Source organism: Streptomyces sp. NPDC051921 (assembly GCF_040680975.1).
GTDB lineage: Bacteria > Actinomycetota > Actinomycetes > Streptomycetales > Streptomycetaceae > Streptomyces.
Window position 1 is genome coordinate 1 of record NZ_JBFAXU010000006.1, and the last position, 55732, is coordinate 55732.

The 55732-nt window shown below is 71.5% G+C and carries 54 protein-coding genes (1 of these 54 cut by a window edge); 23 read left to right on the top strand and 31 right to left on the bottom strand.

What is annotated here, in order from left to right:
- Positions 1–191: 191 nt before the first annotated feature.
- The 3 genes from AB0M16_RS09895 to AB0M16_RS09905 all read left to right on the top strand — a co-directional run bounded on the left by AB0M16_RS09895 (position 192) and on the right by AB0M16_RS09905 (position 2339).
- Positions 192–467, top strand: coding sequence for a hypothetical protein (locus tag AB0M16_RS09895; RefSeq protein WP_365340778.1), 276 nt, complete (start codon positions 192–194; stop codon positions 465–467).
- 478 nt (positions 468–945) lie between these two features.
- Entirely contained in the window at positions 946–1386 is a 441-nt protein-coding gene (locus tag AB0M16_RS09900; protein WP_365340780.1) for a VOC family protein, read from the top strand.
- Positions 1387–1715: 329 nt separating this feature from the next.
- Positions 1716–2339: a hypothetical protein gene (locus AB0M16_RS09905; RefSeq protein WP_365340782.1), complete on the top strand. Its 624-nt coding sequence runs from the start codon at positions 1716–1718 to the stop codon at positions 2337–2339.
- An 87-nt stretch (positions 2340–2426) separates the two neighbouring features.
- On the opposite strand, the gene AB0M16_RS09910 is transcribed toward AB0M16_RS09905, so the two are convergent.
- On the bottom strand, positions 2427–2915 hold the full coding sequence (locus AB0M16_RS09910) for a MarR family transcriptional regulator (RefSeq protein ID WP_365340784.1): 489 nt from the start codon (positions 2913–2915) through the stop codon (positions 2427–2429).
- A gap of 911 nt (positions 2916–3826) precedes the next feature.
- On the opposite strand from AB0M16_RS09910, the gene AB0M16_RS09915 reads away from it, so the two are divergent.
- From AB0M16_RS09915 to AB0M16_RS09925, 3 genes are all read left to right on the top strand, one after another.
- The gene (locus AB0M16_RS09915) at positions 3827–4471 is read left to right on the top strand and encodes a GAP family protein (protein ID WP_365340786.1); all 645 of its coding nucleotides are present in this window, start codon (positions 3827–3829) and stop codon (positions 4469–4471) included.
- Between the two features lie 282 nt (positions 4472–4753).
- Entirely contained in the window at positions 4754–6250 is a 1497-nt protein-coding gene (locus tag AB0M16_RS09920; protein WP_365341292.1) for a protein kinase, read from the top strand.
- 443 nt (positions 6251–6693) lie between these two features.
- Positions 6694–7632 carry a hypothetical protein gene (locus tag AB0M16_RS09925; RefSeq protein WP_365340788.1) on the top strand — a complete coding sequence of 313 codons (939 nt, stop codon included), beginning with the start codon at positions 6694–6696 and terminating at the stop codon, positions 7630–7632.
- 53 nt (positions 7633–7685) lie between these two features.
- Here AB0M16_RS09925 and AB0M16_RS09930 read toward each other — a convergent pair whose 3' ends face one another.
- Positions 7686–8207: an SRPBCC family protein gene (locus AB0M16_RS09930; protein ID WP_365340790.1), complete on the bottom strand. Its 522-nt coding sequence runs from the start codon at positions 8205–8207 to the stop codon at positions 7686–7688.
- Between the two features lie 65 nt (positions 8208–8272).
- On the opposite strand from AB0M16_RS09930, the gene AB0M16_RS09935 reads away from it, so the two are divergent.
- The 4 genes from AB0M16_RS09935 (at position 8273) to AB0M16_RS09950 (ending at position 11970) form a co-directional block, all read left to right on the top strand.
- Positions 8273–8854, top strand: a complete 582-nt coding sequence (locus AB0M16_RS09935; RefSeq protein ID WP_365340792.1) for a TetR/AcrR family transcriptional regulator — start codon at positions 8273–8275, stop codon at positions 8852–8854.
- Positions 8855–8911: 57 nt separating this feature from the next.
- On the top strand, positions 8912–9622 hold the full coding sequence (locus tag AB0M16_RS09940) for a hypothetical protein (RefSeq protein WP_365340794.1): 711 nt from the start codon (positions 8912–8914) through the stop codon (positions 9620–9622).
- A gap of 334 nt (positions 9623–9956) precedes the next feature.
- Positions 9957–10757: a methyltransferase domain-containing protein gene (locus AB0M16_RS09945; protein WP_365340796.1), complete on the top strand. Its 801-nt coding sequence runs from the start codon at positions 9957–9959 to the stop codon at positions 10755–10757.
- Positions 10758–10926: 169 nt separating this feature from the next.
- Positions 10927–11970 (top strand): MerR family transcriptional regulator, encoded by a 1044-nt coding sequence (locus AB0M16_RS09950; protein WP_365340798.1) that lies wholly within the window; start codon positions 10927–10929, stop codon positions 11968–11970.
- 327 nt (positions 11971–12297) lie between these two features.
- On the opposite strand, the gene AB0M16_RS09955 is transcribed toward AB0M16_RS09950, so the two are convergent.
- Both AB0M16_RS09955 and AB0M16_RS09960 read right to left on the bottom strand, forming a co-directional pair.
- Positions 12298–14409 carry an MMPL family transporter gene (locus AB0M16_RS09955; protein ID WP_365340800.1) on the bottom strand — a complete coding sequence of 704 codons (2112 nt, stop codon included), beginning with the start codon at positions 14407–14409 and terminating at the stop codon, positions 12298–12300.
- Between the two features lie 196 nt (positions 14410–14605).
- Positions 14606–15184 carry a fasciclin domain-containing protein gene (locus tag AB0M16_RS09960; RefSeq protein ID WP_365340802.1) on the bottom strand — a complete coding sequence of 193 codons (579 nt, stop codon included), beginning with the start codon at positions 15182–15184 and terminating at the stop codon, positions 14606–14608.
- Between the two features lie 165 nt (positions 15185–15349).
- Here AB0M16_RS09960 and AB0M16_RS09965 point away from each other — a divergent pair, with 165 nt between their 5' ends.
- The gene (locus tag AB0M16_RS09965) at positions 15350–15841 is read left to right on the top strand and encodes a MarR family transcriptional regulator (protein ID WP_365340804.1); all 492 of its coding nucleotides are present in this window, start codon (positions 15350–15352) and stop codon (positions 15839–15841) included.
- Positions 15842–16188: 347 nt separating this feature from the next.
- Here the strand turns inward: AB0M16_RS09965 and AB0M16_RS09970 are convergent, their stop codons facing one another.
- The 6 genes from AB0M16_RS09970 to AB0M16_RS09995 form a co-directional block, all read right to left on the bottom strand.
- On the bottom strand, positions 16189–16845 hold the full coding sequence (locus tag AB0M16_RS09970; RefSeq protein WP_365340806.1) for an alpha/beta fold hydrolase: 657 nt from the start codon (positions 16843–16845) through the stop codon (positions 16189–16191).
- Positions 16845–17594 carry a DUF1295 domain-containing protein gene (locus AB0M16_RS09975; RefSeq protein ID WP_365341294.1) on the bottom strand — a complete coding sequence of 250 codons (750 nt, stop codon included), beginning with the start codon at positions 17592–17594 and terminating at the stop codon, positions 16845–16847. The genes AB0M16_RS09970 and AB0M16_RS09975 overlap by 1 nt, the downstream gene beginning before the upstream one ends.
- A 56-nt stretch (positions 17595–17650) precedes the next feature.
- Positions 17651–18949, bottom strand: coding sequence for a cyclopropane-fatty-acyl-phospholipid synthase family protein (locus AB0M16_RS09980; protein WP_365340808.1), 1299 nt, complete (start codon positions 18947–18949; stop codon positions 17651–17653).
- On the bottom strand, positions 18946–19671 hold the full coding sequence (locus tag AB0M16_RS09985; RefSeq protein WP_365340810.1) for a DUF1365 domain-containing protein: 726 nt from the start codon (positions 19669–19671) through the stop codon (positions 18946–18948). Before AB0M16_RS09985 ends, AB0M16_RS09980 begins: the two co-directional genes overlap by 4 nt.
- A 95-nt stretch (positions 19672–19766) precedes the next feature.
- The gene (locus AB0M16_RS09990) at positions 19767–21023 is read right to left on the bottom strand and encodes an FAD-dependent oxidoreductase (protein ID WP_365340812.1); all 1257 of its coding nucleotides are present in this window, start codon (positions 21021–21023) and stop codon (positions 19767–19769) included.
- Positions 21020–21259, bottom strand: a complete 240-nt coding sequence (locus AB0M16_RS09995) for a hypothetical protein (RefSeq protein WP_365340814.1) — start codon at positions 21257–21259, stop codon at positions 21020–21022. Before AB0M16_RS09995 ends, AB0M16_RS09990 begins: the two co-directional genes overlap by 4 nt.
- A gap of 265 nt (positions 21260–21524) precedes the next feature.
- Between AB0M16_RS09995 and AB0M16_RS10000 the strand changes: the two genes are divergently transcribed.
- A complete protein-coding gene (locus AB0M16_RS10000) occupies positions 21525–21965 on the top strand; it encodes an SRPBCC family protein (RefSeq protein WP_365340816.1) in 441 nt (146 codons plus the stop codon).
- A gap of 89 nt (positions 21966–22054) precedes the next feature.
- Positions 22055–22612 carry an SMI1/KNR4 family protein gene (locus tag AB0M16_RS10005; protein WP_365340818.1) on the top strand — a complete coding sequence of 186 codons (558 nt, stop codon included), beginning with the start codon at positions 22055–22057 and terminating at the stop codon, positions 22610–22612.
- Positions 22613–23055: 443 nt separating this feature from the next.
- Here the strand turns inward: AB0M16_RS10005 and AB0M16_RS10010 are convergent, their stop codons facing one another.
- Positions 23056–23526: a DIP1984 family protein gene (locus tag AB0M16_RS10010; protein WP_365340820.1), complete on the bottom strand. Its 471-nt coding sequence runs from the start codon at positions 23524–23526 to the stop codon at positions 23056–23058.
- 99 nt (positions 23527–23625) lie between these two features.
- On the opposite strand from AB0M16_RS10010, the gene AB0M16_RS10015 reads away from it, so the two are divergent.
- Positions 23626–24045 (top strand): hypothetical protein, encoded by a 420-nt coding sequence (locus AB0M16_RS10015; protein ID WP_365340822.1) that lies wholly within the window; start codon positions 23626–23628, stop codon positions 24043–24045.
- A 141-nt stretch (positions 24046–24186) separates the two neighbouring features.
- Here the strand turns inward: AB0M16_RS10015 and AB0M16_RS10020 are convergent, their stop codons facing one another.
- Both AB0M16_RS10020 and AB0M16_RS10025 read right to left on the bottom strand, forming a co-directional pair.
- The gene (locus AB0M16_RS10020; protein ID WP_365340824.1) at positions 24187–24669 is read right to left on the bottom strand and encodes a hypothetical protein; all 483 of its coding nucleotides are present in this window, start codon (positions 24667–24669) and stop codon (positions 24187–24189) included.
- Positions 24670–24748: 79 nt separating this feature from the next.
- Positions 24749–25138 (bottom strand): hypothetical protein, encoded by a 390-nt coding sequence (locus AB0M16_RS10025; protein ID WP_365340826.1) that lies wholly within the window; start codon positions 25136–25138, stop codon positions 24749–24751.
- A gap of 179 nt (positions 25139–25317) precedes the next feature.
- On the opposite strand from AB0M16_RS10025, the gene AB0M16_RS10030 reads away from it, so the two are divergent.
- Together AB0M16_RS10030 and AB0M16_RS10035 are read left to right on the top strand one after the other, a co-directional pair.
- Positions 25318–25539, top strand: coding sequence for a hypothetical protein (locus AB0M16_RS10030; protein WP_365340828.1), 222 nt, complete (start codon positions 25318–25320; stop codon positions 25537–25539).
- A gap of 436 nt (positions 25540–25975) precedes the next feature.
- Positions 25976–26485: a hypothetical protein gene (locus AB0M16_RS10035; RefSeq protein WP_365340830.1), complete on the top strand. Its 510-nt coding sequence runs from the start codon at positions 25976–25978 to the stop codon at positions 26483–26485.
- On the opposite strand, the gene AB0M16_RS10040 is transcribed toward AB0M16_RS10035, so the two are convergent.
- Entirely contained in the window at positions 26480–27355 is an 876-nt protein-coding gene (locus AB0M16_RS10040) for an IS5 family transposase (protein WP_365340832.1), read from the bottom strand. The genes AB0M16_RS10035 and AB0M16_RS10040 overlap by 6 nt on opposite strands.
- 45 nt (positions 27356–27400) lie before the next feature.
- A complete protein-coding gene (locus tag AB0M16_RS10045; RefSeq protein ID WP_365340834.1) occupies positions 27401–28528 on the bottom strand; it encodes an NADH:flavin oxidoreductase in 1128 nt (375 codons plus the stop codon).
- 168 nt (positions 28529–28696) lie between these two features.
- Here AB0M16_RS10045 and AB0M16_RS10050 point away from each other — a divergent pair, with 168 nt between their 5' ends.
- Positions 28697–29095, top strand: a complete 399-nt coding sequence (locus tag AB0M16_RS10050; protein ID WP_365341296.1) for a MarR family transcriptional regulator — start codon at positions 28697–28699, stop codon at positions 29093–29095.
- 261 nt (positions 29096–29356) lie between these two features.
- Here the strand turns inward: AB0M16_RS10050 and AB0M16_RS10055 are convergent, their stop codons facing one another.
- The 4 genes from AB0M16_RS10055 to AB0M16_RS10070 form a co-directional block, all read right to left on the bottom strand.
- On the bottom strand, positions 29357–29749 hold the full coding sequence (locus AB0M16_RS10055) for a MazG-like family protein (protein WP_365340836.1): 393 nt from the start codon (positions 29747–29749) through the stop codon (positions 29357–29359).
- 278 nt (positions 29750–30027) lie between these two features.
- Positions 30028–30471: a DUF2267 domain-containing protein gene (locus AB0M16_RS10060; protein ID WP_365341298.1), complete on the bottom strand. Its 444-nt coding sequence runs from the start codon at positions 30469–30471 to the stop codon at positions 30028–30030.
- 58 nt (positions 30472–30529) lie between these two features.
- Positions 30530–30925 carry a DUF2267 domain-containing protein gene (locus AB0M16_RS10065; protein WP_365340838.1) on the bottom strand — a complete coding sequence of 132 codons (396 nt, stop codon included), beginning with the start codon at positions 30923–30925 and terminating at the stop codon, positions 30530–30532.
- Between the two features lie 102 nt (positions 30926–31027).
- Positions 31028–31459 carry an Hsp20/alpha crystallin family protein gene (locus AB0M16_RS10070; protein WP_365340840.1) on the bottom strand — a complete coding sequence of 144 codons (432 nt, stop codon included), beginning with the start codon at positions 31457–31459 and terminating at the stop codon, positions 31028–31030.
- Positions 31460–31587: 128 nt separating this feature from the next.
- On the opposite strand from AB0M16_RS10070, the gene AB0M16_RS10075 reads away from it, so the two are divergent.
- A complete protein-coding gene (locus tag AB0M16_RS10075) occupies positions 31588–32250 on the top strand; it encodes a type III effector protein (protein WP_365340842.1) in 663 nt (220 codons plus the stop codon).
- A 150-nt stretch (positions 32251–32400) separates the two neighbouring features.
- On the opposite strand, the gene AB0M16_RS10080 is transcribed toward AB0M16_RS10075, so the two are convergent.
- Positions 32401–32751 (bottom strand): hypothetical protein, encoded by a 351-nt coding sequence (locus tag AB0M16_RS10080; protein WP_365340844.1) that lies wholly within the window; start codon positions 32749–32751, stop codon positions 32401–32403.
- Between the two features lie 282 nt (positions 32752–33033).
- Between AB0M16_RS10080 and AB0M16_RS10085 the strand changes: the two genes are divergently transcribed.
- Together AB0M16_RS10085 and AB0M16_RS10090 are read left to right on the top strand one after the other, a co-directional pair.
- A complete protein-coding gene (locus tag AB0M16_RS10085) occupies positions 33034–34542 on the top strand; it encodes a DUF4246 domain-containing protein (RefSeq protein ID WP_365340846.1) in 1509 nt (502 codons plus the stop codon).
- Positions 34543–34889: 347 nt separating this feature from the next.
- Positions 34890–35720, top strand: coding sequence for a Rieske (2Fe-2S) protein (locus tag AB0M16_RS10090; RefSeq protein ID WP_365341300.1), 831 nt, complete (start codon positions 34890–34892; stop codon positions 35718–35720).
- Between the two features lie 295 nt (positions 35721–36015).
- Here the strand turns inward: AB0M16_RS10090 and AB0M16_RS10095 are convergent, their stop codons facing one another.
- Positions 36016–37500, bottom strand: coding sequence for an MFS transporter (locus tag AB0M16_RS10095; protein ID WP_365340848.1), 1485 nt, complete (start codon positions 37498–37500; stop codon positions 36016–36018).
- Positions 37501–37614: 114 nt separating this feature from the next.
- Here AB0M16_RS10095 and AB0M16_RS10100 point away from each other — a divergent pair, with 114 nt between their 5' ends.
- Positions 37615–38472: a helix-turn-helix transcriptional regulator gene (locus AB0M16_RS10100; RefSeq protein ID WP_365340850.1), complete on the top strand. Its 858-nt coding sequence runs from the start codon at positions 37615–37617 to the stop codon at positions 38470–38472.
- Positions 38473–38556: 84 nt separating this feature from the next.
- Here AB0M16_RS10100 and AB0M16_RS10105 read toward each other — a convergent pair whose 3' ends face one another.
- From AB0M16_RS10105 to AB0M16_RS10130, 6 genes are all read right to left on the bottom strand, one after another.
- The gene (locus tag AB0M16_RS10105) at positions 38557–39354 is read right to left on the bottom strand and encodes a uracil-DNA glycosylase (protein WP_365340852.1); all 798 of its coding nucleotides are present in this window, start codon (positions 39352–39354) and stop codon (positions 38557–38559) included.
- 102 nt (positions 39355–39456) lie between these two features.
- Positions 39457–40908 carry an amidase gene (locus tag AB0M16_RS10110; protein WP_365340854.1) on the bottom strand — a complete coding sequence of 484 codons (1452 nt, stop codon included), beginning with the start codon at positions 40906–40908 and terminating at the stop codon, positions 39457–39459.
- Positions 40909–41030: 122 nt separating this feature from the next.
- Positions 41031–42437, bottom strand: coding sequence for a GH1 family beta-glucosidase (locus tag AB0M16_RS10115; RefSeq protein ID WP_365340856.1), 1407 nt, complete (start codon positions 42435–42437; stop codon positions 41031–41033).
- A gap of 85 nt (positions 42438–42522) precedes the next feature.
- Positions 42523–43614: a DUF1996 domain-containing protein gene (locus AB0M16_RS10120; RefSeq protein ID WP_365340858.1), complete on the bottom strand. Its 1092-nt coding sequence runs from the start codon at positions 43612–43614 to the stop codon at positions 42523–42525.
- A 44-nt stretch (positions 43615–43658) separates the two neighbouring features.
- Complete coding sequence (locus tag AB0M16_RS10125) at positions 43659–45827, bottom strand: discoidin domain-containing protein (protein ID WP_365340860.1); 2169 nt, start codon at positions 45825–45827, stop codon at positions 43659–43661.
- Positions 45828–45954: 127 nt separating this feature from the next.
- Entirely contained in the window at positions 45955–48147 is a 2193-nt protein-coding gene (locus AB0M16_RS10130) for a discoidin domain-containing protein (RefSeq protein WP_365340862.1), read from the bottom strand.
- A gap of 191 nt (positions 48148–48338) precedes the next feature.
- Here AB0M16_RS10130 and AB0M16_RS10135 point away from each other — a divergent pair, with 191 nt between their 5' ends.
- Positions 48339–49358 carry a LacI family DNA-binding transcriptional regulator gene (locus AB0M16_RS10135; RefSeq protein ID WP_365340864.1) on the top strand — a complete coding sequence of 340 codons (1020 nt, stop codon included), beginning with the start codon at positions 48339–48341 and terminating at the stop codon, positions 49356–49358.
- Between the two features lie 382 nt (positions 49359–49740).
- On the opposite strand, the gene AB0M16_RS10140 is transcribed toward AB0M16_RS10135, so the two are convergent.
- Genes AB0M16_RS10140 through AB0M16_RS10155 form a run of 4 tightly spaced genes read right to left on the bottom strand, consistent with a single transcriptional unit; the run spans position 49741 to position 54362 of the window.
- On the bottom strand, positions 49741–51135 hold the full coding sequence (locus AB0M16_RS10140; protein WP_365340866.1) for a GH1 family beta-glucosidase: 1395 nt from the start codon (positions 51133–51135) through the stop codon (positions 49741–49743).
- Between the two features lie 35 nt (positions 51136–51170).
- The gene (locus tag AB0M16_RS10145) at positions 51171–52010 is read right to left on the bottom strand and encodes a carbohydrate ABC transporter permease (RefSeq protein WP_365341302.1); all 840 of its coding nucleotides are present in this window, start codon (positions 52008–52010) and stop codon (positions 51171–51173) included.
- 37 nt (positions 52011–52047) lie between these two features.
- A complete protein-coding gene (locus AB0M16_RS10150) occupies positions 52048–53040 on the bottom strand; it encodes a sugar ABC transporter permease (protein WP_365340868.1) in 993 nt (330 codons plus the stop codon).
- An 11-nt stretch (positions 53041–53051) separates the two neighbouring features.
- Positions 53052–54362 carry an extracellular solute-binding protein gene (locus AB0M16_RS10155; RefSeq protein ID WP_365340870.1) on the bottom strand — a complete coding sequence of 437 codons (1311 nt, stop codon included), beginning with the start codon at positions 54360–54362 and terminating at the stop codon, positions 53052–53054.
- A 171-nt stretch (positions 54363–54533) separates the two neighbouring features.
- Between AB0M16_RS10155 and AB0M16_RS10160 the strand changes: the two genes are divergently transcribed.
- A protein-coding gene (locus tag AB0M16_RS10160; protein ID WP_365340872.1) for an ROK family protein crosses the window boundary here: on the top strand, positions 54534–55732 show its 5' portion. The gene runs 475 nt beyond the window's last position; the window shows 1199 of its 1674 coding nt (coding positions 1–1199); its start codon is at positions 54534–54536; its stop codon lies beyond the right edge, outside the window.

Below are 55732 nucleotides of genomic sequence, written 5' to 3' on the forward strand. Positions count from 1 at the left end.
GGAGGCTACGGCGGCACCTTCGCCGACCCGGACGGCTACATCTGGAGCCTCGGCTACAGCGCCCAGGGAACCGACCAGCCCTACGCCGAATAGCCGCGGTCAGCCGCGGTCTTCATTCACATCCGTCCGGGACGGCGGGCGCGTGCCGCCGCCGTCCCGGACGGCATGGGCCCGGGGAAGCGGGAAGCCAGATGCGCATATCCCGCGGCGTGGCGCGCCGTGCCGCCGGTGCGGCCGTGCTCTCCATCGCCGCCGCCCTGACCGGACTCGCTTTCCCCGCCACCGCGCAGGCCGCCGCCACCTGCCCGGCCGGCGTGTGGAAGGCGCAGTACTACGCCAACACCCCTTTCACCGGCACTCCGAAGGCCACCGTCTGCAATGCCTCCATCGCAGAGAACCACGGCCTCGGCGACCCCGCCGGTGCCCCCCTGCCACGCGACGACTTCGGCGTACGGCGCCACGTATGAGGCCACCTACGCGGCAGCGACCCTGAAGACGACCCTGGCCTGGTCCCGCGACAACGAGCTCGACCCGGCCGGCTACCACCTCTACCGGCGCACCGGCAGCCCCGGTGCACCGATCTGACACCCGCCCTGTCGATCGGACGGCTCGACCGGAGCAGGTCCGCGAAGCCGGGTCGTCACGGTGGCGGCGTCACCCGGGCGCGAGCCAGTGCCCTGCGGCACGGAAAGACCCTGATGCTCTGGACCTCCGTGGGCGACGAGGACGACGAGGATCCCCCACTCCATTCTGGTCAGAGACCTTTGACAGCTGACGGCGGTTGAGAGAAAGCCCCCGGGCCTGAAGCGCCAGGAGGAACTGGACGGCGACCTCGCCGACAGGAACTTGTCCCGCTCGTTCCTGGGTGTCGAGAAGGGCACACCGGCTGCGTCCTCGGTATACCGGTGGCCTCAAAGGGCCGCACCACGCAGAGGGAGAACCGTCATGACGCTTCAGCGGATGGACAACGTCGGCATCATCGTCGAGGACCTGGACGCCGCCGTCGCCTTCTTCACCGAACTGGGCATGGAGGTCGACGGCCGGGCGCACATCGAGGGACTCTTCGCGGATCAGGCCGTCGGGCTCGACGGGGTCCGCAGCGACATCGCGATGCTGCGGACCCCCGACGGCAACGGCAAGCTGGAGCTCGCGCAGTACCACACCCCCGCAGCCATCGGCGACCGCCCGCACAACCCGCCGCCGAACACGCTGGGCCTGCACCGGGTCATGTTCGCCGTCGACGACATCGACGACACCATCGCCCGCCTGCGCCGCCACGGCGCCGAACTCATCGGCGAGGTGGCGCAGTACAAGGACATCTACCGCCTCTGCTACCTCCGCGGCCCCTCAGGCATCCTCCTCGCCCTGGCCGAACAGATCAGCTAAAGGCCCTGCGCCTCCGCCCCGCTACCAGTCAGAACGTTCCGCCGGATGGACGAGGAGGGCGGGCGACGACGCCCCCGGCTCGCCCATCTCCGGAGCACGCCGGCAACACCAGCACCGCCGTGTCCCACCACGAGGCACGGCGGAGTCCGGAGGGCGACGGACACCCGCCGTGAGCCGTGCCGTGCCGGAGGAAGCCCGGTGATTTGCCGCGGCCTCGAGACGACGGCGGACAGCGCCCACCCCAGGCGCTAAACTGAACGCGTTCAACGACCAGGGGGAGAATGATGAACGAGGGCCGGAGAGCATCCACCCGACAACGGGCCTGGCTGGTGGCGGGGGTAGCGGCGGCGGGGGTCGCAGCAGCCCTGGGGCTGCTGCTCGGCCCACTGCTGGGCGGGATCTTCCTGAGCACCGCACTGGCGGCCGCCCTACCACTGCTGATACGAGGTCACCCGAAGGCCTGCGCACGGACGTCCCTCGCCATCGGGCTGGGCCTGCTCGCCTGGGCGTTGATCGGCGCCGTCATCGGCATGTTCCTGTTCCTGCCGGCAGCCCTGCTGCTGGTCATCGCGGCCTTCGTCGACCGTGACAACCGGCCAGGCCCCTGGTTCTCCTCGGTCACGCCCGCCCTCGCCGCAGCGGCCTTCACCTTGATCGCCCTCCCGGCCGACCAGGGCCACGACCCGGAGAACGAACCGCCACCCTCCTTGCGCGCCACCCTGGACTCTCCCGACCGCTTCCGCGACCGGCAGTTCAACGAGGGCAAAGATCGGCTGTGGGACTACGGCGCCACCCGGGTGGAGGTCTACGAGTCGACCGGTCAGCTCATCCTCGACGTGGGCATCCCAGAGACCTTCACCGATGGCCAGACCGAGAGCGACCTCAGAGAAGAGATCGCAGAGCTCCCGGGAGTCGTCGACGTCCGCCGCTGCACCTTCCACACCTGCGGGTGAATCGAGCAGGACGCGACGACGGCGAGGCGGGGGCGACGGGCCGCGCGGCCGGGCCCGCGAGAGCCGCCGCCGCGACGCGCCTTCGCGTCAGTCGACCTCGTCTCCACGCGCCTCTTCCAAAGAGGCGCTCATGATGGCCGTCGCGCGCGTGAGCCAGTCGGACAACACCGCGATCTCCTGCGCGGAGTAGTCCGCGAAGAGCTCCGCGATGCGCCGGTAGTTGGGCCCGTAGACCTCGAACAGCCGCTCCGCCGCCGTCTCGTCGGCGACGACGTGGACGCGCCTGCGGTCGTTCGGGTCGCCCTGACGCCGGGCGTATCCCGCGCGTTCGAGCCGGTTGATGACACCGGTGATGGCCCCGGTCGTCAGGTTCGCCCGCTGCGCCAGGTCCCCAGCGGTGAGCGCCGTCCGGGCTCCCTCGGCCTCCAGGATGAAACCCATGCACGTGAGATCCGTGACGTTCAGCCCCAGCCGTTGCGCCATGTGGTGCTGGGCGACGATACCCAGCGCCATGAGGTGATCCATCTGGGCATGTGCCTGCTCAGGGGTGGAACGGGGACGCTCCTTGCCAGCCAACGCAAATTTCCCTTAGTCTCTAAGTAGCTTAGCTCGTGAGATAAATATTTCTCTGCATCAGCGTATCCCCGGCCCGACGAGAGGACGTCATGAGCGCACACGGCCATGTGGATCTAGGGCACACCGCGGCCGGCTGGACCGGAACAGCGATCGCCATGGTCAGCCTGAGCGTGCTCGGGCTTTCCGTCGTCACCGTCTCACTGCCGCTCGCCCTGGCGGGCGCGGGCCTCGGCGTGCTCGCCAGCCTGGCAACCTGGTGGCTTCACCTTGCGGGATGGGGAAAGCCCACGGGACCCCGCCCCGAGAGCGCATGGCCCTGGCGCGTGACGGACCGGGCGGCGCGACAGGGGCACCCCGACTGCCTCGGATGCCGCATAGCCGGGCGGCGCCCGGCCCACCACCCCGCCGACACGGCATCGGAGGCCCGCGAGACCCCCGCCACTGCCGGCCATCAAGCACCCGCGTGAATGATCAACGGTGCCGAAGATCCGTCGGTGAACCCACCGGACGCATCACAGGGGGCTCAGCCAAGGCGCGACGGGGCCCCACCTCGACGCCGAGCTGAGGGCGGTACGCCCAGAGGGCGGGATGCCGAGAGGGCGGTACGCCGAGACCAGGGGCCGTCGCGTCCTCCGGGGAGCGAGTGTGACGCCCCGCCGTCACACCACGTGCGTCCCGCCGCGTACGTCGTCGTCCCACGTGACCGCGAGGCGGGAAACCCCCTGCCTGGCCACGCCGACGCTGCCCCACTCACGCGGCACGAGGCTGCACTGGCGTGGTCCGTTGACTCGTGGGGCAGCCACCTGCAGAGTCGGAACGCGGTCCGATGGCAGCGCCGCTTCCCTCTGCCGGCCCGCCGGCCCCTTGTCCACGGTGGCGGACGGCCCTGACGCCCAGGAGCGACTGATCCGATGGTCCTCGACCTGATGGTGATCGGTACGGCCGTCACGCTGGGGCCTTTGCACAACAGCGCCTTCATCCTGCTGCTCTCGTCGCGGCGCGGCGTGCGGCTGGGTCTGGCGTTCCTGTTGTCGTGGCTGGCCAACCTGATCGTGGTGATCGTCTGCGTGATGCTCCTGACCGGCGGTCGGCCTCCCGCTCCGCACAGCGCCCCCTCGACGGCCGCGCTCGCCGCGAAGCTCGCCGCCGGCCTGGCCCTGGTGCTGTACGGCGCGTACCGGCACCGCCGACCACCCCCACCGCACGGGCCGCCCCGCTGGACCGCCCGGGTCGAGAGCGCCTCGCCCGTCACCGCGGCCGGTCTGGCATGGCTGCTGCAACCCTGGGCTCTGGTCGGCGCCGGCGCCGCGACCGCCCTCGGAGCGGACCTCTCCACCCTCGCCGACTGGCTCGCCCTCACCGCCTACTGCCTGCTGGCCACGCTCAGTCTCATCGTGATGGAGGTGTACGTACTCCGCGTACCTGCGGTCGCGAACGCCCGTCTGAAAGACCTGCGGACGTGGCTGGGGCAGCACCAGGAACAGCTTGTCGTGACGCTCTCCTTGCTGGTCGGCCTCTGGATGACGGCGCGGAGCATCTACGACCTGGTCGCCTGACGTAAGCGGCAGGCGTCGGAGCCGACAGGGGCCCGCATCTCCGCGGCGGTTCCTCCCCTGTGCCACCGGGCCTTCCGGCGGGACGAACATCTCGGATGTACGGGGCCGGCAACGACCCCGTACCAGTGGAAGGCCCGGGTAACGTCCGGAGGGAAGGTCGGCCATACTGACCTGCGGAATGCCAACGGGGCGTACAGCACAGGGGGTTGGAGCGTGGAAGGCGCCGGTCTGCCGGAGCGCATCGGCGACTACGCCGTGGAGCGTGAACTGGGTGCGGGGGGTATGGGGACGGTGTACCTCGCACGGTCCCGGGGCGGTCGGACCGTGGCTGTCAAGGTGGCCCGCCCCGAGCTGGCCTCCGACCCGCACTTCCGCGCCCGGTTCCGCGCCGAGGTCGATGCCGCACGCAGTGTCGGCGGGTTCCACACGGCGCAGGTCGTCGACGCCGACCCGGACGCGCCGGCTCCCTGGCTGGCGACCGCCTACATCCCGGGGCCGACGCTGTCCACGCTGCTCGCCGACCGGGGGCCGATGGACGAGGCCCGACTGCGGCTGCTCGGCGCGGCCTTGGCGGAGGCGCTGGTGGCCATTCACGACTGCGGCCTGATTCACCGTGATCTCAAGCCGGGCAACATCATCATGGCCGACGACGGGCCGCGCGTGCTCGACTTCGGTATCGCCCGAGCCCTGGAGTCGACCCGGCTGACCTCCACCGGGGCGGCTTTCGGCACCCCCGGGTTCCTGGCCCCCGAGCAGGCTCAGGGACTCGAAGTCGGTTGCGCGGCAGATGTGTTCGCGCTGGGGGCGGTGCTGGTCGCGGCGGCCGGTGGGCATGCCTTCGGGGAGGGCACCCCGATGGCTTTGATGTACCGGGCGGTGCACGAGCCGGCCGATCTGTCCGCCCTGCCCCAGAGCGTCCGTCCGGTCATCGCCGCCTGCCTGTCCAAGGACCCGGCGCAACGGCCGACCCCGAAGCAGCTGCTGGACCTGATGGCCCCGCGCACCGCGGCGGAGCCGGCGCCGCACACGGCGGCCCACCCGCCGACGCTGCACTCCGCTGCCGTGTCCCCCGCGCGGACCCCGACCGCCGGGCCGGCCGCCACGCGCACGCCTTCTGCCGAGGCCGAAGGCGTCGCCCATGCCCAGACCGTCACCGCCACTCCACAGCAGACGCCCCGGTCGGCGAACGTGCGCACCGGACTGCCCACCGCCGTCGCGACCGGAGCCCTGATCGTGCTCGGTGCCGCGGGTTACGGCATCTACGCGTCCATGGGCCCGGGTGCGGACGACGACCTCCCCCGGGCCACGCACGAGCTCACCATTCCCCAGTCGATCGTCCAGGGTTCCTACGGGTGGGACGTCGAGCACCGCCTCCCTCCGGACACCAGCCGGAAAGGCTCGACGCACTACTCCGCCAACTACAGCGTCACCAGCACCGGAACCGAAAAGGGCGTCCCGTTCCGCACCGTGTACGTCTCTGGCGAGTCCGGCCGGTTCAGTGACCCCGAACACGATCGAGACTCCCTCATGGACGCCATGACCCGCACAGGCCAGGAGGCCGTCACCGATCCGCCCCGAACGATCCGCGTCCCCGGCTCCGACGTCGATTTCCGCTGCGAGACGGTGGACGGTGCGACCGTGTGCGGCTGGGGCGACGCCAACACGACTGTCGCGATCAAGTTCAGCCCGAGCGCCTCACTCGAAGTGGCCGCGGCGGAGACACGCAAGATACGCGACGACATCCGCAGGCCGATCACGACCGCGAGCACCTCACCCTGAGGCCCCTCTCCCCGAGGATGCCGGGCACCCGGACGAGCACACCGTCCCCCGTCCGCGAGGCGTTCCAGTTCGTGGAGCAGATCGTTGGTACGGGTCCTCGGCCTGCGGACTCGCGTGGGGTGATCGATCGCTGACGGCAGTCGAATACGGGACGGGCTCTGAGCCAAGGGACAGGCTCTGAGCCAAGGGACAGGCTCTGAGCCAAGGGACAGGCTCTGAGCCAAGGGACAGGCTCTGAGCGCGGCGGCTGCGGGAGCCCACCCTTCACCACGACACCGGGGCGGCGACGACCAGCCGCGAAGGCGGCGGCAGCTCTGCCTGTCGCCACCCGCTGCAGGACGTCGGAATCGTCGGTCGGAGGCAACGCGGGCGCCCGATCCGACGTCTGCCAAGCAGAGAACGAACCGGGCGGACCGAGTCCGCCGTGCGAAGGGAACCTGCTGGTGCTCATAGGACTGCTGACCGCCGTCGCCGCCTCGATCTGCTACGGCACGGGATCCGTACTGCAGGCGGTCGGCTCCCGCAAGTCCGCCCGGCGCGAGGCGGCCGCGGCAGGGCAGATCACCCAGCACGGCGGGCCGAGCCTGTCGTCGACCGCGAAAGCCGCGATGACCTGGGAGTTCATCGTCGGCACCATCCTGGACTTCGTCGGCTTCGGCCTCGGCGCGCTCGCCGCCCGCTTGCTCCCGCTGTTCCTCTCCCAGACCGTGATCAGCGCCAACCTGGTCATCACGGCCGTCCTCAGCGTGAGGTTGCTCGGTATCCGGCTGACCCGCGCGGAGTGGACCTCGATCGGCGTGGTCTGCTCGGCCCTGGTGCTGCTGGCGAGCGCGGCGGGCCCCGAGGGCAGCGGGCGCACCCCGATCGACACGCACTGGTGGCTGCTCGCGGTCTCCCTGGTGCTGATGGTGGGCGGGACGGTCCTCGTACGGGTGCTCGGCGCCCGGGCCGCCATCCTCGCCGGTCTCCTGTCGGGTCTCGGTTTCGGCGCGCTCGGGGTCGGAGTGCGGATCCTGAACGGCATCGACCCCTTCGACCCGGGCGCGCTCCTGACGGACCCGGCGCTGTTCGCGATCCTGGTGGCCGGCGTCGGCGGCATGTACCTGCACACGGTCGCCCTGCAGATCGGCTCGGTGAACGGGGCGACGGCAGCGCTCGTGGTGGGCGAGACCGTGCTGCCGGGCATGATCGGTGTGTGGTGGCTGGGTGACGCCTCCCGCCCGGGCTTCGCCTGGCTGGCCGTCCTCGGCTTCGTCCTGGCGGTCGCGGGTGCGGTGGCGGTGGCGTGGTTCGGCGCCCCGGAGGGCCACGGGGTCCAGGATGTGGAGCCGGAGGGCCTGCCCGAAACCGTGCACGTGCCGGAGCCCGCGCGCGTTCCGTAACCCGCACTCCTTCCGTAACCCGCACGGAACACCGGTCCGGAAACGGAACGCCGCTATGCGGCCTGGCTCCGCACGTTCCGGCGCGCTGCGGCGCGCGCCAGTGCGCGGAGCAGGCGCACGTACGGCGACCACCGGGCCGGGCGTCGCACGGTGCCGGTACAGGCGAGTTCGGCGCGGTCGAGGCCGCCCTCGAGGCAGGCGTCGTGCAGCGGGCGCCAGGCCAGGGGCCAGGTCAGGCGGGCCAGGCCCTTGGGGGCCATGGTGAGGGTGTGGTGCAGCCGCGTGCGGTCCGGGCCCGCGGGGAGCACGGCCAGTTCGTGAAAGCCGTGGAAGCCGCGGGGCCCCGTGAACTCGAAGCGAATCCAGCGCCCAGGCGCGTACCCGGCCACGGTGTAGCGCACCGGTCCGTGGCCACCTACCGCGCCGGCCCCGAGCGGGCGGTCGAACTTCATCGGTGCCCATGCCGCCCCGGGCCACAGTCGGTCGCCCGCCCCGCCGGCCAGGGTGTCGATGAGCGCGCCCACCTCGCTCCCCTCCACCGGCAACAAGCGCTCGTGCACGTTGTAGACGCCCATGGGTACCTCCCCCTCAACAGTATTGGAGACCTCTCTCCAATTAATTGGAGAGTACTCTCTGATTCATGGCGAGACCACCCCGCTTCGATACCGACCAGCTCCTCGACGCCGCCGTCCGCCTCGCGGCCTCCGGCGGACCCGCCGGCGTCACCATGTCGGCGGTGGCCCAGGCCGTCGGCGCGCCCAGTGGATCGATGTACCACCGCTTCCCCGGGCGCACGGCACTGCTCGCCGAGGTGTGGCTGCGCACCGTGGAGCGGTTCCAGGAGGGCTACCTCGCCGTCCTGACAGGCGAGGCCGATCCGCACCGAGCAGCTCGCGCGGCCTCCCGCTACGTCGTCGCCTGGTGCCGCGAGAACCCGGACGAGGCCACCCTCCTCCTCTACGGTGCTGCCGACTTCGACCGCGCCCACTGGTCCGAGGAGCACAGCCGGCGCTCCGACACCGGGAACAACCAGGTGCTCGCCGCCCTGCTCCGCCTCGGGGAAGCCCTCGGCGCGCGGGACGAGCAGGCCCGCGACCGCGTCGCCCTGGCGCTCGTCGACCTCCCGTTGACCGTGGTCCGCCGTCACCTGCGCGCAGGCACGGCCCTGCCGCCGCACGCCGAGGACCTCACCGAACAGTGCACGACCGCACTCCTGGCCTAGCCAGGCCCTGTCCGGCAGCCGCGGGCCGTGGGCCGCGGGCAGGGCTATGTTGATCACATGACACGCAGTCACATCACCTTAACCACAGCCCTCCTGGCCTGCCTCGCGCTTTCCGCCTGCTCGGATGACAAGGCTTCGCAGGGAGCACCGCCACCCGCCGGGGCGCCGTCCGCGAGCGGGAAGGGCGAGGCTCAGCCCTTCAAGGACGACACCGACGTACCGCTGACCAGGCAGCTCGACCGGGGCGAGCTCACCCAGGCGATTCCCGACGCCGAGGACGTGGTCCCCGGCTACTACCCCGGCAGCCTGCACAAGAGCATGCCGGGGGAGCCCGACGACTGCGCTCCCCCGAAGGCTCCCGCGCCGGCAGGTTGGCGGCGAGCGGGCAGCGGCGACTACGACTACCAGGGATCGACCGTCTCGCGAGGGATCGACCTGGACGTCTGCCAGTTCGACAACGCCGCCCACGCCGAGGCTGCGTACGACCGGTGGCCCGACAGGGACGAATCGGCTCCGGTCCAGGTGCGCACTCCGGTCGGAGAAGAATCGGTCTTCCTCGCGCACAGCGGATCGAGCGGTACGGTCTACGGCTACAGCCGGTCCGGCACGGTCATCGCCCGGGTCCGCGTCGAGGACGCGGGCGGGGATCCCACGGACGCCCATGACGTGCTGGCTGCCACGATCAAGCGACTCCAACAGGTCCAGGCCGGCCGACGCGCCACGGCGACGGCGACCGAGATCGCCGCGGCCGAGCAGGCCCGAGGCTAGGCCGTCTTCCTGCGGAGCATCTGATCGTCGGGCTGATGCGAGTCGTTGACCGACGCCAGTACCGCAAAGGGCAGGGCCCTTGATGGAGGCGGAGCCGGCGTTGTGGCCGGACTCGTGCTCGCGTGGTGACGCCCGTGCCGGGCGAGCGGCCTGACGAGGCCGGCGGTGGTGAGGCGGTGCTTCCTCCGGCAGGTGCCGACCGCGGTCCGTTCTTGCTGAAGCCGCCGAAGTGGTGCGCGAAGTCTGCGCCTTGGCCCGAGGGCCTCCCTGGCGGCTGTGCGGAGGGGCGTGTCATTCTTCGAACGGCAGGCTGTCGTTCCCGCCGGAGGTCGACGTGGCACTCCTTCCCGACATCGCCGAGTTCTACGCCGGCGGCGACGAGGCAGGCCGTCTCACTTCCGGGCGCACCATCGGGACGATCGAGCTGGTGCGGACGCAGGAACTCCTGCGCGCACACCTTCCGCCTCCGCCCGCGTCCGTCCTGGATGTCGGTGGCGGGCCGGGTGTGCACGCTCGCTGGCTCGCCGACAGCGGCTACCGCGTTCTCGTCGTCGACGCGGTGGAGCAGCACGTGCGGCAGGCCCGCGGCCAAGGCCTGGCTGCCGTCGTGGGAGACGCGCGGCATCTCGACCAGGCGGACGGTTCCTTCGACGTCGCGCTCGTGCTCGGCCCGCTCTACCACCTGCCGGACGGCAACGGGCGTGCCCGCGCCTGGCAGGAGGCTCACCGTGTCGTCAAGCCCGGCGGCGTGGTCGCCGCGGCCGCCCTCAACCGGTACGCCAAGCTCCTCGACCTGGACTCGCCCAGCGCGCTGGACATCGCAGCCACGGGGCTGCGCATACGCCCGGACGGCCCCACCACGTACTACCACGACCCCGCACACCTCCGCACCGAGGCACAGCAGGCCGGCCTCGACGACCTCGCGGTCTACGGGGTTCACGGGCCCGCCTACGAAGCGTTGAGGGCCGAAGAACGTCGGACCGGAAGAAGGGACCTGGGCCGGAAGGCGCTGGACACCGCCCTCGCTGCCGCACGGTTCGCAGACAGCCATCCAGCCATCGTCGTCTCCAGCCTCCATCTGCTGGCCGTCGGGCGCAGGCCGCACGCCACCGCCGCTACGCGTCGGCGATCTTGATCAAGTACGCGCCTGGCCCGCGTACCCGGACGGGCCGTGCGGCCGCCGGTGCTCCTGGCAGCCGCAGCCTCCTTCGATGGGGTCCGACCGGCGGCGGACGTGGCACTGTCGCCGGCTCGCCTCGCCCGCCCTTCGACCCCGCATCGCTTCTGCGTCGTAAGATGGTGCCATGGCGGAAACGAGCCACGGAGTCACCACGGGCGCGGTGGCGCGGCACCTCGGGGTCTCGCCCACGACGGTGCGTTCGTGGGAGCAGCGGTACGGCATCGGTCCCGCGGTCCGGGAGGGCGGGCGGCACCGGCGCTGGTCGCCCGGGGACGTCGCGATGCTCGAGGAGATGTGCCGTCTCACCGCCACCGGCGTTCCTCCCGCCGAGGCCGCCCGCGTTGCTCGCAGCACCCACGGCGGTGAGCAGTCCGTGGCCACCGAAGCTCAGCCGCACCGTGTGACGGAGGAGGTCGCCGCGCCTCCACCTGCGCCGACGCCACCGCACCGAGGACGGAAGGCGGGCTACGGCAGCAGTCTGCCTCTCGGAGACGTGCGCCAGGAGGGCCGTGGGCTGGCCCGCGCGGCGGTGCGGCTCGACGGTCCGGCGATGCAGGTCCTGCTGGAGCAGGTCATCAAGGAGTACGGGCTCGTCGCCGCGTGGGAGGAGGTGATGGCGCCCACCCTTCACGCCGTAGGTCGCAAGTGGGCGTCCTCGGACGACCGTTACGTCGAGGTGGAGCACCTGTTGTCGTGGCACGTCTCGACCGCGCTGAGGCGCGCCGCCGTCAGCGCGCCCGTCACCTCCGGTGCGACGACGCCGGTGGTGCTGGCCTGCGTGCCGGCCGAGTTCCACACCCTGCCGCTGGAGGCCCTCGCCGCCGGCCTCGCCGAACTGGGTCTGCCGACCCGCATGTTCGGGGGCGCCGTTCCCGCCGACGCGCTGGACGCGGCCGTCAGACGCACCGGCCCGGGCGTGGTCGTGCTGTGGTCCCAGGCGCGCTCGACCGCCTCGCACGGGCTTGCGAGGCATGTGGCGGACACGACGTTCGGGGTGAGAGGAGCCCGTACGACGCCGCTCGTGGTGCTCGCGGGGCCGGGCTGGGCCGGACGCAGACTCGGCGCCGGGTTCCTGCGGCCGAACAGTCTGCGTGAGGCACTCGACGTGATCTCCCGGAAGCACGGAGAACCCACGCACGGAGAACCGCCGGGCGGGTACGTCAAGTGACGTCGCCTGCGCCGGGCGACGCCGCACGACCGCGCCGGCGCCCTCGCTGAGGGCTCAGCTCAGCAGACAGCTCTCAGGTCTCAGCACTCAGCACTCAGCACTCAGCACTCAGCACTCAGCACTCAGCACGATCGTTTCCTGGCTCGGTCTGACCCTGACCACTCTCCTTCCGCTTCCCGCGGCCCGGGTCCGGGGCCGGGCGGTCACCGCGGTCGTCCGCCGGGCGGCACCACCCCCGCCACCGCGGGAGGACCGGCCCGGCCCCCTTCTCCCCCGCCGCGACCGGGGCACCGACGGCGATGCCCCGGGCCACGGCGGCCGGCACGGTCAGGTGGCGGGTTCGGGCTGCGGCGTTTCGGCGGCAGCGCGTCGAGCGAGGCCGCTGGGCCACCAGGCGCGTGGGCCGATGTCGATGACCAGCGCGGGCACGAGCAGGGAGCGGACGACCAGGGTGTCGAGCAGGACCCCGAAGGCGACGATGAAGGCGATCTGGACGAGGAAGGCCAGCGGGATGACCATGAGCGCCGCGAACGTGGCCGCGAGGACCACGCCGGCCGAGGTGATGACTCCCCCGGTGGTGGTCAGCCCGCGCAGGACGCCCTGTCGGGTGCCGTGGGTGAGGGTCTCCTCGCGCACCCGTGACATCAGGAAGATGTTGTAGTCGACACCGAGAGCGACCAGGAAGACGAATCCGTACAAGGGAACGGACGCGTCGGTCCCGCTGAAGCCGAGGAGACGCTCGAACACGAGGGCGGAGACACCCAGCGTGGCGAAGAAGTTGAGTGCCACGGTGGCCACCAGCAGCAGGGGCACCAGCACCGAGCGCAACAGCAGCACCAGAATGACCAGAATGATGCCGAGCACGACAGGCACGATGACGGCGCGGTCCCGTTCGGAGGTCCGCTGCGTGTCGTACTGCTGAGCCGTGTACCCGCCGACCTGGGCGTCTGCACCGGGAACGGCGTGGACCCGGTCGCGCAGCCGCTGAACGGTTTCCTTGGCGGCGTCGCTGTCGGCGGCCGCCGCGAGTGTCGCGTCGATGCGGACACGTCCGTCGACGACGAGGGGCGCACCGCCCCCCGGACGGCCCGACGCGGTGACCGGTGCCGCGGACGCGACACCCTCGGTGTCCTCCGCCGAGCGCGTGACCGCCTCGACGTGGGCGGCGTCGGCGATGATCACCGTGGGGTTCCCCGATCCGCCGGGGAAGTGACGGCCGAGGGTCTTCTGCGCGCTGACGGACGGAGCGTCGTTCACGAAGATCTCGTCGAGGGGCACGCCCTTGGAGGACAGGGCCGGCGAGAACGCGGCCAGGACCAGCAGCACGAGGGCGGTGGAGACCCACACCCGCCGAGGCGAGCGGTCGATGACGGCGGCGACGCGACGCCACACGGGGTGGCCTTCCGCCGTCGTCTCAGAAGGCTTGGGCTTGGAAGGCCAGTAGGCGGCGCGGCCCAGCAGCACGAGCACGGCCGGCAGGAACGTCAGTGTGCTCACCACCGCGCAGGCGATGCCGATGGCTCCCACCGGGCCGAGGGCCCGGTTGTTCGTGAGATCGCTGGCGAGCAGGGCGATCAGTCCGAGGGCCACGGTCGCGGCGCTGGCAACGATCGCTCCCGCGGATCGGCGCACCGCCGCCCTGGCCGCTGCCACGAGATCTCCGCGAGCGGTGAGTTCCTCGCGGTAGCGGGCGGCGAGGAGCAGGGCGTAGTCGGTCGCGGCTCCGATGACCAGGATCGACAGGATGCCCTGGACCTGGCCGTCGACCCGCACGATGTCGCGGTCGGCCAGTGCGTAGACCACCGCGCAGGCCAGGCCGAGGGCGAGGACGGCGCTGATGATGATCACCAGCGGCAGCAGCACGCTGCGGTAGACCAGCAGCAGGATCAGCAGGACGGCTCCGAGCGCGACGCCCAGAAGGAGTCCGTCGATCCCGGCGAAGGCGTCGGACAGGTCGGCCTGGCTGGCGGCCGGTCCGGCGATCTCGACCCGCGAGTCAGGGACGGACCGTGCGGCCGTACGGACGTCGTCCAGGACGACCGGCAGCTCTTCGCCCAGGTCGGGGGCCAGAGGGACGACGGCCTGGAGCGCCTGACCGTCCTTCGAGGTGAGCGCCGGCGAGGGGGTGCCTTCGATCCCCGCACGATCGGCCAGGCCGGCCATCGCCCGGGTCGCGGCCTCGCGCTGGGCCTCCGTCGCCCGGCCGCCGTCGGCGGTCCACACGATGATCGCGGGCACCGACTCCGAGCGCTCGAACGCCTTGCGGGCTTCGAGGACGCGGGTGGACTCGGCGCTGTGCGGCAGGAAGGCGGCCTGGTCGTTCGTGGCGACCTCACCGAGCTTTCCCGCGTACGGCCCGAGCGTGGCGCCGATGCCCATCCAGACCACCAGCAGTGCGAACGGGACCACCCAGCGCACCCAACGCGATGTTCTTCTCATGTCACCCTTTCAGGCCCTCAGCCGATTGGTGGAAACGAAAATATCTCAATGCTTGAGAGATCTGTCGACCGGGTACCCGCTCCGGGTACCGGGTCTCCAGGTACTGCCGACAGCCGGCGTCTCCAGGTACCGCCGACAGCCGGAGACCCGGAGGCCTACGGCTGTCGTCGGGGTTGACCGATACGGCGGGTTCCGCTCACTTCGGCATGAGGACGGTGTCGATGACGTGCACGGTGGCGTTGGACGTCTGCACGTCGCCGCAGACGATCTTGGCCGTGTCGTTGACGGTGTAGGTGTCGCCGGAGCCGTCGGTGGTCAGCGTGCCGCCCTGCAACGTCTCGAAGGAGCCGTCGGCGAGGTCACCCTTGTCGACCGTCTCCTCCACGACGTGATAGGTGAGGATCTTGGTGAGGGCCGCCTTGTCCGCGAGGACCTTGTCCAGGTCCGCCTTCGGGATCTTCGCGAAGGCGTCGTTCGTCGGCGCGAACACGGTGATGTCCTCTGCCTTGTTCAGCGTGTCGACGAGGCCGGCGGCCTTGACGGCCGAGACGAGCGTGGACAGCTCCGGATTGTTCGACGCGGCGGTCGCCACCGGGTCGTCGGCCATGCCTGCGACGCTGCCTTCGCCTTCCTTGGGGACCGACGCGCAGCCTGCGCCGAACGGCTCGTTCCCCCCTTCGGCCACGGCGTGGGGAGCGAGGATCCCCAGCGAGACCGGCAGGACGACGGCAGCGACAACGGCGGCCGCGCGACGGGTGATGTGCGAGGGGTTCATGACGCTTCTCCTCCTGGGCGAAAGACATCTTCATGAGGACTTCGGCGCCACACCCCCTGCCGGATGTCGCGGGAACGCATCAAAACCAGACGACCCGGGCGGGCCCCGCCCCGGAGTGGGTGCCTCCGGTGATCCGCCCGTGATCGCGGAGCGTAGGCTGGCCGCGTGGCCAGCACCCGTGACGGAGAATCGGCGTCGACCCCCGCGCACGTGCCGGTCGACCTCCAGAGCTTCGCCGTCGCGCTGCGCCGTACGCACGGGGAGATGAGCCGGCTCGTCCACGGTTTCGCGACCACCCATGGCCTCCACCCGACCGACGTGCAGGCGCTGGGTCTCATCCTCGACAGCCCGGAACCACTGACACCCGGCAGATTGCGTGAACAGCTGGGGCTCACCTCGGGCGCGGTCACGGCCTGTCTCGACCGCCTGGAGAAGGCCGGTCACATCCGCAGGTCCCGGGCGGACACGGACCGCCGCGTGGTGCACGTGCACTACGTGGAGAGCGCGCGCGCCGTCGCCCGGCTGTACTTCCGCCCTCTGGCGGAGGCGGCCACCAGGGCGAGGGACCGGTTCGACGACGAGGAACTGGCCACCGCGCTGCGGTTCCTCACCGCGCTCAACGAGGAGCTCGGTGCCCTTCGGACACCCAGGCGCTGACGGCTCGGCCCTTGCCCTCGGCGACCTCCGCCGGTTCGCCGTCCACAAGACGCGCACGCGCGACGGGTACGACGCGCACACGTGACGGGTGAGGCGCGCACACGTGACGCGTGAGGCGCGCACACGTGACGGGCAGGTCCGGCCGCGCGACGGGCAGGTCCGGCCGCGCGACGGCGACTGGTCCGGCCGCGCGACTGCCTGGAGGTGACGGCGTGTGCGCCGACGACCTGCGTACGCCGACCGGCGCCTCCGTCCTCCCCCGGCCCGCGAGTCCAAGACCAGGCGCCAGGCGCAGCGGTCGTCCCGTGCGGAACGCCAGGGGCCGGATGGCGGGGGCGGGGACGTGCTCACGTGTGGGGTGCCAGCAGTTCGGCGACCAGGCGTACCGTGCGGCGCTTCCAGCCGGAGGATCCGCCCAGCATCGTGTGCCCGCCGCCGCGCATCGGAATGCCGGTGGCGTCGGCACCTGCCGACCGCGCTCTGTGGACGAACTCCCAGGACTCCCTCGCGGAGGTGACCCGGTCGGCCTCGTCGTGCAGCAGGTAGACCGCCCGGCCCGCGAGGTGTGCGACGGGCTCGCCCGGCGGACACCAGGGGGCCAGGGCCACCACGCCGCGGACCATCGGGTCCCCGGCGGCACGCAGCGCCGCACGGCCGCCCATGGAATGGCCGACGAGGACGACGGGGACCTCCCCCACGGTCCGCCGCACCGTTGCGATGGCGGCCTCCGCGTCCCGCGCGGCGTCACGACGGCCGCCGTTCCAGCCGCGATGGCGGTAACGCACCTCCGCGACGAGCACGTCCCGGCCCGCGAGGGCCCGTGCGACGCCCCGGGAGAAGGGCCGCATGCGCAGCGCGGGAAGGTTGATCGGAGGCGGCGGCCCGAGGCCCTCGGAGCGGCCTCCGTACAGCAGGAGGACCGCCGCGCCCGGAGCGGCGGGTGACCGTACGACGTGGAGAGGGCCGCCCGCGCGCCGCCGGAGCCACCCGGCCCTGCCCGTCATCAGGAGCCGGTCCCGCTCGCCGCACGCGGCGGCCGCGGAAGGAAGCCGCTCGTGCGGGCCCGGTAGGCCGCGTAGCCGGGGCGCTCGGCCATGTGGGCCTCCAGCATCCGTTTGCCGCTCCCCCAGATGAGCAGCCCGCTCATCACCAGGGGCGACACGACGGTGAGGGCGGCGGTGGGCCAGGTCGCGCACGCGGTCAGGTAGAGGCCCCACCAGACGAGGAAGTCGCCGAAGTAGTTGGGGTGCCGGGTCCAGGCCCAGAGTCCGCGGTCCATGACCCTTCCGCGGTTGGCGGGGTCGGACTTGAAGCGGGCGAGCTGGTGGTCGCCCACGGCCTCGAAGGCGACCCCCGCGGCCCACAGGACGAGGCCGGCGACCAGCAGGGCGTCCACTCCTTCGGGCAGGTACGCCGCCGCCTGCACCGGGAGAGAGACGAGCCAGACGAGGGCGCCCTGCAGGAGGTAGACCTTGCGCAGGGCGACGAGCGCGGGATTGCCGGGAACCCGGGAGAGCATCCGTGCGTAACGGGGGTCCTCTCCGTGCCCGCGTCCCCGGCGGGCGATGTGGAACGCGAGCCTCAGCCCCCACAGACAGGTCGCCGCCGTGACGGCGAGGCGACGGACGTCGTCCCCGTGGCCGGCGGAGAGCGCGTAGGTCACCGACGCGACGGCGGTGAACGCCAGGCCCCAGGCGATGTCGACGATCCGGTGAACGCCCTTCACCAGAGCCACGGCGAACGTGCCCAGCATGACCGCGAGGGCGGTCCCCGCCGAAGCGGCCAGGTTCACCGCGAACGCGGAGACGTTCACCGGGACGCCTGCCCTTCCGAGCCGGTCTCGACGAGCCGGAGTTGGCGGACGTCGAGGAAGTGCGAGCGGAACCCCGCCTCGGAGTAGGCCAGGTACAGCTCCCACATGCGACGGAAGACCGGGTCGAAGCCCAGGGCGTCGACTTCCGCCGCCCGCTGGAGGAACCGTTCCCGCCAGATCCGGAGCGTCTCGGCGTAGTGGTCACCGAAACCGGTGTCGTGGGTGATGCTCAGACCGGCCGCAGCGCTCTCCCGGCGGATGGCGTCCGGTGACGGGATGAGGCCTCCGGGGAAGACGTACTTGCTGATCCAGGTGTGCGTCCGTGCGGTGGTGAGCATCCGCTCGTGCGGCATCGTGATGGCCTGGACGGCCACGCTGCCGCCGGGGGCGAGGAGTCGGCGGAGGGCACCGAAGTAGTCGGGCCAGAACTCGGCACCGACGGCCTCGATCATCTCGACGCTGACGACGGCGTCGTACCGGCCCTCGACCTGCCGGTAGTCACGCAGTGCGATCTCGACGCTCCGTTCCACTCCCGCTCGGGCGATGCGGCCCATCGCGAGCTCGCGCTGGGCCGGGGAGAGCGTCACGGTCAGGACGTCGGCCCCTCGGAGTGCGGCACGGACGGCGAGTTCACCCCAGCCCGTGCCGATCTCGAGCAGCCGGGTTCCCGGGCCGACGCCCGCGAGATCGAGCAGCCGGTCGATCTTGCGGTGTTGCGCGGAGGTCAGCGCGTCCGGTGTCGCGGGGAGGGTGTCGAACACGGCCGAGGAGTACGTGAGACTCGGGTCCAGGAAGAGGGCGAACAGGTCGTTCGACAGGTCGTAGTGGCGGTGGATGTTGTCGCGGGCCCCGTCGAGCGTGTTGCGGTCGCGGGTGGGGCGGCGGTGCGCCCAGAGGCCCCGGAGTCGGCGCAGCGAGCGCGGAACGAGGTCGTCCACATGGGTCGCCAGGACGGTGAGCACACCGACGAGATCGTCGCTGTCCCATTCTCCGGCCATGTAGGACTCGCCGAAGCCGATCAGGCCGTCGGCGCCGATCCGCCGGTGGAACGCGGCCGGGTCGCGCAACGTCAGCGTCGGCACCCCGACCTCGTTCGGCGCGTCGCGGTCTCCGTCGTTCCGTATCCGGAGCGGCAGGCGGGCCAGGGCGCGTTCGACGACGTGCCGGGCGACGGCCGTGCGCGCGGCGGAGGCACGCGGAAGGCTCGCCACGTCGGGCCATCGCTGCGGGTCGACGACGGCTGGTCGGCCGGGGGTCGTGCGGGCGTGTGCGGCCGATGAGGTGGAGACAGTCACAGCATGCCTTCCCTGGTGGGCGGAGCGGGTCGGGGACGGACGGACAGTCCCTTGAGGTACAGGCGGATCCCGTGCCAGCGGATGCCGACGCTGACGGCCGCCGTCGACCAGGGATGGCGGAGCACCGCGGTGAGCAGTCCACGTGTGTCGGCGGTGCGGTGACGGCCTCGGACGGTGGCGGTGAGCGGCCGGGAGCCGTCCGGGTGCCGCAGTTGGACGGTGAGGTCGAGACGCTCGCCCGGCAGGGGAAGCCGCATCCGGTAGGAGCCTTCGACGTCGAAGAACGGCGAGACGTAGAAGTCCTTGGGGACGTCGGCACGTCCCTCCCCGTCGGGCCGCAGGAGGTAGCAGTGCCGGCCGCCGTAGGTGTTGTGCACCTCGGCGACGACGCAGACGGGCCGGCCGCTGCGGTCGTGGCACCAGTACAGCGTGAGCGGGTTGAAGACGTGGCCGAAGACGCGGGCGTGGGCGAGCATCAGGACCCGGCCGTCGGCGTTGCGCACCGACTGGGACGCCAGGTAGGCGTCGAGGCCGGCGCGGATGGTGGCTGCCCGGCCGCCGAAGTGGTCGCGGGCGTCGAAGCGGGCGAGGGACCGCAGCAGGCGGGGCGGTTCGGGCAGGTCGTCGAGGTCCACGAGCCAGAGGTACGTGCGTCGGCGCAGGGAATGTCGCACCGGCTGGACGCGGGTGTGGGCGACCTCGCAGGTGTACAGCGCGGGCACGGAGACGGAAGCCGAAGCGGGTACGGGTACGGGTCCGGGTGCTGGTACGGGTGCTGGTACGGCTGGCGCGGAGTCGGCCGGCCTGATCTCGGAGCTCACCACGTCACCCCCAGAGCGCGTGCCGCTTCTGCTCCGGAACGGCAGCCGTCCTCGTGGAAGCCCCATCCGTGGTAGGCACCCGCGAAGGCGGTGACGGACGTGGCGAGAGCGGGGAGCTCCCGTTGGGCCGCGACGGAGCGGGCCGTGTACACAGGGTGCTCGTACACCATCCGTGCGATCACGGTGCTGGGGTCGACACGCTCGTCGGGGTTGAGGGTCACGATGTGCGGCTCGGTCAGGGGGAGGCGCTGCAGCCGGTTCATGTCGTAGCTCACCCGCACGGAACCGGGACGTGCCGTGCAGGACGGCATCCAGTAGTTCCATGATGCTCGCGCGTGCGGTGAACGCGGTAGGACGCGGGTGTCGCGGTGCAGGACGGTGGGGTTACGGGAGTAGGTGAACGCTCCCAGGACGCGGCGCTCGTCGGGGGTCGCGTCGACGAGCATCCGGAGGGCCTGGTCCGGATGAACGGCCACCACGACGGCGGCGTGCAGGCCGGACTCCCCGTCCTCGGTGGTCACGCGCGCATGGTCGGGGCCACGCTCGATCGCCCGCACGGGCGTGGCCGTCCGGATGGTGGCGATGCTCTTGGCCGCCTTCTCCACGTAGGACGAGGAGCCTCCTGCCACGGTCTTCCACTGGGGCGATCCCGTGGTGGAGAGCAGCCCATGGTGGTCGAGGAACCGGAAGAGGTACGCGGCCGGGTACAGCAGGGAGGTGTCCGGGGCGCAGGACCAGACGGCGGACACGAGCGGCAGGGCGAAGTGGCTGACGAAGTAGGGAGAGAAGCCCTTCCTGTTCAGGAACGAACCGAGGGTCTCGGTGTCGTCTCCGCACGTGAGCAGCCGACGGGCTGCCCGGTGGAAGCGTGGTACGTCCGCGAGCATCCGCACGTGACGGCTCCGCAGGGCGTTGCCGCCGCCGAACAGGCCGCGGGGGCCGCGCGCGCCGGCGTACTCGAGACCGCAGCCGTCGCACCGCACGGACATGCTCATCTCGGAGTTCTGGGTGACGACGCCGAGCTCGCGGAAGAGACGGAGAAGGTTCGGGTAGGTGCGCTCGTTGTGGACGATGAAGCCGGTGTCCACGCGGACGGTGCCGCCCGCCTCGGTCGGAAGCTCGTGGGTGTGGGCGTGGCCTCCGAGCCGGGAGTCGGCCTCGTACAGGACCACGTCGTCGGTGCGCGAAAGGATGTGGGCGGCGGTCAGGCCCGCCACTCCGGCCCCGACGACCGCGATGCTCCGCCGGCTCATTCGTTCCCCCCTTGTGTCATGGGCTGTACGGGGTGCCCTTCGCGCGGCGGGCGGGCGGGTTCGCCCGACACCGCGCTGCGGCCCGGCACGTGCTCGGCGCCGTCGGTGTGCACCGCCTGCCGGTGGGCCCTGGTCAGGCAGTGCTCGTCGCCGCTTGCGCGTCCAGCGCCGTCCTCCTCGTCCGTCGGCGCGGAGACCGGGGAACGGAGGTGGTGTGCCGTGGCCGCTGTGATCATGACGACTCCTGTTGTCCGGCGTGCGTCCGGGTGAGGAGACTCCCGCTGCCACCGGGGCGGGTACGTCCCGGCTGTCTCAGGGTCGGGCGGCATCCCTTTCCCCCTCAAGCCGCAGCGTTTGTGCATCGCTTCTTGCGGGCGCTGTCACTGCCCGCCCCTTGCCTGCATCCGTCGGGCGCTCTGCGGAGGAAAGAAGGGTGATCAGCTTGAGAAAACCCGTCCCGCTTCGAGCGGACCCGTTCGAGCCGACCCAGGAGGTCATGCGGTGATCGTCGTAGAACGTGACATCGTCCTCCCCGCCCCCCTTGACGAGGCGGTCTCCTACCTCGAGGACTTCCGTCGCACGGAGGAATGGGACCCGGGAACACTGCGCTGTGTCCGGAGCGACGAAGGGCCGGTGCGGCCGGGTTCCGTGTGGCGGAACACCTCACGCTTCCGCGGACGCACGACCCGATTGACGTACCGGCTCGACGTCATGGAGCCGGCCCACCTGGCGTTCGTCGGTACGAACAAGTCGGTGACGGCGACCGACGACATGCGCTTCGAGGCGCGCTCGGGCGAGGAGACCCTCCTGAGGTACCGGGCGTCACTCCGCTTCAAGGGCTTGGCGAAACTGGCCACTCCGTTCCTGAGGGCCGAGTTCGAGGCGCTCGGGGACAAGGTCGCCCGACGCCTCCCGATCGCTGTCGCGGAACACCGTCGCTGACCGAAAGCCCGGCCTGGTCAGGACGTCGGACCGGTCACGAGCGGCCGCCGGCCGTCGGCATGTCAGTGGGCTCTGACAGACTCACGGTCATGATCGACATCGATGACCTCGTGCAACGCGTCGCCGGCCGGGCCGCATCGGACAGCGAGGACCTTCCCGGGCCTGTCGACGATGCCGTGATCGCAGAAGCCGAGGGGCGACTGGGATTCGCGCTGCATCCGCTACTGGCACGCCTGTACCGCGAGGTCGCTGACGGCGGCTTCGGCCCTGACTACCGACTGCTGCCGCTACTCGGTCCGGGTTCCGGCGTCGTCGGCGAATACCTGACGCGACGCGAGGCGTCCCGTGGCGCCGAGCACCCGGAGTGGCCGCACGGCGTCGTACCGATCCTGACCTGGGGCTGCGCCATGTACGCAGGCGTTGATTGCCTCAGTGAAGACGGTCAGGTCCTGCTCTTCGAGCCGAATCCGTACAGTGGCGGGTCGTGGGAGCAGTGTTGGTTCCTCGACTCCTCCAGCCTCGCAGCGTGGCTGGAGACTTGGCTCGCGGGGACCGGCTGGTTCGAGGAGGACGCCTTCGACAGGGACGACCTGATCGAGCCGCAGCCATGGGACCAGGCCGCTCACCGACTGGCCTCCGCCGCATAGCCCCACAGCAACACTGCGTCCCGTCGGCGCAGCCGCCCGCCACGCGGAACGGCTCGGCCGACCCGACGCCGACCGGTGCGGCCTCATCGTCGCCCCCGGCGGTGCGACCGTGGTCGCACCCGCGCCGCGACACGTCGGCGGTGCGCGCTCCGCGGGCACGGCGAGCGCGGTCACGTCCGTGACGCGTCTCCGCCGGGTCGTCGTCCATGGCGTTGTGATGTGGAAAGCCCCGAACCCGCCCTCGCGGCCCCGGATCTGCACGTGGTGATGTGCTGTGCAATGTGCACCTTCACCTGTACGCGGTACTGAGCTGCACTGTTGATGGGGAATCGAACCCCAGCGTTGCTCTTCACGCACCAGGAGTGGGTTGGAAACCGCCAACCCTCGGTGTGTGCACGCCTCCGAAGCTGCTACCTGCTCCACATCGTCCCGGTCGGCCGGACTCAGTCCAGCAGGTCGACCTCCCAGTTCGTCCGCTGGATCCGCACATCGACCTCACGGATCTCCCGAGCGAGAGCATCCGCCTCACCGCGCAGTTCCGCGACCGGAAGCGCGGCAAGCATCATCAACTCGGACCGGAGCTGACGGCCGTATCCCCGCTCGCCCTGACCCGCCGCCGCGTCGGCCGCCGCGGTGACCACGGAGTGACGCAAACGCAGGACGTCCCGGCGCGCGAGCGCATCCGTGAGCGTGCCGTACGGCCCCATCTCCACGGTGGCATTGGTCCGATTGATCCGACGGATCAACGATTCCAGAGTGTTCAGCACCTCACCGGCCTCGGCCAACAGCTGGGCTGCGTCCTCGGCGGGCGTCTCCCCCTCCTGGCATCGCGCACTGCTGACGACCCGCGCTCGTAGCTGTTCCACACGGCGCGTCGCCTCCGCACGTTCCGCCAGAGCTTCGGCAAGCTTCACTGTCGCCACCTCCCCGTCCATGATCCACCCCGAGTATACGAAGGAGGACCGGCCCATCCGATCCGGCTGCGGCTCCACCCCCAGCGCTAGGGTGGCGGCATGTCACTGGGTCACGTAGTCCTTTCGTCCGGTCGTTCGATCCGGCTCACCGAGCTGCGGATGTCTTCGACCTACGGGGGGATGCTGGAGGGCTACCCGTGCAGGCGCGTCAACGACCGGAAGGTCGACTGGCTTCGCAGGCAGGCCGAACGCGCGTTTCCCTCCACGCCGGTCCATTTCGTTCCGCCCTCCCGCGAGTACCCGGACGAGACGGCCGGCGCCTTCGGTCCCGTCGAGGTGCTGCCTTCCGTGTTCTGCGTCGGTGTCTTCCACTCCGTGGCGATCGACCCGGCCATGGACGGTTCCGCCCTCGCCGTCGCCTGGTTCCAGCCCCTCCCGCAGGTACCGGCGGGTGAAAACGCCGGTCTCGCGCTTCGCGGCATCCACTGGGAGGAGCTGGCCCAGGACTACGAGCTGTAGCGAGGTGTGCCGGTCGCGGCCACACGTTGACGGCAGCGACGAGGACGGTGGCCCCATGAGGCACCCCACGAGCATGTCGCGACGCGTGGCTGCTTGCCGCTTTGCTCCTGTGGCTCCGCAAGGCCGCATCGCGAGTGCGTCTCAGCGGCCGGGAGACCGGGCAGCGAGGGCGTTCGGCGGGATTCCCTGCGCTGCCAGTCGGGACAGGAGTTCCGCCTCCTGGCCCTGTGTGACGGTCATCCACAGCGAGGTTCCCGAATCGCCGGCGCTGAAGACCAGCTGGTCCCCTCGCCGGCCTTCGGCGTTGATCGTATGGGGAGCCAGGTCCAGCAGCAGTTCGAACTGCGCGTCGTCATGGACGTCGATGTCGATGCCCATTCCAGGGTCAGCGCGTCGGGAACGGGTGCCATCTGCCACCGCCTCCCTGGCCAGGGACAGCGCGCGTTCGTAGGAAGGCAGCACTTCGGGTGGCCAGGCATCGTCGCTGTAGGCGTCGAGGTGGGCGGCCTCGATGCCCGAACGCAGTACGCGAAGCGCCTCACGGTGAACAAGGGCGACATCCGCGGGACTCAATCCGCCCACGAGTACAAGATCTCGGCTCACGCCGCCATGCTGGTTGATCACATGCATGACCTTGCCACAGGCAGTTTCACGCGCCTTCAGAGGACGGCCTCCGCACAACGTGATCTTCGTCGGACATCCTCTAGTGCGGCGCGCGGAGCAGGGCGGCGAGGGATGCGGCGAGTTCCACCGGCTCCACGGGCAGGGTGCTCACGGCGTCGGCGTGGCTCCACGTGGCCAGCCAGGCGTCCTGCGGGCGTCCGATCAGGAGCAGGACGGGCGGGCAGCGGAAGACCTCGTTCTTGATCTGCCAGCACACGCCCATGCCGCCGATGGGGACCGACTCGCCGTCGAGCACACAGGCGTCGATACGGCGCGCGTCCAGTGCCAGCAGGACCGCGGGCAGGGTCGCGCACTCGACGAACGCGACCGGCGGGACGTCGGACGCGGGCCTGCCGCCGATGGCCAGCCTGACCTGTGCCCGCGTGTCGGCATCGCTGCTGTACAGGAGGACGGAAGCGCTCGACGGCATCGTTTCTCCGGCTGCGTGATCGGCCGTGGTGGACCGGAACGCGGACCTGCTCGACAGCTCCGGGACCTGGATGTTCAAAATTGCATGAATCGGGTATTCCCGCATGTTCGGAACTAACCGGGCGCCTGCTGTTTCCGTACCGGCAGGCACGCGACGTCGCGGCACGGCGGTGAGAACCGATGACTCAATGCAAGACCCCCGACTACCGCACCGGCCATCGCGGACGGCACTGGACGCACGCCCTGCGCTGCGCGCAGAAGACCGGAGCCGTCATCGTCACCGACGAGACGGAGGAACCGGTGGCCTACGCCCACGAGGCCTCCGGGCCCGGCCGCTTCCGGCCCTGGATCACCGAGGCAGGATCCCGCTACGACAGTCACGACGTACACCCCGAGTGGTGACGGGCGGGCCGCTCCTCGAGCGGGCCGCCGCCGTCCGACCGGACGGATGCGGGGGGGGCAGCCCCCGGTGTCGGCAGGTGGCGTGTCGGTCTCGCCGTCACCACCGACCGTAGCGATGCGGAAAGGAGCCTGGTCGGCGGGTCGAGCATGCCGAGAGGGCGGCGCCTCCGGGCATCCGCGTCACCACCTCGCCATCGGCGGTCACTGACCGGACGGACACGTCCGGTCAGTGACCGGCCCGTCAACGAGACCCGTCTAGGACGTGTGTCGAAAGCGCTGCTCGCCATTCTCGTCGGTCGCTGGATACGTGAGCCGGGGGTGACGCGCGCCACCTCTCCAGGCACGCAGTTGAACGCGTTCAACGAGTCTGGCAAGGTGGCTTCCCGCAGCCCATTCCTGTCGATTGACCGACGAGGGCTGGGGGCGGGAGGGCCTGATGACGGGTGGAAGCAGGCTGCGTGCGTGGGGGGCAGCCCTTGGCGGTTTGATGGTGATGTTGGCCGTTCTGACTGCATGCGCGGGCCCCTATCAGTACTACGAGGGAACGGGGCTCCACGACGCCACGGCGGCCGAAGTAGCCGGGGGTTGGGAGAACGTCGAGGGGACCCGCGTGGTGCTCCATAGGGACGGAACGGCCCTTATCGAGAAGCTCGACGGGAAGGGCTTTGACTTCGAGGACGGCTGGCGTCTCTCCGGTACGGGAACCTGGCAGCTGGCCGACGACGACGGCGGGCAAGTCGTCCGGCTCGCGCTGACGGACCGGACCCGAGTCGAGAAGCGCTCTCCCGCGCCTGCGGCTGACCCTTCGGCTCCGGAGCCCCCGTCGACCTACTCGTGGTTCTTCTACGTGGACCGCGATCCGCACGACGGGCTGGTGCTGTTCTTCATGTACGGCGACCCGGACATCGGGAACATGTACGTGATGACGCGCGAGACAGGGTCATAGCCATTCGTTGATCGCTGCGACCAGCACGGTCGCCTCGAAACGGACGGCGAGCTTGTCGTACCGCGTGGCGACAGCACGGTTCCTCTTGAGGCGGTTGATCCCGCACTCGACCGCATGGCGCTGACGGTAGTCGACCGGGTCGAAGCGCGGTGGCCGGCCGCCGCGGGAACCGAGCTTCTGGCGGTTGCGCGCCTGGTCGGCCTTGTCCGGGATGGTGCAGCGGATCCCGCGCCGCCGCAGGTAGGCCCGGTTCCTGCGGGGGGCGTACGCCTTGCCGGCCCGCACCCGATCGGGGCGGACCCGCGGTCGGCCCGGCCCGATGCGGGGCACGCGGACCTTCTCCAGCACCGGTTCGAACTGCGGTGAGTCCCCGCGCTGCCCGGCCGTGATCACGATCGACATGGGCTTCTGACCCTGTTCGACGGCCAGGTGGACCTTGGTCGTGAACCCGCCGCGCGACCGTCCCAGCCCGTGATCGACCGGCTCGGTGAACACGCCGCCCGGCGGTTCCTTCTGCAGGTCACCCTGCTTGCGGGCCCCAGCCGCGTGCTGATGGGCGCGGCAGACCGTGGAGTCGACGCTCAGGTCCCACGTGATCGCACCTTCCGCGTCTGCCAGGGACTGGAGCCGGGCGAGGATCTGGTGCCAGGTGCCGTTGCGTTGCCACCGGCGGAACAGATCGTAGATCCGGCCCCACGGCCCGTATTCCGCGGGCACGTCCCGCCACGGAACACCGGTCCGGACCCGAAACCGTATGCCGTCGATCAACTGCCGCCGAGGCCAGACCGGCGGCCGGCCTGCTTTCGAACCCTTCGGCAACAACGGCTCCAGCACCGCCCACTGCCCGTCCGTGAGATCTCCCCGCCCCATGAACCAAGATCATTCACAGCCCAAGATCCACTTTCGATACAGGGCCTAGCTCAGCGTCTTCACCGCAGCCGCGTCGTACGGCTGCAGTTCGTCGGTCCGGCCCTGGAGGACCTTGGCCGCCCACTCCGGGTCCTGGAGCAGTGCGCGGCCGACAGCGACCATGTCGAACTCGTCGCGCTCCAGACGGTCGAGGAGGCCGTCGATGCCCTGGACCGGCGCACCCTGGCCCGCGAAGGCGTGGATGAAGTCGCCGTCGAGACCGACCGAGCCCACGGTGATGGTGGGCCTGCCGGTGAGCTTCTTGGTCCAGCCCGCGAGGTTCAGGTCCGAGCCGTCGAACTCGGGGATCCAGTGGCGCCGGGTGGAGGCGTGGAACGCGTCGACGCCGGCCGCGGCCAGCGGGGTCAGGATCGCCTCCAGCTCCTCCGGGGTCTCGGCGAGCCGCGCGTCGTACGCGTCCTGCTTCCACTGCGAGTAGCGGAAGATCACCGGGAAGTCGGACGAGACGGCCGCGCGGACCGCGGCCACGATCTCGGCCGCGAACTTCGTACGGGCCACGGGGTCGCCGCCGTAGGCGTCGGTGCGGCGGTTCGTCCGCTCCCACAGGAACTGGTCGACGAGGTAGCCGTGGGCTCCGTGCAGTTCGACGCCGTCGAATCCGATGCGTTCGGCGGCCGCGGCGGCCTCGGCGAAGGCGCCGATGACATCGTCCAGGTCACTCTGGGACATCGCCTCGCCCGTACCCTCGGTACCGTCGGGGCGGATGCCGGACGGGCCCATGGCCGGGGCGTCGGCATAGGGGGCCTGGCCCTGCTTGCGCACCATGCCGATGTGCCACAGCTGCGGGACGATCGTGCCGCCCGCCGCGTGCACGTCCTCGGCGACCTTCGCCCACCCCGCCAGCTGCTCCTCCCCGTGGAACCGCGGTACGCGGTCGCTCTGGCCTGCGGACCCATGGCCGACGTAGGTGCCCTCGGTGACGATGAGGCCCACGCCGGCGGCAGCGCGGCGGGCGTAGTACGACCGCACGTCCTCGCCGGGAACGCCGCCGGGGGAGAACATGCGCGTCATCGGCGCCATCACGATGCGGTTCGGGACGGTCAGACCGTTCAGGGCGACGGGCCGGGACAGGATCTCGGCCGCTCGGGAGGTGGGGGACGCGGTGGCGGTCACAGGGGCGCTCCTCGTTGCCTTTTACTTCATAACCTTGATGCTTGAGAACTTCATGCAATCAAGGTGAAGCTTGAGGTAGATGTTTGAGATAGTCAAGCTTTCCGAGATAGGCTCACTGCCATGGCAGAAGCTCCTCGCGCAACAGCACCGGTGGACACGTCCCAGCTCATGGAGCTGCTGTCGGTGTCGCTCGGCGTCTACTACGGCGACTTCACCGTCGCGGCAGCGAGTGAGAACCTCACGGCGAGCCAGGGCAAGGCGCTGACCGTCTTGCGCCGGGGCCCGGCAGCCATGCGGGCCCTGGCCGAGACCATGACCTGCGACGCGTCCAACATGACCGGGATCATCGACCGGCTGGAGAAGCGCGGCCTCGTACGCCGTGAAGCCGGCGCCTCCGACCGGCGGGTCAAGAACGTCATCCTCACAGCCGAGGGTGAGCGTGTCGCCGATACGATCCGCGCGAAGATGCACACCACCCTGGACGGCCTGGACCGGCTCAGCGACGAGGACCGGAGTTCCTTGTACGCCCTGCTGGAGCGGGTCTTCGTCCCCCGACCCGCCGCCTGACCGGGGCGGCCGGCCCCGACGGGCCGCGACCCCGCCGCAGGGCGGTCGTCACGGGCAGCGCAGGACGAGGTGGTCGAGCCATCCCAGCTCCCACCTGTTGATGTGCCAGCCTTCGCACAGCTCGGCGATGCGGGCGGCGGGGAGCGCGCAAAGAGGATGCGTCGTCGCTCCCGCCCCCGGAAAGGTGACGTCTGTCGGCGCGGTCTGCGCTTCCCGCCGGGCGCGTCGTCAGGGGTGGGGTCCGGGGGGCCACGTGGCCTCCTATCGAGGGGCGGAGGCCCGGGTTGGGACGTCTTGAGGAGCGGAAGCCGGGGTGGGGACATCCGGAGTGGGCGGGAGGAACTTGGCGGACTTGACCCCGAGCTGGGCGGCGAGGAACTCGGCGGCGTCCGGGCGCATGCGGGCGAGGGCGACCATGCCGGTGATGACGACGTCGGCGACTTCCTCGTGCACGTCCTGCCAGGTGTGGGAGGTTCCCTTCCTTGGGTTCGTGCCTCTGACGCCGATGACTGCTTGAGCGGCTTCGCCGAACTCCTCGCCGATCTTCAGAACCTGCAAGGCCCACCACTCCTCGCGGGTCATGCCCTTGTCGGCATCGGCGGCGTCGAAGGTGGCGGCGAGGGTCTGGATCGTGCGCCAGGAGTCGGGATTCATGCGGACTGTCCCCTTGCGGTCGGCGTGGGCGTGGGTGCGCTGAGCAAAGAGCCTGCCCGCGCCCCGGTGGGGGCGCGGGCAGCTCGGGCGGGGATCACTCGAATGTGGAAGTGAGGGGGACGTAGGGGCTGCTCTTCGTCAGGTCGCGATCGGCGGCCATCGGCTTGAGGGTGGCGCCGGAGCGACAGCCGCGAGGGGCACCTGCGCCGCGCTCGCCCTTGACGCCCACGGCACGCGACACCCGCTCCTGGGCGAGGGTCCGGGTGCCTGGTGCCCGTTCACGCGGCCGGGGTGAGTTCGGCGCGGCCGAACAGCAGCGCGTAGCCGGTGGGGAGTTGGTGGAGGATGCGGGTGACGAGGTCGGGACCCGCATGGGCGGCGACGGCCGCGAAGACGGAGCCGGTGTCCCACCGGGTCGTGGCCAGGGATGCGCCGGAACGGGCGGCGAGGTCCTTGACGAAGGCCCATCCGGTCAGCGGCTGGATGTCAGGGATCTGTGCGGTCAGGGCACGTGCGGCCTCCAGGGGCAGGCAGGCGGCCAGGTCGACGCGTTCATCGCCGGTCAGCTGGCGTCCCAGCCCCGCGAGAACCAGGCGGACGGCTTCCTCGGCTCTCTCGCGGGTGGGGTAAGCGCCTTCGTAGCGGACCTTCTCCAGCATCTGCTCGTACCCCGTCGAGTGCGGCTGCTGGGGCGCAAGCGGTACGCGCACGTCGGTGATCACTGCGGGCATGCCTTTCGTGGAGTCAGGGCGGAGGGGTGCCGGCGTGCGGCACCGGTGGTCAGATGGGCTGGGGGCGGCCGAAGAGGAGGTCGTAGCCGACCGGGAGCTGGAGCAGGATCTGTCCCAGGAGGTCCGGGCCGGCGGCGTCGGTGACGGTGGACAACACGGCGCTGACGTCCCAGGCCGCGGTCTGCTCGGTGGCGCCTTCGATCCACGCGGCGGTCGCGCGGACGAACCGCTCGGGGGGCAGCGGCTCGGCGCTCTGCAGCGGGTTGAGCAGGATGAGGGCGAACTCCTCCGGGAGGCGCGCCGCGAGCTGGGCGCGGACTCCGCCGACCAGGTGTGCGCCGAGGAGGGCGAGCACCACGCGGGCGGCGCGCTCGGCTTCCTCCGGAGTGTCGTACTCGCCGCGTTCCTTGACGCGGTCGAGAAAGGCTTCGCGTCGCAGGGTCATCGCTGCCGTCACCCCTTCTTCTTCGGACTGCCCTGGGGGTGCGGAGAGCGGGGGGGAGGAGGGGGGATCAGGTCCCCGCTCTCCGCACGCGTCCGGCCGGTGTCAGCCGGAGATCTCCCTGCGGCCGGATCCGACGCCGATGGAGATCTTGCGGGGCTTGGCCCGCTCGGCGATCGGGATGCGCAGGGTGAGCACGCCCGCGTCGTACTCGGCCTTGATGTGCTCGGTGTCGAGGGTGTCGGCGAGCACGATCTGGCGGGAGAAGACGCCCAGCGGCCGCTCGGACAGCTCCATCTGCACGTCGTCGGCCTTCGCCACCGGCCGCCGCTCGGCCTTGACGGTGAGCATGTTCCGCTCGACGTCGATGTCGATCGCGTCCGGGGCGACGCCGGGCAGGTCGAAGGCCACCACGTACTCGTCGCCCTCGCGGTAGGCGTCCATCGGCATCGCCGACGGCTTGGACCACGTGCCCGGGCCCATCAGCTGCTGCGCCAGCCGGTCCAGCTCACGGAAGGGGTCAGTGCGCATCAACATCGTGAAAACACCTCCAGCAGGTTCAGGCAGTAACTGCCAATGCGCCTCACTGAGACCGTTGTAACATGTCATCCAATGGATGACAAACACGATGTCGTCTACCTGATGACAACCCGAGGGAGGTGTCCGTGACCCCGGCCGACCAGCCGTCCCCGCCCGGCACCGATGCCCACAGCCCCGTGTCGTTCCTTGCCGCCGCGGCCGCCCTCAGCGCCATAGACGCCGCCCTGCGACAAGCCCAGCACGAGGCCCCGGACGCCCCCGCCGGTCCCGACCCCGGCCCGGAGCAGGCCCTGGCCTCCTTGTCGCTGCTGCGGCAGGTACGCGAGCAGCTCGCCGGGTGGGAGACCGGCCTGATCGAGACGGCCCGCGACGCGGGAGCCAGTTGGGCCGACCTCGCCCACCCTCTCGGCGTCGCCAGCCGCCAGGCCGCCGAGCGCCGCTACCTGCGCGGCCGTCCCGGTCCTGCCGGCACCACCGGCGAGCAGCGCGTCCAGGCCACGCGTCAGGCCAGGGCCGCCGACCGCACCGCCGCCGTCTGGGCCAGCCACAACGCGGCAGACCTGCGCCGCCTCGCCGGGCAGATCACCGCACTCACCGACCTTTCCCCCGCCGCCCGCCGCCCGCTCGGAGAGCTCCACGCGGCCCTCGGCCACGACGATCCGGCACGCCTGATCGCTCCCCTGGCCGCCGCCCGCCCCCACCTGGCCGCCGCCCACCCCGACCTCGCGGCCCGGATCGACACGCTCGCACCCCCTCCCCCTGACCCCGCCCGGCGCACCCCTGGGTGAACGAGCGGAGCCCGGAGACCCACGCGGCCGGCCTGGAGGGCCCTCGCCCGCTCCTTCGGCCCGCCCGCGGGTGGGCGGGACGCTTCGGGTGGGCGGGACGCTTCGGGTGGGCGGGACGCTTCGGGTGGGTAGGACGCTTCGGGTGGGCGGTCAGGAGGCGGCGAGGACGTCGGAGAGGCTCGCGGCGGGGCGGTGGAGCATCTCCGTCAGCGTGCGCCGCTGGTGCTCGGTCAAGGTGGCGACGAAGATCACCGCGTCGGCGCCGAGCCGGTCACAGGTCTGAGCCACCTCGCGGACCTTCCCCTGGCTCAGCAGAGTCCGCGAGGAGAAGGGCAGCCCCATGCGTCGGGCCCCGCCGTCCGAGACGCCGCGCCGTTGCACGATCCGGGCGACCACCCGACCACCCTGCGCTGCCAGTTCTTCGGCCGCCGATGCCATGAGCGTTTCGAAGTCCTTCTGCTTCGCGGAGAAGTAGCCGACCAGGACCACATCAGCGCCCACGACCGTGATCCGGGGCGGCCGGCGCCGGGCCGGCTCCGACCGGGCACGGCGAGCCGGGCGCCGATCGCGCCCTCGGAGCTGATGCATGCGCCACAGGCTAGATGCCCCGCTGCCCGCCGCGGTACCTGGTTTCCCCGTCTGCCTCCGCCTTCTCCGCTGTTGCTGTCCCGTGCCGGCCCGACTGCCGGACGGCGGGCCGTGGATGACGGGCGCCACGGCTGCGGTGTCAGTCGGCTCACGTATTCTTCCCGCCACGCAGATCGACTCGGAGGATCAAGAGAATTGACTGGCCTGTCCGCTTTCCCGCTGCCGTTCCAGGCATCCCGTTCCCTGCCGTTCGCGACACCCCGAACGCTGAGGGAACTTCAGATGATGCAGTGCAGCGCGCACATTCGGGCGAAGCCGGGGTGGTTCGACAAGATGCACGACGCCGACATCGTCGCCAGGTGGACGCACGAGGCGGTCGCCCAGGGCCTCACCGAAGCCCAGGTGCGTCATGTGCTCGACGAACTCGCGCACTATGCCGCGCTGCGGGACGAACGAACCGGCATCGAGGTGTCCGCGGTCGACGGGGTGTGGCAGTCGGACACGCTCGTCGACGACGAGCTCAGGTCTCGACTGCGCAAGGCGGTTCAGGTTCTCGAACAGGTCCCGGAGGACGAGCGGGACTGGCACCCCGGATCGGACGGTCAGGTACTGGACCTGGTCCATCCCTCACTGTTCTGCCTGGTGCGAGACGCGAGTGGCGGGCCCGACCGGGCCTGGCAGAACCCGACGGACCGCTACTCGAAGCACGAGTTCTCGGAGAGGTTCCAATGGCTGCCCACGGACGTCGAGGTCGATGACGACGGCGAGGTCGCCTTCCGTTCGTACGTCAACAACGTCCACCCCGAGAAGCACCGCGAACTGGCCGCCGTTCTGCCGGACTTGTTCGGGCGCCTGCGCCCGCTCCTGGAGAACGTGCTCACCGATCTGCGTCATCCGCGGCCCCCGCGGATCGTGGCCGATCCTTATGGGTGGTACGACTCGGAGCCGGAGTACCCGGACGAATCCTCCTACCCCGATGCGGCGGCCTACGCGGAAGCTCTCGACGCATGGGAACAGGCCCAGGACGACTGGTGGGAGAACCGCCGCCCCGTCGTTCCGGACGCCCCGGCCTTCACCCCGCCCGCGCTGCCCGACGCATCCGCCCGAGTCGAACTGCGCGGTCGTCGCCTCCAGGTCATCGTCAAGCTCGCCACCCTTCACCTCACCCCGGACAAGCCCGAGTACTCCGGCGGTTCCTGGCACGTCGAAGGGATGATGAACGAGCGGATCGTCTCGACCGGCATCTACTACTGGGACAGCGAGAACGTCACCGAGAGCCGGTTGGGTTTCCGGGCGGCGCTCGACGACCCGAACTACGAACAGAACGACGACAACGGTCTGCGCGAGGTCTACGGCCTGGAGGACGAAGACGCGCTGAACCAGATGCTGGGGTCGGCCTCGACCCCGGCGGGCCGCTGCCTGGCGTTCCCCAACATCCTGCAGCATCGCGTCGACCCGTTCCGTCTCGCGGACCCCACCCGCCCGGGACACCGCAAGATTCTCGCGTTCTTCCTGGTCGACCCGTCGCAGAGGATCGTGTCGACGTCCGACGTGCCACCGCAGCAGCCCTGGTCCGACACCTCGACCATGACGCTCGAACAGGCCAAGGACTACCGCGAACAGCTGATGCGGGAACGCAAGTTCTTCGTCGACGAGCACAACGAGCAGCTCTACGAGCGAGAGTTCTCGCTCTGCGAGCACTGAGCCTCGTCCGTGCGGGGCAGCCCGGCGGACGCGCTCAACACGACCACGCCCCGGTGTCCCGCTGACCGACTCCCTGACGGCGGAACCGGCTGCCCACTGCCCGCCGGCCACAGCGGCGTCCACACCGGCTCCCGGTGTGGACGCCGCGGAGTCCCTGATCGTTCGAACGCGGGCCCGGGACGTTCCTCATCGAGCCGGCCGAGTATTCTCCGGGCTCCCGGCCCCTCAGCCGCTCGTCCCGTTTCGACTCGGACGGCGCGGTTAGACGCGTAGGTGTGAAGAGCTATGCAACCGCCCTGCGGTCGGTGCTGCCTTCCGGGCAGGAGGCCGGCGTCGTGCTGAGGGCGATGGAACGTCTGGAGAAGTCTCCGCGCGGCGACCTGGTCGTGGACGCCCTGCGCGGAGCCGTGCGGAGCCTCCCCCTGGGGCGCGGCCGGGACGTCCTGCACGGGCGGTGGCTCGGGCATCCCGTGCATCCGCTGCTCGTGCAGTTTCCCCTCGGCGCGTGGCTTTCGGCCGCCGTGCTCGACCTGGTTCCCGGCCAGGCCCGTGCCGCGCGGCTGCTCGTCGCCGCGGGACTCGCCGGGGCGGGGCCCGCGGCCCTCGCCGGCTGGGTCGACTGGGCCGAGATGCGGCGGCCGCAGCAGCGGGTCGGCCTGGTGCACGCAGCGGCCAACATCGCAGGGGTCGGACTGTACGCCGCCTCGCTGACCGCCCGCTGCCGGGGCCGCCACTGGCGGGGCCGGATGTGGGGCTTCTGCGGCCTCACCGCGATCGGCGTGGGCGGTGCCATCGGTGGGCACCTCGCCTACCGGCAGGCCGCCGGCGCCAACCACGCCGAGCAGGTCGCCGCGCTCGTCCCGCCCGGCTGGCACGTCGTCGCGGACCTCGCGGACCTGCCGCTCGGCCGGCCGCAGCGCGGCCACGTCGGCGAGGTGGCCGTGGTCGTCGTGCGGACCGGGGAGGACACCGTGCGGGTGCTGGCGGATCGGTGCAGCCACATGGCCGGGCCGCTCTCCGCGGGCGAGGTCGTCGACGGCTGCGTGGTCTGTCCCTGGCACGGCAGCACGTTCCGTCTGGAGGACGGCTGGAACGTGACGGGTCCGGCCACCGCTCCTCAGCCCGCCTTCGAGTCCCGGATCGTCGACGGACGGATCGAGGCACGCCTCTCTTCATGACCACGTGACGAAGGGGGCGAACGCCCGCGGACGCTGGGCGAGCGACCGCGGGGCCGTGCCGCGCTTCTACCGGTCCGCCACGCGCCTCGCGCGCAGCGCACTCCCCCACGTCCCTCCCTCCCGGCCCACCCTTTCCGTCCGGCCCGCCCGGCTCCGGCTCCCCCGGCTCCGGCTCCCCCGGCTCCGGCTCCCCCGGCTCCGGCTCGCCCGGCCCAGAAGCGTCCGACGCGCTCCCGCGCAGGCCGCGCGGCCCGCCGTGACGGCCGCCCCTCCGACGCCCGGAGCGCCGACGGGGTCACCCCCGCGGCAGTCGGCGCAGGGCCACCGCACCCAGCGCCGCATGCAGGGCGCTCGCGGTGATCGCCACGACGTGCAGGCCGGTCACGAAGGCCGCCCTGGCCTGCGCGGCCCCCGCCGCGTCCAGGGTCCGAAGCTGCAGGGTCGCGTCGAGGGTGGGGGCCAGGCCGGGACCCTGCAGGCGGAAGACCAGCACGGCCAGCGATCCGAGGAGCGCGATGCCCAGGGCGTTGCCGATCTCGTTGCTGGTCTCGGCGAGGGCCCCGGCCGCCCCGGCCCGCTCCGGAGGGACCGCCCCGACCGCGGTGTCGGCGACCACCGCGAAGGAGATGCCGTAGCCGATTCCGGCGACGGCGGTGGAAGCGACGTACCAGCCGGTACCGCCGCCGACGGAGGTGACGAGCAGCGCCAGGAGTCCTACGGCGATCGCGAAGTGGGCCGTTGCCAGCACCGTCCGTTTGCCGACCCGGTCGACGACCCTGGGGACGACGACGGACGTGGCGGTGAGGACCGCCGCCCCGGGAAGCGCCAGCAGGGCGGCGTGCACCACGTCCAGCTCGCGTACGGACTGCAGGTAGATCGCGGACAGGTAGGCCGCCGCCGACCACGCGGCCAGTGGCAGCAGCCCGGTGACGATCGCGAGGGTGAAGGTGCGGTCCCTGAAGAGCGAGAAGTCGACGAGCGGGTGGACGAGCCGGCGCTGGCGGCTCACGAACCAGGCCAGCAGGGCGGCGCCGGTGCCCGTCGCGCCGGCCGGGAGGGCTGCGATCCCCTCGGCGGCCAGGTGCTTCACGCCGTAGACCGTGAGCATCAGCCCGGTGGACGAGGTCGCCACGCTGAGCACGTCGACGCGTCCTGGGCGAGCGGCCGGGGCGCGGCCCGGCAGCAACGGCGCGAAGACCAGGAACAGGGCGACGACCGGCAGGTTGGTGAGGAACACCGCGCCCCACCAGAGCCGCTCCAGCAGCAGCCCGCCGAGGATCGGGCCGATCGCGAATCCGCCGGCGAACGTCGCCGCGAAGATCCCGATGGCACGGGCCCGCAGACGCGCGTCGGGGTACAGCTCGCTCAGCACGGCCAGCGCCGAAGGCAGCAGGGTGGCACCGGCGATTCCCATCAGTACGCGGCAGGCGATGAGCAGTTCGGGCGTGGGGGCGAACGCCGCCGCCGCGGAGGCCAGCCCGAAGAGGGCGGTGCCGGCGGTCAGCAGCCGGAGCCGCCCGTACCGGTCGCCGATGGCGCCGAAGGCGATCAACAGTGAGCCGACGGCGAAACCGTAGCCGTCCAGGATCCACAGCGCCTGGTCGGCGCTGGGCGTGAGGGCCCGGGACAGGCGGGGCATCGCCAGGAAGAGGATCGACCCGTCCAGGGACACCAGGAGGACCGGGGCGAGCACCACCGACAGGCGCAGCCAGGAGGGGAGATCCGGCCGCGTGGCCGAGGGCGAGGGGGGACGCTGCCGGTTGTCTGTCTTCGTCGTCATGGCCACCACGCTCGACGCGGGTCTCCCGCACAGCCATCCCACCCTCGTGGGTACACCCACCAGGTACCCCCTCGGCTCCCCCACCGACACGGTCCACGGCCTACCGTCGACGACATGGAGAGGCTGGGAGCGTTTCTGAAGAACCGTCGGGACCGGATCACGCCCGACGAGGCCGGGCTGCGCACGTACGGCACCTCGCGCCGTGTCCCCGGGCTGCGGCGCGAGGAACTGGCCCAGCTCGCCGGGGTCAGCGTCGGCTACTACACGCGGCTGGAACAGGGGCTGGCCGGATCCGCCTCCGAGCAGGTCGTCGACGCGCTGGCGCGGGTGCTGCGGCTGGACGAGGTGGAGAGCGCCCACCTGCGCAACCTCGCCCGGCAGTCCGGGCGTTCCGGTCTGAGCGAGCCCCCGTCCGAGTCGCCGGACGCCCGTGTCCTCGCGCTCCTCGCCGCACTGGACCCGGCTACCCCGGCGGTGCTCCTCGGCCGTCGCGGGGACATCCTGCACTGGAACCGCGCCGGGCACGCCCTCCTGGGCGGGGACTTCCCGTTCGGCGCCCCGCAGGACCCGGCCCGGCGGCCGTCCGTGCCGCGGACGTTCTTCCTGACCCCGTCCGCGCGCGATCTCTACCGCAACTGGTCCGAGCTGGCCGAGATCCACGTCGGCTACCTGCGCCTCACGGCGGGCCGTCACCCCACCGACGCACGGCTCGCCTCTCTGCTCGGCGAGATCATGATGGGCAGCGACACCTTCGCCGACATGTGGGCCACGGGCGACGTCCGCGACTGCACCACGGCCACCATGCACCTCCAGCACCCGACCGCCGGAGCCCTGAGCGTGACCTACCAGGTGTGGCTCCAGCCCGACAGCCTCGACCACCGTCTGGAGGTCTACACCCCCAACGATCCCGGCTCCGCGGACGCCCTGCGGAAGCTGCTCGCGATGCCCGCCGCGGATACACCGGGCCCGTGAGCGGTCCCGGCCCGCTGACGGCCCTGAGCACGGGGGCCGCCGCGCGGTGGGGCCGCGTCGTCTGCGGCCCGTTCCCGCTCGTGCTCACCCTTGGCGCGGCGGGTCCTCGACGGGCAGACCGGCGGCGTGCGCCGCCTCGGCGAGGACCCCGCGCAGCATGTCCCGCGTCAGGCGGCCGGTGAAGACGTTGCGCTGGCTGACGTGATAGCAGCCGAAGACCGTGAGCGGACCGCCCGTCCCGTCCGGGGTCAGCGAGCCCGTCCCGTCCACCGGGGTCAGCGTTGCCCGCACGCCGTGCCCGAAGGCCGGGCGCGGCCGCGGTACCTCCCACCCGGCCTCGCCCAGCGCCGTCAGCGCCGCCTGCCAGCCGAAGGCGCCCAGCGCGACGACCGTGCGCAGGGTCGGGCGCAGCAACCGGGCCTCACGGGCCAGCCAGGGACGGCACGTGTCACGTTCCCCGGGCGTGGGGCGGTTGTCCGGCGGGGCGCAGTGCACCGGGGCGGTGACCCGCACGCCGAAGAGCTCCAGCCCGTCGTCCGGGCCGGTGACGGTCGCCCGGGAGGCCAGCCCCAGCTCGTACAGCGTCGCGAACAGCAGGTCACCGGACCGGTCGCCGGTGAACATCCGCCCGGTCCGGTTCGCGCCGTGCGCCGCCGGCGCGAGGCCGGTGATCAGGAGAGGGGCGTCCGTCGGCCCGAACCCGGGCACGGGCCGGCCCCAGTACTCGTGGTCGAGGAACGCCGCACGCTTCTCGTGGGCGGTCCGCTCGCGCCACGCCACCAGCCGCGGGCAGGCCCGGCACTCCACGAGCAGCGTGTCGAGCTCCGCCAGCGTGCGCGCCCGATCGGCGACCCGCAGCGGATATCCGTCCGCAGTGGACATCGTCGACCCGCCTTCCGACGCGTGATCGTGATCGGTCTCCCCTGCATCGTAGGCCTCGTTCGTCATCCGCCTCTCCGCCTCGACGGACGCCGGTGGTGAGCGTCATCTCGGTGCCCGGAAGCCGCCGATCCTCTGCTCGAGCAGTTCGGCCAGCCTCAGCGGGGTGCGGTCCTCGAACATCGGACCGATGAGTTGCACGCCCACCGGCAGGCCGTCGGGCGACAGGCCGGCCGGTACGGCGGTGGCGGGCAGGCCGGGCATGGTGGCCAGACCGGCCCAGACGAGCTGGTCGAGGAACGGGTACGCGGCGCCGTCGATGTCGATCCGGCGTCCCAGCAGATCGGGGTCGTGGTCGTGCGGGAAGGCCGGAGTCGGCGTGACCGGGCACACCACGGCGTCGTACTCGGCGAAGAGCTGGCGCCAGCCGTGACGGTGGAGCTGGCGACGGTCGTCCGCCTCGATCCAGTCGCGGTGGCTGGATGCCATCCCGCGCAGCCGCGCCGCGTCGAGGCTGCGGTCGTCCGCGCTCAGTCCGGCGGCGCGGGTACGCATCTGTTCGTGCGCCTCGGCGGGAAGACGGGCCCCGGAGCCGGCGAACAGCAGGCGCATGTAGAGCATGGCGGCTTCGGCCAGGTCGGGCAGCAGCGGAGTGTGCCGTACGACGTGGGCGCCGCCGTCGACGAGCGCGTCGGCCACCCGGTTCACACCGGCGCGCACAGCGGCCCCGGTCGGAAGGAGCGGGTGCTCCTCGAGGACCAGGACCCGGAAGTCGGCCAGCCGCTCGTGGCGTGCGCGCGGCAGCCTCAGGTCGTGCGCCACGCCGAGGGTCAGCGGGTCCGGCCCGGCCATGACGTCGAGCAGGAGCGTGAGGTCGCGGGCGGTGCGCGCCATCGGGCCGACGACGGCGAGGTCGAGGTCGACCGGCAGTGCCGGCGCGTGGGGCGGGACCATGCCGCGGTTCGGGACCAGTCCGAGCGTCGGCTTGTGCGCGTAGACACCGCAGAAATGCGCGGGGGTGCGCAACGAACCGCCGATGTCGGAGCCGATGGACAAGGCGCCGAACCCAGCGGCCAGGGCCGCCGCCGATCCACCGGACGACCCGCCAGACGTGCGAGCGTGGTCCCACGGGTTGTTGGTGGTGCCGTAGATCTCGTTGAAGCTCTGCAGATCCTGCAGCCCCGAGGGCACGTTGGTCTTCCCGAGCACCACCGCGCCGGCGGCCCGGAGCCGCGACACCTGTAGCGCGTCCTCGGCCGGCACGAAGTCCCGGTACATCGGTATGCCCCAGGTCGTGGGCAGTCCGGCGACGTCGTAGGACTCCTTGACCGTCACCGGGACACCGAGCAGTGGCCGGTCCTCGCCCCGGGCGCGCGCCTGGTCGGCATCACGCGCGGCGGCCCGCGCACGGTCGAAGTCCGGCACGCAGATGGCGTTGATCCCCTTGTCGTCCCTCTCCACGTGAGCGATCGCCTCGTCGGTCAGCTCCGTCGACGTCACCTCACCGGCACGCAGGGCGGCGGCGAGTTCTTCTGCGGTCTGAAGGTTCCACTCCATGATGAGGGACCGTACCGACCTGTCGGGGAGGTCATAAAACACTGTTTCGTACAACCGGATACAGGCCAGAACGAGACGGATCCGGCCGAGGCGGAGACGCGTCCCACGGCCGGTGACCGGGCTCATGCGTCGCCGCGCACCCGGCGGGCCGTGTCGCGCAGCCACCGGGCGCTGCGCTTGGGGGTGCGCGCCTGTGTCGCGTAGTCGACGTGGACGAGCCCGAAGCGCTGGGCGTAGCCGTAGGCCCATTCGAAGTTGTCGAGGAGCGACCAGGCGAAGTAGCCGCGGACGTCGGCGCCGGCCGCCCGGGCGCGGGCGACCGCGGCGAGGTGGGCGGAGAGGTAGGCGGTGCGCTCCTGGTCGTCGACGTGTCCGTCCGCGTCGGGGACGTCGGTGTAGGCGGCGCCGTTCTCGGTGATCACCATCGGGGTGCCGGGGTAGTCACGGGCGATGCGGAGCAGCAGGTCGGTGAGGTCGTGGGGCATGACCTCCCAGCCGGGCCCGGTGACGGGCAGGCCGCCGTGCGGGAGGGCGCGGGTGACGGGGCGGCCCAGGGAGTCGGTGGTGGCGCCGTCGGTGCCGGTGCCGGAGGTCTTCATGGAGCGGTAGTAGTTGACGCCGAGGGTGTCGACGGGGGTGGCGATGGTCTCCAGGTCGCCGTCGCGGACCGGGATCGTGACGCCCCGCGCGCCGAGGTCGGCGACGAGGTCGTCCGGGTAGCTGCCGCGCAGGACCGGGTCGAGGTAGAAGCGGAAGCCGAACGCGTCGGCGCGGCGGGCGGCTTCGCGATCGGTGGGGGTGTCGGTGGCGGGGGCACTGGTGCCGAGCAGGTGGGTGACGGCCAGGTCGAGGGGGCGCGTGGCGTCGGCCCGCAGGCGGAGGGCGGCGAGCCCGTGCGCGAGGTGCAGATGGTGCACGGCGGCGACGCCGTCGGCGAGGGAGCGTCCGCCGGGCGCGTGCACGCCTTCCACGTGTCCGAGGACCGCCGAGCAGAACGGCTCGTTGAGGGTGGTCCAGTGGGCGACGCGGTCGCCGAGCCGGTCGTGGACGAGCGCCGCGTAGTCGGCGAAGCGGTGGGCGGTGTCCCGGGCGGGCCAGCCGCCGGCGTCCTGGAGTTCCTGGGGCAGGTCCCAGTGGTAGAGGGTCAGCCAGGGCGTGATGCCCCGGCCGAGGAGTTCGTCGACCAGTCGGTCGTAGAAGGCGAGTCCGGCCGGGTTCGCGGGGCCGCGGCCGCCGGGCTGGACGCGCGGCCAGGAGACGGAGAAGCGGTAGGTGTCGAGGCCGAGGTCCGCCATCAGTGCGACGTCCTCGGGCATGCGGTGGTAGTGGTCGCAGGCCGTGTCCCCGGTGTCGCCGTTGTCGACGGCCCCCGGGACGCGGCAGAAGGTGTCCCAGATGGAGGCGGTCCGACCGTCCTCGGCCGCGGCGCCCTCGATCTGGTAGGCGGAGGTGGCCGCGCCGATCCGGAAGTCCGGCGGGAGTCGGTCGATCAGGGCGTCGTCGTCGGGGAAGCGGTCTTGTGCGGGCATGCGGGGGCGCTCCGGGTGCGGGCCGTCCGGGGCGGCCCGGGCGCCGCGACGGGCGTCCGGGCCGCCCCGAACGGGGTGGGCGGGGTCAGGGAAGTCGGTGGTCGGCGTTCAGTACGGCTCCGCGCTCGGGGTGGTTCTGGTCGTAGCCGCGGGTGTCGCACTGGAGGCCGCCGACGACGCAGTGGTCGACCAGGGCCTTGAGGGTGCGTTCCTCCCACGCGTTGAAGAAGTCGTAGTGGAAGGAGTAGCCGCGCCCGCTGGACAGGCGGACCTGGCTCATGTCGCCGTTGACCGGGAAGGCCATCTTGAATTCGATCATCGGCAGGGCGACCGGGTGGGAGGCCGGGCACATGTTGTCGTTGGTGCCGGGCTTGACGACCGGGTAGGCCATGTGGCTCTTGTGGTCGGGGGTGTCGAGGTGCAGGCCGTTCCAGCAACTGGGTGCCTGGAAACGGATGTTGAGCTGGACGTCGGGCCGGCTCGGACAGCTCGCCGGGATGTCGACGTTGAAGAAGCTGTCACCGCATTCCCAGCCCTCGACGAAGCCCTTGTGGCTGCGGAACTCCTGGGCGGTCTGCGCCGGGCTGCCGACGACGAACCGCAGTCCCGTGGGGAAGGGTCGGACGCTCCGGTAGTCGGTGACGCCCGACTTGTAGTAGATGACCTGGGGTCCGACGGGCAGGATCTTCCGGTCGCCGTTGTAGAGGGAGGGCATCCAGTACGCCGAGGAGTCCGCGGGCGCGCTGCAGGTCGTGGGCCCGTTCGTGAGGGACGCGGTGGTCGAGTGGGCGTTGGTGGACGTGTTGCCCATGAACGTGTGGTCGTGGGAGGCACCGGGCTGTCCGGGGTAGACGATCGGGTCGTCCGGCGCGGTGTGGGTGACGGAGCAGTTGGCCTGGAACTCGTGGAAGTACGCCGGCGGGGGGACCGCCTGGGAGGGGGTGACCCCGGTGACCGGCGGGTTCGCGGGGATGTAGCCGTCTCCGTCGGCGTCGTCGGCCGAGGGGAGGGCGGACGCTCCCATGACGTGCCCGGCGTGGGACCGGTCGGCCGTCCGGACGGCCGGGGCGTCGCTCGGTGCCGAGGCGGCGGCGGTGAGGGCGTCGACCGACAGCGCCGAGACGCCGAGGGCGGTGGCGAGCAGTAAGGCGGACAGGGTCCGGCCGCGGATTCTCATGGTGTGCTCCTTCGCTTCTCCTCGGAGGGGACGGCGGCGTGGAGTCAGCTGTAGACGCCGAGCTCGTGGAGCGAGTAGCCCCAGCCGGTGCCGCGGGCGGTGAGCTGGAGCCGCACGTACCGCGCGGTGGCTCCGGCCTCCACGGTGTCGACGTCGCCGTTGCCGTCGCTCGTGGTGTGGATGGTGCGCCAGGTGCTTCCGTCGTCGGAGACCTGGACGTCGTAGGCGCGGGCGTAGGCCGGGTCCCAGACGAGCTGGAGGCGGCTGAAGGAGCGCACGGAGCCGAGGTCGACCCGGATCCACTGCGGGTCGCTCCAGTCGCTGGCCCAGCGGGTGGAGGGGTTGCCGTCGGTGGCGTTGGCCGCCGGGCAGGGGCAGTCGCCGTAGGAGGCCTGGAAGGAGGAGGCGGTGGTGGGCTTCCCCAGGGCGATGTTGGTGCCAGCGACGGGCGGGGCGACGACCTTCACGGATCTGCTCTCGATGCCGGCGTTGCCGTGGCCGTCCTCGGCCTGGATGTAGACCTTCCAGACACCGAGCTTCTCGGGTGCGGTGACGGCGAAGGTGCCGTTGCCGGTGGAACGCCATGACGCGTCGAGGAGCCGCTTGTCGCCGTTGGCGTAGTTTCCGCTGAGGTAGATCCTGGGTGTGATCGGGTCGCCGTCGGGGTCGCGGAGGTCGGCGCGGACCGTGAACTCACGGCCGGCCGGGGCAGCGGAGGCCGGGCTCACGGTCATGCCCGTGATGACCGGCGGGGTGTTGTCGCCCGCGGTGGAGCCGGTGTAGGCCTTCTTGACGGCGTAGTACGACAGGCGCTTCAGGCCGTCGGGCACGAGGTTGAACCAGACGCCGCCGAAGTCGTGTTCGAGGCCGTAGTGGAAGAGCGTGGCGCCGAGGGCGACGCCCTGGTGGCCGGTGACGCAGCCCCACGCCTTGGTGTAGCCGTCGGCCTTCTGCACGTCGGTCGGCTCGTCGGGGACGCCGTTGGCGTCGTCGGGGACCTCCCATTCGCCGGCGGGGCCGCCCTCCGTGATGATGTACGGCTTGGTGTACCCGCCGTCGATCCAGTCCTGGCGCACTCCGCAGACGTCTCCGTAGGAGTTCATCGCGTACAGGTCGAGGTCCGGGGCGTTGCGCTTGTAGTACGGCCAGGCCCCGGTCCACGCGTCCGTCGAGGTCACGGGGTGGTCGGGGTCGATGGAGTGGATCTTCTTGGCGACGTCGTTGACGAAGGTCGTGTACGCGTTGCGCTGGGCTTCGAGTTCGGCGCCGCCGTAACAGTTCTGCAGGCCGAGGACGGACTCGTTGCCGACGTTCCACATGAGCGTGGCGGGGTGGGACTTGTAGGTGTCGACCCACTTGGCGAACTCGGTGAGCATGGTGTTCTTGTACGTCGTGTCGGTGACGTAGTCGACGCAGCCGCCGGAGCCGGGGCCGCCGCCGGGCTGGAGCCAGAAGCCGTTGATCACCCGGACGCCCTGCGCGGCCGCGGCGTCGAGCAGGGGCTTCGAGGCGGCGTCGGTCCCCCACGTACGGACGGTGTTGACGCCCAGGGACTTCACGGCGGGCATGTGGCGGCCGGCGTCCGCGAGGGCCGGGCCCCAGGTGACGCCCTTGACGGTGTAGGGCTGACCGCCGACGGTCAGCCGCCAGTTGCCCTGCGAGCCGGTGACCCGTACGGCGCCCCCGGGGCCGGGCGGTGTGGTGCCGCCGTCGCCGTAGACCCGGAACTCCCAGAGGGAGTAGCCGTATCCGGTGGCGCGGGTGACGCCCTGGAGGCGTACATAGCGGCCGGTGCCGGACACCGTCAGTTCGTCGGTGCCGCCGTCTCCGGAGGTCACGGACCTGACGGTGCGCCAGTCGGTGCCGTTGTCGGAGAGCTGGACGTCGTAGGCCTTGCCGTAGGCGCCCTCCCAGTTCAGGACGACGCGGGAGATGTTCGCGCTCGCTCCGAGATCGACCTGGAGCCACTGATCGTCGCTCCACTGGCTGGCCCAGCGGGTGCCGGTGAGGTCGCCGTCCACGGCGGCGGAGGCGGCGTAGCCGGCGCCCTCGGTCGAGGAGGCGGTGGCGGTCTTCCCCTGGGAGAGGAGGGTTTCGGCGGCGGTGGCGGGGGCCGCGCTCAGCACGGTGGCGGAGGTGGCCAGCAGGGCGCCGAGGGACACGAGCGAGGCCGTGGTGCGGGCCCGCCTTCGTGAGGTCGGGGCGGTGGTCATGGGGGCTCCTGGGCGGGGGTGGAGGGAGGGGATCGCCTTCCGGGCGGCGCGGCGGGGACGTGGAACGCCGCCCGGAAGGGGTCGGGGGCCGGGAGCGCGCCGGTCTGCGCGCGCCCCGGCGGGGCCGTCAGGGGAAGGAGACGACCGTGGAGGGCACGGTGGAGGTGCCGGCGGGGATGGTGGACGCCCCGGTGTCGTTGATGACGTGGTTGTAGTGCCCCATGCCTCCGAGGGACACCACCAGGAGGCTGTGGAACCTCACGCCCGGCTTGACGGGCGTCTTGAAGCCGTGGTCCTGGACGATGGTCGGGTCCACGTTGTAGTTGCAGTAGCTGCCCAGGCCCCAGGCCTCGTGCGTGGTGACCGAGTCGTCGACGCGGTAGGCCGCGTAGCCCTTGGTGGCGCCGTTCTGGATGGCGGCCTGGTCGGGGGCGTCGTACGCCTTCTCGTTCTGGTAGAAGATCGTGCGTCCGCGCTCGCCGTACCACTCGACGTCGTACTTGTTGAAGTGCTCGACGAAGAGGCCGGTGGCCAGTACGTCGTCGCCGTTGACGCGGACGCCGTAGTCGGCTCGGTTGGTCTCCCAGCCGACGCCGTCGCCGTGGTCGGCGCGCCAGACCCAGGTGTGGTCGACGATGACGTCGTCGCTGTTGACGACCATGCTGGTGGTGGCCTTGCCGGGGCCGGCGCCGCCGACGCGGATGTAGACGTCCTGGACGGTGGTCGGGTCGGCGGCGTGGTCGGCGGCCGCGTTCTGCGGGCCGAGTTCCAGCAGGACCGGCGAGTTGACCGGTCCGGCGTCGACGAGGAAGCCGGCGAGGCGGACCCCGTCGACGTCGGCGACCTTCATCGCGGCGACGCCGTTGTCCGGGACGAGCGTGGCGAGGCCGAGGCCGAGCACGATGGTGCCGGGGCGGCCGATCTCGATCGGCCGGTCGACGTGGTGGACGCCGGGTGTGAAGAGCAGGTGCAGGCCCTGCTGGACGGCCTGGTTCATGGTCGCGGCGCTGGTGCCGGGCTTGACGACGTAGAACCGGGCGAGCGGGATCTTCTCGCCCTGCGGGGTGCCGTTCGCCCAGGTGGTGCCGCGGGCGTTGGTCCGCTTGGCCGGGGAGAAGACCTTGTACTGGTTGTCCTCCCAGATCAGGTACGGCTTCTCACGGGAGATCGGGGTGGTGTCGAGGGTGGTGTAGCGCGGCTCGGGGAAGGAGGTCGCCGGCGCGCCCTCGGTGCCGGAGAAGACCTGGTTCCAGACGCTGTTGGACCAGCCGCCGATCGTGCTGTCGCGGGTGTACCACTGCTGCTGCGAGTAGTTGCCGACCTGGCCGTCGATCTTGGAGTCGGCGATGTAGCCGCCCGAGGCCCAGCCGTAGCCGTTGGGGGCGAGGTTGAGGCCGCCCTTGACGTGCATGCGACGGAACGAGGACGCCTGGGAGACGGCCCACCGGTCGGTGCCGTTCACGGGGTTGAGGGCGAGTCCCTCGGCGCCGCGCCAGAAGTTCTGGGTGGCGTTGCCGTTGAACCAGCCCGCGTCCACGGTGACGTCGCCGTTGATGGTCGTGTCGTCGGGGCGCACGCCGAGGCCGGCGATCTGGGTGTAGAAGCCGAGCTGGGCGTTGAGGCCGTTGTACGTGCCGGGCTTGAGGAGGAAGGCGTGCCGGCCCGTGCCGAACTGGGCCGACTCCTGCTGCTGGAAGACGGCGTCCAGCTGGGCCTGGAGGCCGGGTGTGGACGGGTCGAAGACGTGCACGTTCGGGCCGAGGTCGCCGCCGCCGGGCAGCTGCGTGCCGGTGCCGTCGGTGGAGCCGTAGAGCTGGAACTCCCAGAGGGAGTAGCCGTATCCGGTGCCCCGGGTGAGGCCGTTCACCCGGACGTAGCGGCCCGAGCCGTTGAGGGTGACCTCGTCGGTGCCGCCGTCGCCGGCGCTGACGGCGGTGACGGTGCGCCAGTCGGTGCCGTTGTCGGAGGCCTGGATTTCGTAGCTCTTGCCGTACGCGGCCTCCCACGTCAGGACGGCCCTGCTGAGCTGCCGGGCGGCGCCGAGGTCGACCTGGAGCCACTGGGGGTCCTGCCACTGGCTGGCCCAGCGGGTGCCGAGGTCGCCGTCGACGGCGGCGGAGGCGGGGAAGGCGGCTCCTTCGACGGTGGAGGCGGTCGCCGTCCTCCCCTGCGAGAGCAGGGTGTCGGCGGCATGGGCCGGGGCGGTGGGGACGACCGCGAGCAGGGTGCCGGCCAGGGAGGCGACGAGGGCGCCGACCGTGGAGCGGCGGAGTGAGGATGCGGGGCGCCGGCGTGCCGGCGGGGACCCTAGGGAGGACATGGGTCTCCTCGGTGATACGGGACGGACACATGGGAGAGCGCTCTCCGAAACCATGCACGGGGGCGGAGCGGGCGGTCAAGGTGTGCGACACGGCTTTTCTTTTGGCTTGCATTAAGCATCGATCGCACCGCGGGCGGGGCTTGTCGCCGCCTCCTCGCCCACCGGACACACGGCACCGATAAAGTGCGCGGATGGGGAATCGGGGACCGACCCTGGAGGACGTCGCACGTGAGGCGGGGGTGTCACGCGCGACGGTGTCCCGCGTGGTCAACGGCGTGCGGAACGTGGCACCGGAGATCCAGGAATCCGTCCGCGCGGCCGTCGCCCGGACCGGCTACACGCCCAACCAGGCGGCCCGCTCGCTGGTGACCCGGCGCACCGGCGCGGTCGCCCTTGTCCTCTCGGCGACCGGCGGCTCCTTCACCGCCCGGCTCTTCTCCGATCCCTTCTTCGGACGGGTGGTCGACGGCGTGCTCCCGGTGCTGCGTGAGCGCGGCGTGCAGCCGGTGCTGCTCGTCGCCGAGTCCGAGCCGGCCCGGCTCCAGCTCGTCGAGTACCTGCGGCGCGGCGGCGCCGACGGGGCCGTCGTGGTGCCGCTCGACGAGGACGACCCGCTGCCCGGGATGCTGGTCGCGGCCGGCCTTCCGACGGTGCTCTTCGGGCGCCCGCCTGCCGGGGTCCGCTGCGGCTGGGTCGACCTGGACAACGCCGCGGGCGCGCGGCTCGTGGCCGAACACCTGTGGGCGACCGGACGGCGGCGGCCGGCGACCATCGCGGCGCCGGTGTCGGCGCCGACCGCACGCGAGCGGCTCGACGGCTTCACGGCGGCGCTCACCGCGCGCGGAGCGGGCGCGGTCCCGGTCGAGCGGGGCCGGTTCACCGAGGAGAGCGGCCGGGAGGCGATGGCCCGTCTGCTCGAACGGCACCCGGACGTCGACGCGGTGTTCGCCGCCAACGACCTGATGGCCCGCGGCGCCTGCCGCCTCCTCGCGGAGCGGGGCGTCGCCGTGCCGGGGACCGTCGCCGTGGTCGGCTTCGACGACTCGGTGGCGGCCCGGGACGCCACTCCCCCGCTCACCACCGTGCACCAGCCGGTGGAGGAGATGGCGGCCGCGATGGCGGGGCTGCTGCTCGCCCAGCTCGACGCGGGCTCGCCGGTAGCCGGCTCGAAGGTCTTCGAGCCGGTGTTGGTGGTCCGGGAGTCGGCCTGATCCCTGGCGGCTCGGCCTTCCAGCGCGTCCAGCGCGACGACCTGCCGTGCGATGCGTCCGGCGGACCAGGTGCCGAGCCAGGAGGCGAACTCCCCGCCGTAGGAGCGCGGCACCAGACGCCTGCCGTCGGCGAGCTCGACGCGTCGGACGGAGTGGTGGAGCCCCCCGTCGAGAGGGGTGCTCCGGATCACCGTCGCCGGCCCGACGGCACGGCGCAGGCGCCCGGCGGTCTCTTCGGGTCCGGGGCGGGAGCGCGGAGCGGCGGTGTCGGGTATGGGGCGCTCCTGGTCTCCGCGGCCGGGACGGGGGTCCCCGCAGCGCGGCGCGGAAGGCCGTCCCGCGGTGGGCGGGACGGCCTTCCGGGCGGTCACGTGGGTGGCGGTCAGCCGTGCAGCTCCCGGTGGGCGCGGATGAGTTCGGCGTAGCGGCGGCCGCTGGTCTTCACCGTCCGCTTCTGGGTGGCGTAGTCGACGTGGACGAGGCCGAAGCGCTTGTCGTAGCCGTACGCCCACTCGAAGTTGTCCAGGAGCGACCAGGCGTAGTAGCCGGCGAGCGGGACGCCCTTGCGCACGGCGCTCGCGCAGGCGGCGAGGTGCCCCTCCAGGTAGCGGGTGCGGTCGGGGTCGTGCACGGCGCCGTCGGGGCCGACGGTGTCGGGGAAGGCGGAGCCGTTCTCGGTGACGTACAGCTCGCGGACGCCGTAGTCCTCGGTGAGCCGCAGGAGCAGGCCCTCCAGGCCGGCCGCCTCGATCTGCCAGTCCATGCCGGTGCGCGGCACGTCGGGGAGGCGGACCTCGCGGGCGTACGGGGCGGGTCCGGTCGGGTCGTCGGCGACGGTGACCGGGAAGTAGTAGTTGAGGCCGTGCCAGTCCAGGTCGGCGGCGATGGTCTGCAGGTCGCCGGGACGCTCGGGGAGGTCGACGCCGTACAGCTCGCGCATGTCGGTGGGGAAACCGCGGCCGTACACCGGGTCGAGCCACCAGCGGTTGCTGTGCCCGTCCATGCGGCGGGCGGCGGCGAGGTCCTCGGGGCGGCCGGAGGCGGGGGCGACCGTGGAATGGTTGGTCACCAGGCCGACACGGGCTCCGGGGGCGGCGGCCCGGATCGCCGCGGTGGTCAGCCCGTGACCCAGGAGCAGGTGGTACGAGGCGCGGACGGCGGCCGTCAGGTCGGTGAGGCCCGGCGCCATCCGGCCTTCCAGGTGCCCGATCCAGGCGGAGCAGAGGGGTTCGTTGAGGGTGGCCCAGCGGGTGACGCGGTCGCCGAGGCGGCCGGCGACGACGGAGGCGTAGGCGGCGAGGTGTTCGGCGGTCTCGCGGGAGGTCCAGCCGCCGCGGTCCTGGAGGGCCTGCGGGAGGTCCCAGTGGTAGAGGGTGACAGAGGGCGTGATGCCGGCGTCGAGGAGGGCGTCGACGAGCCTGTCGTAGAAGTCGAGTCCGGCGGCGTTGACGGGCCCGTCGCCGCCGGGGACGACCCGGGGCCAGGCGATCGACATCCGGTAGGCGTCGGTGCCGAGTTCCTTCATGAGGGCGATGTCCTCGGGCCAGCGGTGGTAGTGGTCGCACGCGACGTCCCCGTGGTCACCGTTGTCGATCGCGCCGGGGACGCGGGAGAAGGTGTCCCAGATGGAGGGGGCGCGGCCGTCCTCGGCGACGGCGCCCTCGATCTGGTACGCGGAGGTCGCGGTGCCCCAGGCGAAGGAGGGCGGGAAGGCCGCCAGGTCAGGCTGGGCGGCGCCGTCGGTGTCGGGGGCGGGGGCGGACACGGGGAAGGACACGGAGGACCTCTTCGAGTTCGGTGGAGAGAAGGGCGTCACTTGACCGCACCCGCGGTGAGGCCGGCGACGAGGTAGCGCTGGAGGAGCAGGAACCCGACGACGACGGGCACGCTCACGACGAGGGAGGCGGCCATCACCTGGTTCCAGTACACGTCGTTCTGGGTGGCGTAGCCCTGGAGACCGACGGCGAGCGTGCGGGTGGTGTCGTTGGTCATGACCGAGGCGAACAGGACCTCGCCCCAGGCGGTCATGAAGGCGTAGACGGCGACGGCGACGATGCCGGGCCGGGCGGCGGGCACGATCACGCGGAAGAGCGCGCCGATCGGGCCGCAGCCGTCGACCTTCGCCGCCTCGTCGAGCTCGCGCGGGATCGAGTCGAGGTACCCGGTGAGCATCCAGATGGAGAACGGCAGCGAGAAGGTCAGGTAGGTGAGGATCAGGCCTTCGCGGGAACCGAAGAGGGCGAGGCCGGTGGCGTTGCCGATGTTGACGTAGATGAGGAAGAGCGGCAGCAGGAAGAGGATGCCGGGGAACATCTGCGTGGACAGGACGGTGACCGTGAAGAGCCGCTTGCCGCGGAAGGTGTAGCGGCTGACGGCGTACGCGGCGAAGATCGCGACGGCCACGGAGAGCACGGTGGCGGCGCCCGCGACGACGATCGAGTTCACGAAGTAGTCGGCGAGCGGGACCGTGTCCCAGATGTCCGCGTACGGGCGCAGGGTGAGTCCGGACGGGATCCATTCGAACGTGCCCGAGACGTCCTCCAGCGGCTTCAGCGAGCTGGACACCATGACGTACACCGGCAGCAGGACGAAGCCGGTGAGCAGGGTGAGGACGATCCGCCGGGTCCAGAGGAAGGAGCGGGGCGGGGCCATCGGGGAGCACGGGCGGGTCGCGCTCCCGTGAGCGGCGTCAGACATCGGAGGTCTTCCTTCCGCGGGAGGTGAGCAGGAGGTAGACGCCCGTGACGAGGAGCAGGAAGAGCAGCAGGAGGACGGACATGGCCGAGCCGGTGCCGAAGTTCCACGTCTGGAAGGACGACTGGTAGATGTGCAGCGAGATGAGGTCCGCCGCTTCCGGGGCCGCCTTGCCGAAGAGCACGAACGGCGTGTTGAAGTCGTTGAAGGTCCACAGGAAGAGGACCAGTACGAGGACCTGGTTGACCGGGCGCAGGGACGGCAGGGTGATGTGCCGGATCTGCCGCCAGATGCCGGCACCGTCGAGCGCGGCGGCCTCGTACATCTCGCGGGGGACGTTCTGGAGGCCGGCCATCACGGTGAGGAAGGCGAACGGCCAGCCCTTCCACACGGAGACGGCGAGCAGCGCCCAGAAGCTGTTGTCGCCGATCAGCCAGAAGGCGGGGCTGTCGCCGATGCCGAGCTGGTCGTGCAGGACGTGGTTGATGAGGCCGTTGTCGCGCTGGAACATGAACGCCCAGGTGATGACGGCCGCGTAGACGGGCAGGGCGTACGGGACGAGGAACAGCGTGCGCAGGACTCCCCGGCCGCGGAAGTTCTCCTGGAGGAGGATCGCGGCGGCCGTGCCGAGGAGCCAGCACAGGCCTACCGAGAGCACGGTGAACTGGCAGGTGGTCAGGAAGGACTTCAGCAGCGACTTCCCGACGGCCGCATCGAAGTCGAGCGAGACCGAGAAGTTGTCGAGTCCGGACCAGGGCGCGGCCGCCCAGTCGCGGATGGAGAACTGGGTGAGCTCCTTGAAGCTCATGGCGATGCCCATGAGCATCGGCACGAGGTGGACGAGGAGTTCGAGGAGCAGGGCGGGCAGGAGCAGGACGTAGGGCAGTGCGAGGCGGCGACGCCCGGAGCGGCGTGCGGTGCGCGCCCCTCCGGGTGTGGCCTTGCGCACCGCCGGCTCGGTTGCGGGAGTGACGGCGGTCTGGGTCATGGGACCGGGGCCTACTTCTTCGGCATCTGCTGCTGGGCCTTTTCGAGCTTGGCCTTCACGGACTCGGTCGTCACCGGCCGGCCGGCGGCGGCGTCGGCGAACAGCTCCTTGACGGCGGTGCCGACGACCGTCTCGAACTGGGACTCCTCCGGGACCTGCGGGAGGGCCGCGGCGCTGGAGGCGAGGGTGTCGCGGATGACGGCGAGGGACGGGCCGGCGAAGGCCGGGTCGTTCTGCGCGGTCCTGACCGGCGGCACCGAGCCGTACGACTTGTTGAGGAGGACCTGCTCCTTGTCGCTGGTCATGAACTTCACGAACTTCAGGGCGCCGTCGCGGTTCTTCGTGTTCTTGAACACGGCCATGTTGATGCCGGCGACCATCGAGTTGGTGGCGGTTCCGGTGTCCAGGTTGCCGGACGGGACGGGGGCGGGAACGACGCCCCACTCCTCCTCGGTCATGCCCTGGGACGCGAAGGTCTGGGACGGGGTCTGCCAGAGGACCATGCCCGTCCTGTCCTTGGCGAAGTCGCTCAGGGACTGGTTCTGGGCGTACTCGGCGTTGCCCGGGGCGACGATCTTGTCGGCGGCCATCAGGTCGACGTACTGCTTGACGGCGGCGACGGCGCCGTCGGAGGTGAAGTCGGGCCTGCCGTCGGAGGTGAAGAAGTCGGCGCCGTGCTGCTTGCCGAGGACGAAGACCTGGTGGATGTTGTTGGAGAGGTTGGAGCCCTCGACCCCGATGCCCCACTTGCCGTCCTTGCTGAGCTTCTTGCCGGCGGCGACGACCTCGTCCCAGGTCGTCGGCGGCTTCGCTATGCCGGCGTCCTTGAACATCTGCTTGTTGTAGTAGAGCGCGTAGGCCATCGAGTAGAGCGGGACGGCGGCCGGGTCCTGTCCGGGGGCACCGGTGGAGCCGAGGGCGGAGTCGACGAAGCGGTCCTTGCCGCCGATGGCCCCGAAGTTCTTCTCGTCCCAGGGCAGCAGGGCGCCGGTGGCCTGGAGGGAGGCGCTCCAGGTGTTGCCGATGTTGAGGACGTCCGGGCCCTGGCCCGAAGTGGTGGCGGTGAGGATCCGGTTGAGCAGGTCGGACCACGGGATCACCTCCAGCTTCACCTTGATGCCGGTCTCCTTCTCGAACCGGTCGAGTTCGGGCTGGAGGACCTTCTTGTCGACCTCCAGGCTGGAACCCTGGTTGGTGGCCCAGTAGGTGAGGGTCTTCGACGCCTGGCCGCCGCCGTCCGCTCCCCCGCCGCCGCAGGCGGCTGCGGTGAGGACGAGGGAGAGGGTGACGGCACCCGTGACGGCGGCTCTGATTCTGCGCATGGCTCCTGGTCCCTTTCAGGGAAGGCGGGAGTACCGACAGGGCGAGCGCCCGGACCGCTCGACGCCGCATCGGCTTAATTTAGGATGTGAGTTAAACCCCAAGAGAAAGTCGCGTCAAGGCTTGTCGTGCGGGTATGTTGCAGCGGACGACTACGACGGACGGGGACGAGAGTGCACGCGAAGAGTGGCCGCACGGTGCGCGACCTGCGGCGCGAGAACCGGACGGCGGTGCTGCGGAGGCTCTACTTCGACGGTCCGATGAGCCGGCTCATGCTGGGTCCGGCGACCGGGCTCTCCTCGGGGTCGATCAGCAACGTGGTCGCCGAGCTGGTCGCCGAGGGGCTCGTGGAGGAGGCCGGCAGTGTCGACTCCGCGGGCGGGCGCCCGCGCACCCTGCTGCGGATCACGCCGGGCAGCGGCTGCATGATCGGCGTGGACATCGGCGAGACCCGGGTGCGGATCGAGCTGTTCGATCTCGCGCTCACCGAACTCGCCCGCACCGAGCGCCCGCTGGCCACCTCGGGGCCGCGGACCGCGCGGTACGAGGTCGCGGTGGTCGTGGGCCACCTGAGGGACGGCATCGCCGAGGTGCTGCGTACGGCGGGCGTGCCCGCGGAGCGGCTGCTCGGCGTCGGGATCGGTGTGCCCGGCATCGTCGAGCGGACGCCCGAGGAGGGGGCGGTGGTGCACGGGCAGACGATCGGCTGGGACGCGGTGCCGCTCGAGCGGCTGCTCCGCGAGACGGTCGCCCTGCCGGCGGAGGTCCCGTATCGGATCGAGAACGGCGCCAAGACCCTTGGTCAGGCCGAGATGTGGTTCGGCGCCGGCCGCGGGGCCCGTAGCGCCGTGGTCGTGCTCTTCGGCTCCGGCGTCGGCGCGTGCGCGGTGACGGATCCGCTGGGCCCCGGGCAGGCGCTGGAGTGGGGCCATCTGACCGTACGGGTGCGGGGGCGCCGCTGCCGCTGCGGCGCTCAGGGCTGCCTGGAGGCGTACGCCGGAGCGGAGGCACTGCTCGAACGGTGGCGGGAGGCGGGCGGCGAACCGCCGGCGGGCGCCGACGAGGAGACGGCCCTGACCGCGATGCTCGCCGCCGCCTACCCGACGCCGGCCGGGCCGGGGGCCGCGGACAGGGGGCCTGCGGACACGGGGCCTGCGGGGACCGGACCTGCCGGGCCGGGGCCTGCCGCAACGGGGTCTATCGCGCCGGGACCTGTCGGGCCGGGACCTGCCCCAACAGGACCTGCCGGGACGGGACCTGCCGGAACGGGACCTGCCGGAACGGGACCTGCGGAGACCCGAGCGACCGTGCCCGGGCCGTCCGAGGCCGACACGGCGGGGACCGGGTCGTCCGCGGCCGGGGCATCCGTGCC

Excerpts from the sequence above, each read along its gene's own strand:
- AB0M16_RS09895 (WP_365340778.1), top strand. The coding sequence starts at position 192 with ATGCGCATATCCCGCGGCGTGGCGCGCCGTGCCGCCGGTGCGGCCGTG.
- AB0M16_RS09900 (WP_365340780.1), top strand. The coding sequence starts at position 946 with ATGACGCTTCAGCGGATGGACAACGTCGGCATCATCGTCGAGGACCTG.
- AB0M16_RS09915 (WP_365340786.1), top strand. The coding sequence starts at position 3,827 with ATGGTCCTCGACCTGATGGTGATCGGTACGGCCGTCACGCTGGGGCCT.
- AB0M16_RS09920 (WP_365341292.1), top strand. The coding sequence starts at position 4,754 with ATGGGGACGGTGTACCTCGCACGGTCCCGGGGCGGTCGGACCGTGGCT.
- AB0M16_RS09930 (WP_365340790.1), bottom strand. The coding sequence starts at position 8,207 with ATGGGCGTCTACAACGTGCACGAGCGCTTGTTGCCGGTGGAGGGGAGC.
- AB0M16_RS09935 (WP_365340792.1), top strand. The coding sequence starts at position 8,273 with ATGGCGAGACCACCCCGCTTCGATACCGACCAGCTCCTCGACGCCGCC.
- AB0M16_RS09940 (WP_365340794.1), top strand. The coding sequence starts at position 8,912 with ATGACACGCAGTCACATCACCTTAACCACAGCCCTCCTGGCCTGCCTC.
- AB0M16_RS09950 (WP_365340798.1), top strand. The coding sequence starts at position 10,927 with ATGGCGGAAACGAGCCACGGAGTCACCACGGGCGCGGTGGCGCGGCAC.
- AB0M16_RS09955 (WP_365340800.1), bottom strand. The coding sequence starts at position 14,409 with ATGAGAAGAACATCGCGTTGGGTGCGCTGGGTGGTCCCGTTCGCACTG.
- AB0M16_RS09960 (WP_365340802.1), bottom strand. The coding sequence starts at position 15,184 with ATGAACCCCTCGCACATCACCCGTCGCGCGGCCGCCGTTGTCGCTGCC.
- AB0M16_RS09970 (WP_365340806.1), bottom strand. The coding sequence starts at position 16,845 with ATGACGGGCAGGGCCGGGTGGCTCCGGCGGCGCGCGGGCGGCCCTCTC.
- AB0M16_RS09975 (WP_365341294.1), bottom strand. The coding sequence starts at position 17,594 with ATGCTGGGCACGTTCGCCGTGGCTCTGGTGAAGGGCGTTCACCGGATC.
- AB0M16_RS09990 (WP_365340812.1), bottom strand. The coding sequence starts at position 21,023 with ATGAGCCGGCGGAGCATCGCGGTCGTCGGGGCCGGAGTGGCGGGCCTG.
- AB0M16_RS09995 (WP_365340814.1), bottom strand. The coding sequence starts at position 21,259 with ATGATCACAGCGGCCACGGCACACCACCTCCGTTCCCCGGTCTCCGCG.
- AB0M16_RS10005 (WP_365340818.1), top strand. The coding sequence starts at position 22,055 with ATGATCGACATCGATGACCTCGTGCAACGCGTCGCCGGCCGGGCCGCA.
- AB0M16_RS10015 (WP_365340822.1), top strand. The coding sequence starts at position 23,626 with ATGTCACTGGGTCACGTAGTCCTTTCGTCCGGTCGTTCGATCCGGCTC.
- AB0M16_RS10025 (WP_365340826.1), bottom strand. The coding sequence starts at position 25,138 with ATGCCGTCGAGCGCTTCCGTCCTCCTGTACAGCAGCGATGCCGACACG.
- AB0M16_RS10030 (WP_365340828.1), top strand. The coding sequence starts at position 25,318 with ATGACTCAATGCAAGACCCCCGACTACCGCACCGGCCATCGCGGACGG.
- AB0M16_RS10035 (WP_365340830.1), top strand. The coding sequence starts at position 25,976 with ATGACGGGTGGAAGCAGGCTGCGTGCGTGGGGGGCAGCCCTTGGCGGT.
- AB0M16_RS10040 (WP_365340832.1), bottom strand. The coding sequence starts at position 27,355 with ATGGGGCGGGGAGATCTCACGGACGGGCAGTGGGCGGTGCTGGAGCCG.
- AB0M16_RS10050 (WP_365341296.1), top strand. The coding sequence starts at position 28,697 with ATGGAGCTGCTGTCGGTGTCGCTCGGCGTCTACTACGGCGACTTCACC.
- AB0M16_RS10055 (WP_365340836.1), bottom strand. The coding sequence starts at position 29,749 with ATGAATCCCGACTCCTGGCGCACGATCCAGACCCTCGCCGCCACCTTC.
- AB0M16_RS10065 (WP_365340838.1), bottom strand. The coding sequence starts at position 30,925 with ATGACCCTGCGACGCGAAGCCTTTCTCGACCGCGTCAAGGAACGCGGC.
- AB0M16_RS10070 (WP_365340840.1), bottom strand. The coding sequence starts at position 31,459 with ATGTTGATGCGCACTGACCCCTTCCGTGAGCTGGACCGGCTGGCGCAG.
- AB0M16_RS10090 (WP_365341300.1), top strand. The coding sequence starts at position 34,890 with ATGGAACGTCTGGAGAAGTCTCCGCGCGGCGACCTGGTCGTGGACGCC.
- AB0M16_RS10095 (WP_365340848.1), bottom strand. The coding sequence starts at position 37,500 with ATGACGACGAAGACAGACAACCGGCAGCGTCCCCCCTCGCCCTCGGCC.
- AB0M16_RS10100 (WP_365340850.1), top strand. The coding sequence starts at position 37,615 with ATGGAGAGGCTGGGAGCGTTTCTGAAGAACCGTCGGGACCGGATCACG.
- AB0M16_RS10105 (WP_365340852.1), bottom strand. The coding sequence starts at position 39,354 with ATGTCCACTGCGGACGGATATCCGCTGCGGGTCGCCGATCGGGCGCGC.
- AB0M16_RS10110 (WP_365340854.1), bottom strand. The coding sequence starts at position 40,908 with ATGGAGTGGAACCTTCAGACCGCAGAAGAACTCGCCGCCGCCCTGCGT.
- AB0M16_RS10115 (WP_365340856.1), bottom strand. The coding sequence starts at position 42,437 with ATGCCCGCACAAGACCGCTTCCCCGACGACGACGCCCTGATCGACCGA.
- AB0M16_RS10120 (WP_365340858.1), bottom strand. The coding sequence starts at position 43,614 with ATGAGAATCCGCGGCCGGACCCTGTCCGCCTTACTGCTCGCCACCGCC.
- AB0M16_RS10125 (WP_365340860.1), bottom strand. The coding sequence starts at position 45,827 with ATGACCACCGCCCCGACCTCACGAAGGCGGGCCCGCACCACGGCCTCG.
- AB0M16_RS10130 (WP_365340862.1), bottom strand. The coding sequence starts at position 48,147 with ATGTCCTCCCTAGGGTCCCCGCCGGCACGCCGGCGCCCCGCATCCTCA.
- AB0M16_RS10135 (WP_365340864.1), top strand. The coding sequence starts at position 48,339 with ATGGGGAATCGGGGACCGACCCTGGAGGACGTCGCACGTGAGGCGGGG.
- AB0M16_RS10145 (WP_365341302.1), bottom strand. The coding sequence starts at position 52,010 with ATGGCCCCGCCCCGCTCCTTCCTCTGGACCCGGCGGATCGTCCTCACC.
- AB0M16_RS10150 (WP_365340868.1), bottom strand. The coding sequence starts at position 53,040 with ATGACCCAGACCGCCGTCACTCCCGCAACCGAGCCGGCGGTGCGCAAG.
- AB0M16_RS10155 (WP_365340870.1), bottom strand. The coding sequence starts at position 54,362 with ATGCGCAGAATCAGAGCCGCCGTCACGGGTGCCGTCACCCTCTCCCTC.